Raw genomic sequence first — 56,568 nt, 5'->3', positions numbered from 1 at the left:
GCAGGATGCAGAGAGGGGCGCCTTCGACAACCGCATCGCCGATGTGGACCATTCCGGTCAGGCCGACATCCTGGTCGAGCAGATCGTTCGCCATTTTTCGGCCGGCGCCAAGGCTGACCATGGCGATGCCGATCGCATAGGCATCCACTTTCTGGACGAAGCCGGTCGATGGTGACCGGAGGGGCCCGATGACCGGCGCAGCCGGAAAATATGCATCGGGATCTGCGACGAGATCCGCCGGCCCACCGAGAGCCGTTATCATCCGCTGGAAACGGTCGAGCGCCGATCCATCGGCGAGGCGGGCTTCGGCGAGATCGGTTGCGTCCTCCTTCGAGGTTGCCAGCCCTGCCATAACAAGGATTTCGGCAGAGATATCCATCACCAGCGCCCGGATGCGGCTTTCCTGTTTGTCCCCGGACAGGAAATCAATCACCTCGCGTAGCTGCAGCCGACTGCCGATCGTGTCCCCCATGATCTCGTCCATCTCGACGATCGGGGCGACCATCGGCAGGCCGGCGATACGTGCGACCGAGATCAGGCTTTTCGCCAATTCTTCCGCCTCGGCATAGGTCGGCATGAAGGCGCCTGAGCCGTAATTGACGCTCATGACAAGGCCGGAAACGCCGGCCGCGAGCTTCTTCGACAGGATGGAGGCGGTGATCAGCGGGATCGATTCAACTGTCGCGGTGACATCACGGACGTAATAAATTGCCGCATCCGCCGGCGCGAGTTTTGGGGTCGGGCCAATGATCGCGGCACCCGCCGAAATCACGGCTTGGCGGAACATTTCGGTCGAGGGCGCGATCACCACGCCCGGCATCGCCTCCATGAGGTCGACTTCGCCACCGGTATGGCCAAGCCCGCGAGCGGAAATCATCGGCATCGCCACGCCGCAGGCAGCCACAAGCGGCGCCACGATCAGGCTGACATTCTCGTCGCCCGTGCCGCCGGTCGAATGTTTTTCGATGATCGTTTCCTGGGCGAAACTACTTCCCGACCAGTTCACCACATCGCCGGAATCGCGCATGGCGAGCGTCAGGGCCGCCGTCTCCTGCGGCGTCATGCCGTTCAGGAAACAGGCCATGGTGAAAGCGCCGATCTGCGCCTCGGAAACCTCGCCCGCCCCGATACCCTCGACGAAGCGGCGGATATCGGCATCCGAAAGGATCTCGCGATTGCGCTTGGCTCGGATCACCTGCGCCGGAAGAAACATGCTCATGCCGGCGTCCTCAATGATTGGCACCGCGCCAGAGCGGCAGGTCGCCCTGATAGCGGTTCATGCCGATGTCCTGGATGGTAGCGCGGCGATACATTTCCCGCATATAGGGCTCGAAGCGGGCGTTGAGTTTTTCGAGTTCGGCATGTTCGGACATGTAAGCGGGCAGGAGCTCGCGCAGTTCGGCAAAGATTTCTGCCTCGTTGACTGTCAGCAGCCTGCCGTCCTCGGCGGTGATCTCGCCGTTGACCACGACCATGCGGATGTTCGAGCCGTTCTCGCAATAAACCAGATGGTGGTCGAGCCGGTTCATCGGCATGTAGTCGTAAACCGGACATGTCGAGCATGATCAGGTCGGCGCGCTTGCCGACTTCCAGCGAGCCGGTGATGCTGTCAAGCATGGCCGTGCGTGCGCCCTCGATCGTTGCCGAGCGCAAAACTTCGGCGGCCGTCATCCAGCCATCGGTATCCGGTGCGGCGATATCGTGGAGCAATGCGGCAAAGCGCATCACGTCGAAAATCCGGGCCGTGTCGTTGCTGGAAAGACCGTCGGTGCCGAGGCCGACATGCACGCCGGCATTCAGCAGGCGGCGGATCGGTGCGATGCCGGAACCAAGCTTCAGGTTGGAGACGGCATTATGTGCGACCGAGCAACCGGCGGCCCCCATTAGCGCCATGTCGTCATCGCTGACCCAGATCGAATGGGCGATCGTGGTGTTTTCCGTCAGCAGGCCGAGCTCGTGCATGTAGCGGATGAGGCTTCTGCCGTAGAATTCGGGGCCGGTCACCGCCTGGGTTTTCGTTTCCAGAACATGGGTGTGGTAGGGCACGCCCCGGTCCTGCGCCAGCGCCACGCAGGCCTGCATCAAGTCTACCGAGCAGCGCTGCGGGGCGGAGGCCGAGACCATGAAACCGAGCCGCCCGGCGCGGCCATGCTGGGAAGAAAAGATATCGCGGCAATAGGCCATGTAATCGGCCGTGGTGATGGAAGGGCCTTCGACCTCGGCCTGCAGGGCGGCCGGCATGATCTCCCTCAGATAGGGCATGGTGTCGAAGACATGTTTGTCGATCACGCAATGGGAAACATTGGCTCGAATGCCGGCATGATCATAGGCGTCGTAGACTAGCTTCAGGCGACCGGCTTCGAAGCCGGGCGGATCGAAAAAGTCGTCGACGAGTGTCGTCACTCCTGCCTTTAGGGATTCCATCGCCGTCAGCAGGCTGCGCAGGTAAAGCAGCCTTTCCGAAATCGGGTCGTTCATCAGGATCGGATAGGAATAAAGCATCCAGACTTCGAGCGGCGTGCCCTGATAACGGCCCTTGAAGTAGGTTTCCGACGAATGCAGGTGGGCATTGACGAGGCCCGGCATCAGGAGCTTGCCGGAGGCATCGATGATGCGGGTCTCGGGCGGCGGCGGAAGATCCGTGCCGATCGCCGAAATCCGGTCGCCTTCGACGAGAAGGTCGCCCGTGAACGGCGTGGCCCCATGGGTCTTGTCCATGGAGAGAAGGGTGGCATTCCGGAACAGGAGGCGCATGAAATATCTCTATGACTGGTTTTTCGACCGGCCGACCAAAAGCGGCAGCAGGACGAGTTCGAGGCCGATGAGGACGAGGCAGGAAATGCCGAAGACGATGGTGCCGATCGCATTCAAGGATGGATCGATGGCGGCGACGAGAACCGAATAGATTGCCACCGGCAGGGTCGGCTGAAAGCCGGAGACGAACCAGGCGATGATGAATTCGTCGAAGGAGAAGGTGAAGGCGAGCAGCCAGGCGCCAAAAATGCCGGGCAGCGCAAAGGGCAGCACGACCTTGGTCACGGCCTGCCATTCGGTGGCGCCGAGATCCCATGCCGCCTCTTCGAGAGATGCCGGCATCTGCGCCAGCCGCAGCTGTATAATGGCAAGCGCCGGTGCGGTGATCAGCACGACATGGGTGAGGAAGACCGCAAACAACGTGCCGGAGAGGTGAATGCGGGCCAGAAGCCCAAGGAAACCGACGCCAAGGATGAGCGGCGGTATCAGGATCGGCAGGGTCACCAGCGCCAGAAAGACCGTCTTGCCACGGAAGGTGAAGCGGTTGAAGGCGTAGGCCGCGAAAAAGGCGATCACGGTCGCGATCGTGGCGGCGGCCGGCGAGACGATCATCGTGTTGCCGAGCGCATTCAGGAGCGTGCCGTCCGAAAACAGCTTGTCATACCATTGCAGCGTGAACCCCTGCAGCGGGAAGCCCGGAAAGCGGTTCTTCTGGAAGGAGAAGAGGACCAGAACCACGAGCGGCAGGAACATGAAGGCATAGGCGATGCCGAGCCAGAGGCGTCCGAGAAAGATCCAGGGATTGGCTTTGGAGATTGCAGTCATCAGCTTGTCCTCCGTCGCGCCCGGTCGGCGGCCACGAAGCCGGCGGCAAGCGCCAGAACCATGACCACGATCAGGATCGTCGCCAGCGCCGACGTGCGCGGCAGATTGGTGGAACTCGAATAGTCAGACATGATCATGGAGGCATAGGTCGGCAGCTTGCCGATGATCGAGGTGCCGGCACCACCGCCGAGCAGATTGCCGGAGAGCGCATCACCCAGCGAAATGATGACGGCGAAACTTGCGGCAGTCATCAGCCCAAAACGGGAGAGCGGCAGGATGACCCGCGTAAACGCCTGCCAGCGTGTGCAGCCCAGTTCCCGCGCCGCCTCGATCAGCACCTTGTCGATGGCCAGAATGCTGACATAGAGGATGACGATCAGGATCGGCGCCAGATAATGGATGAGGCCGATGCGGGTGGCGATCTGGGTGTAGATGACGTCGATCCGGTAGTCGGACAAGCCCAACTGTTTCAGAACCGAGTTGATGACGCCGTTGCGCGACAAGATCGTCTGCCAGGAATAGAGCCGCAGCACATAGCTCGACCAGAACGGAGCAATCGCAAACAGCAGCGCCAGCCGCTGCCAGCGGGCCGGCACGGCAAAGGCGATCGACAGCGCCACCATGTAGGACAAGATCGTTGCAAAGAAGGCTGTGGTGATCGCCACCCAGAGCGACTGGATCAGCGCCAGCCCATAACGCGACTTCGAGAAGAAGCTCGCAAAGATTTCGGCGTAATTACCGAGCGAAAAATCCGGAATGGTCTGAAAATTCTCGACGCGCCAGAAGCCGATCCAGAGCAGGAAGATCAGCGGCAGCAGGAAGAGAACCGTCAGCCAGATCGCAAGCGGTGCCAGGAACCAGATTTTTAACGGGCTGTCATTCGGCGTTTTCATGCGTTTAGCGGTGGGCGTCTCGCCAGCGGGCTCCATTGTCGTCATGCTGCCCCCCGGATCAGCGAGGCATTGGCCGGCGAGAACCAGGCGGTGATGTTCTGGTTGATGTCGACAGGAAGAACCTGCGGCACGGTCATCTTCACTTCGGTTCCGTCAACGAGATCGAGAAGGTAGATATTGTGCGAGCCGGCATATTCGCGGCCGCGCAACGTCGCATCCAGCCGGTTTTCGCCGGCCACGCCCGTTGGGGCCGGCGTCACCTTGTCGGCCTGCACGACGACGAAGATCGAGGCGCCGACCGGCGGCGGATCCTCGGTCGAGACCATGACCTGGCCATGGGCGCAATGGACGATGACATGGCCTTGCCCGACCTCCTGAATGCGGCCGGCAAAGAGATTGTTCGTGCCGACGAAACGGGCGACGAATTCCGTTTTCGGGCGGGCATACATTTCTTCCGGGGCGTCGATCTGCTCGATCCTGCCCTTGTTCATCACCACCACCCGGTCGGCCATGGAAAAGGCCTCGACCTGATTGTGGGTGACATAGATGAAGGCCATGCCGAGCTGCTGCTGGATGCGGCGAAGCTCGCCCTGCATGCGAATACGCAGATGCGCGTCGAGTGCGGAAAGAGGCTCGTCGAGAAGCAGGATTTCCGGTTCCGTCACCAGCGCGCGGGCGAGCGCGACACGCTGTTTCTGGCCGCCGGAAAGCTGGCTGATCTTGCGCCCCATCAGATCGGAAAGGCCGACAAGTTCGGCCATGGCTTTCACCTTGCCGGCGACGACTGCCTTGTCGTGGGGTTTCAGCGTCAGGCCGAAGGCGATGTTACCGGCGACGTCGAGATGCGGGAAGAGCGCATAGTTCTGCCAGACGAGCCGCGTGGAACGCAGGTTGACGGGCACATCGGAAACGTCCTTGCCGCGGATATAGAGCTGGCCGGACGACGCGGTCTCAAGGCCAGCGAGAATGCGCAGAAGTGTCGTCTTGCCACAGCCGGAAGGCCCCATGATTGCCACGAACTCGCCGCGGCCGACCTTCAGATTGATGCTGTCGACGGCCGTGAATGTGTCGAACTGCTTGGTGATCGACAAGAGTTCGAGATCGGGTGTGGTGGTGGTCATCGCGGCTGACATGCAGGTCTCCGATTGAATATTGGCCGCAGCCCCCGAAGGAGGGACGCGGATGTCGCGAACACTGGCCAGCCCCTCACCCGACCTCCGCTTCGCTCGGCCACCCTCTCCCCGCAAACGGGTCGAGGGGATCGGAGAGGTCCCGGCTCGTCTCTTTCTCCCCTCGAGCGGGGAGAAAGTGCCCGGCAGGGCGTATGAGGGGCTACTGCGAGGTCATCAAGCCGTCTTGAACTCGTTGAAGATGTCGATCCAGGCCTGTTCCGGCTGGTTGGCGGGCAGGCCGCGCGGCATGGAGCGGTCGATCAGCGTTTCGACGAGCATCTTGCCGGGGTTTGCCGGGTCCGGAACGTAAGAGAGAAGCTTCTTCTGGTCGTCATCCCAGTAGTCGACGATCTTCATGTTCGGGCCGCGGGCCTTGAATGCCTTGGTGTAAACGAGCTTCGACTGGACCTTCGGCGAGGTCATATACTTGACCCATTCCATCGCCAGATCCTTGTTCTTCGAGGCCGAGCAGACGCAGGCGACTTCCTGCCAGCGGATGCCACCCTGCTTGGGGATCGTCGAGGAGAAATTGTCGTAGCCGGCAAGCTTCAGATCGATGTCGAGGTCGCCGGTCGGCGAGGCGAAGATGTCACCAGCCAGCATCGCCTGGGCAATCGGTTGGTTGGACGAGCCGAACATGCCGATCTGTGGACGCAGCTTGGCCAGAAATTCCTTGACCTTCTTTAATTGGTCGTCGGTGATTGCGTAAGGCGTCTGATTGCCCGGATTGACGGCAAGGCTGGCATTGCCGAGGTTCGGCAGATACCAGTCGAACATGCCGATCTTGCCGGCATATTTAGGGTCGAGCAGGGAGTTCCAGTCGGCAGCCTGCTCGGCCGACATTTCGTCGGTATTGTAGGAAATGCCATAGAAGGAAAAGCGCGTCGGGATGCCGTAGACCGTGCCGGCGACTTCGCCCGTGGTTGGTGCGAAATCGCGGAACTTCGGGTGGTAGTTGGCGAGTTCCGGAATCCCGTCGGTTTTGTAGGCCTCGATCGCCTTGTTGGCCTTGAGCTTCTGCACATATTCGGCATCAGAGATGATGGCATCGAATGTGCCGGGCGCGGTCTGGGCGAAGAACTGCAGCATCTGCTCGCCGCCGATATAGATCTTAAACTCGACCTTGGTCTTGTGGAGATCTTCGAACTCGGCGATCACATCCTTCTCTTCATAGCCAGGCCAGCATAGAACGCGCAGCGGCTCGGCAGCCTGCGCCTGGCGCGAGAAGATGGTAAAGTTTCCGACTACAGTGGCGGCTCCCACCACCGCAGCGCTTTGTAGAAGCGTGCGGCGTGAGATAAGGCTCAGATCCGATGGCGAGTTTTCTGGCAAATGAGGCTTGTCGGTCATGTCGTTCCCCTAATGGCAATATTGACACCGAAAATAAGTCAGCAAAATTTATGCCATTGTATATGCCGTTGTTTTTGTTTTGAATTTTTGGTTTCTAGGGGTAAGTTAGTTTGCGTGGCGACCAAAAGCTGACCATTTGGTCAAAAAATGATCGTTTATCTTGGGTCGCTGCGTCTGATGGAGAGATTTCGTATCGCCCTTAGGCTTGCCGAATTTTAACGTCAGAGGTGAGGGCGGTAGCGCTGCGGCCGGTGCTCGCAAACTTCCGTCTCGATAAGGCAACGAACCGATGAAACGCGATACATCCATCTCGTGGAGTAAAGGGGAGGTGGGCAGCCTTGATCTCAACGGTCTGGGGCCGTGATCGGCGGCACGGGTGGGATCGTGGGGGCACTTGCCCATGATCTCGGATAGTAGGTCGCGGAGTACCTGTGTCCGCCTCGAGTTTCGTTGTAGCCATAACATTGAATTGAGCGGACAATCTGCTGGCTGACGTGCGCTGTTGCGTCGCCTAAGTTCAGCGATGGCGGCCACGCTCCTCGGCTTCATTCTCGAAGCCTGTTGGTTTTGCTTTGACCCAGCCGACATATTTCTGAATCGTGGGGTCCTCAAGAGTGGCGGCGATCGTGGAGAACTTCTTCGCCAGCTGTGCGTCAGTAAAGGCTGCATGCATGTGGCTATGACATATCCGGTGCAAAGGTGATCTTGCCGCCCTTACTCTTAGGACCGAGATGGTGTCCTCGATCTGGTCGTCCGGTATCTCTCGCTCGCACAGCGGGCAGATGACGGGCTCCGCGTCAGAATCCTGCGAAGCGAAATCGTCTCTGTTCTTGCGTGCCATCGGTTTCGTGTCTTTCTATCTATCAGACTTCGTCCGGATCGCTTCGATAGACCATCCCCGGCTTGCCGACAACACGCTGCTCGTTTCAACCAAATGCTGTCCTCCGCGGCGACGACGACGCGGATCTACTCTCCCTGCACATTCCGGGGCAAACAATATATCGAGATTAAATCCTCTCATTTCAAATGCGCTGCTTAGTTTTGTAACACGGATCGACAGTTCAGATCCCTTCAAGAGCGTAAATCCGAATGGATGACATCGTGTTGCTAGAGTGCGCCCACGGGTCTCTCTTCTATTCGCCGGCACCAAGATAGTCACGCGTGAACGAGATCAGGCTTTCGATATGCGTGGCGACGGCGCCACGGGTGGCGTCGAGATCGCCGCGTTCGATGGCCTCGATGATGACAAGGTGCTCGGTCGAATCCGGCTTCAGTCGGTCTTTCAGCCTGTCGATCTCGAAGAGGCGGGTGGTGGCACGCAGTTCACGCAGCACTTCGGCCATCACCGCATTGCCGCAGTAGTCGATGATCATGTTGTGCAGATTGTCGTCGGAGAACCAGTGCGCGTCCGTATGATAGGCCGTCGCATCGAGGAGATCGTGGATCTCGCGCCTGACCTCGATCAACCGGCGGCGTGGAATGTTGCGGATGGCAAGGGCGGCGGCTTCCGGCTCTATCAGCAGGCGCAGCCGCAGGCTCTGCAGGTATTCGCCAATGTCCACGCGGCGCACAACATAGTTGCGGCCGTCGCCCTTGCGGACGAGCCCTTCACCCTCAAGCCGTTGCAGGGCCTCGCGCAGCGGCGTTCTCGATATTCCAAGGGTCTCGGCAAGCTTTGCCTCGACAATCACATGGCCGCCCTTGAGCCTGCGGTGGCGAATCATGTCCGAGACCGCTTTATAGGTAAGCGATGCTAGGTTGTGCTGACCGCGCGTGGCGATCTTCACGTCTGAAGCAACCGATGTGTCTGTCACTTTGCCTTTTTCCTCTACCGGCAATGTAGCCCCTCGCTTATTCCTTTACGCGCAAAGCTGCAGCATATGATAGTCGATACCGACGAGAATCTGAAAGAGACCCGATGGACGATGGACTTAGCGAAACCAACGACGAGACCAGTCTTGCCGACGACACGTATCGCCTGCTTCTGGCTGATATCCTGTCGGCCCGGCTCGCCGGCGGCTCCATTGTCCAGCAGCGCCGTCTCGCCAGCCAGCACGCCGTGTCGCGCTCTCCCATGCGCCATGCCCTGAGCCGGCTGGAGGGCGAGGGGCTGCTCGTGCGCAATGAGAAGGGCGTTCTCTGCGTTCGCGTGATTTCGCTGAAGGACTATCTCGATGGCCTGACGATGCGCATGCTGATCGAGCCGACCGCGGCCGCCTTGGCGGCGCCTCACGTCGCCGATGCCGATCTTGAGCGTCTCACGGCGATGCTCGATGCGATCGATGCGGATCCCGGCCCCGACCCCGAAATCGTGTGGCAGTTCGACGATGCCCTGCATGGCTGCATTGCCGACAACAGCCGCAATGCCTTCATGAAGGCGACGATTGGCGACATGCGACGCTACACTACGATCTTCGAACGCCAGATGGCTGTCGTGCGCGCCAAGCCAGGCATTTCGGAGCATCGAGCGATTCTTGCCGCCCTGGCCGCCCGTGACGCAGAGGCCGCGCGCAAGGCGATGTGCGAGCATCTCGATGCGGTCCGTCAGGGCGTTCTCACAAATTACTGATGTCATCTTCATGCCTGTTGCGTGTCTCAGAGAACCATGTATAAAAGTGGGATCCCAGATGAATGCAAAACTGGGTAGCATAATTCAAAGACCAACTCCAGAGGCCATCCATGACCCGTTCTTTCATTTTTCGCGGTGCTCTCGCCGCCTTATCCTTGTCGCTGACGGCATCAGCCGTCTTCGCGCAGGCCTGCGAACCCAAGGTTCCAGCCGGCGAGCTAATCAAGCCCGGCACACTCGTCATGTCGACCAATCCGACATTGCCGCCGCTGCAGTTCGTCGATTCCAGCGGTGAACTGAAGGGCATGCGCGTCGAGCTCGGCGCCGAAATCGCCAAGCGCCTTTGCCTCCAGCCGGAATATGTCCGCATCGAATTTTCGGCGATGGTTCCTGGCCTGCAGGCCGGCCGCTGGGATATGATCAATACCGGCATCTTCTTCACAGAGGAGCGCGCCAAGATCATGCAGATGATCCCTTATGAGGATCAGGCGATCAGCGTTTCCATCGCGCCGGATTCAGACAAGAAGGTCGCCACCAAGGATGACCTCGCCGGCATGACTGTCGGCGTCGAGATCGGCGGCTTCGAGGAAACGAAGACCCGCCTGCTCGACAAGGAACTGCGCGACACCGGCAAGGAAGGCCTGACAATCCAGACCTTCGACAATTTCGCACTCGCCTACCAGTCGCTTCGCGCCGGTCAGGTCCAGGCCGTCGTGTCGATCGACGCGGTCGCCGAGGAATATGACAGCCGCGGCGACTTCAAACGCGCCCTGAGCGGTCTCTATCCGGCCCCGGTTTCAGTCGCTTTCAAGAGCACCGTGCTGGCGGATGCCGTCTCTGTGACGCTGAAGGAGATGAAGTCCGACGGCTCCCTGAAGGCGCTGTTCGACAAGTACGGCATGCCGATGGTCGCCGGTGACTATTCCGTAAAGGGTCCTGGCCGCTGATCGGGCAGCCGGACAATCGATTGACTGGCGAGGCGCGGGGCTCCCGCGCTCGCCTTGAGCAGGAAATGGATTGATGTCGCTCTGGAACTGGTCGGGTTTCTTCGGATACCTCTTCAACCCCTTCATCCTCGGTGGCGTGGTAACGACCATCTGGCTGACCGTCGTCTCGCTGATTGCAGGGCTGATATTGGGCTTCGCGCTGGCGATGATGCGCCGCTCGAGACTGCGTTCGGTTCAGACGCTTGCCAAGGTCTACATCTGGCTGTTCAGGGGCACCCCGCTTCTTGTGCAGTTGATTGCGCTCTACACGGCGCTGCCGCTGTTCGGCATCCGCCTCTCGGTGATCGAGGCGGCGCTTGTGGGACTGGCGCTCAACGAGGCGGCCTATCTCGCCGAAATCATTCGCGCCGGCATCGAGGCCGTTCCGATCGGGCAGACGCGAGCTGCCCGCGCGCTTGGCATGACTGAGCGCCAGATCATGCGCTACGTCGTCATGCCGCAGGCGTTCAAGGTCATCATCCCGCCGCTTGGAAATTCCGTGAACGGGCTTTTGAAGACGACATCGGTCACCTCGGTGATCTCGATGGAAGAACTGCTGCGGCGCACACAAGTGCTGATCCAGGAGCGCTTCATGGTGCTGGAGCTCTTCGCAGTGGCGGCGATCTATTACCTCCTTTTGACCACGCTCTGGGATGTATTCCAGAGGCATATCGAGAAGCGCTTCGGCCAGTCCGATTCCAGGCTGTCCGTCAGCGAAAAGCGCTAGAACCAGGATATTGACATGACCAAGAAGTTTCGCGGCGTTTACACCGTGATGATTACGCCATTGGATGCCAACGGCGCCGTTGATCTCAAGGCGATGGCCTCCTTCACCGAATGGCAGGTGCGCCAGGGTATCCATGGCCTCATTCCGCTGGGATCGACCGGCGAGTTCCTGTCGCTCAGCGAGGAAGAGCGCGACGGTGTCGCCCGCACGGTCATCGAAACCGTTGCCGGCCGCGTGCCTGTCTTGATCGGTACCGGTGCCGAGGATACACGCGAATGCGTGCGGCTCAGCGTCAGGGCCGAGCAGATGGGCGCCGACGGCGTGATGATCATCCCGCCCTTCTACTCGACGCCGACCGACGATGAACTCGTCCACCACTACAAGACCGTTGCCGCCGCGGTCTCGATCCCGATCATGGTCTACAATAACCCCGCGACCGCCAATGTCGATCTGAAGCCTGAGCTCGTGAAGCGCATCGCCGAGATCAAGGGCTGCGATTACATCAAGGAATCGACCCTTGAGGTGACGCGCGTGCGCGACATCATCCGGCTGGCGGGCGACGACATGACCGTGTTCGGCGGCATCCTCGGCTTCGAGTCCTTCGTGATGGGCGCGCAGGGCTGGGTCGCGGTAGCCTCGAACGTCGCGCCGGGTCCGATGGCGCGCATTTTCGAACTCGTCGCCGACGAGAAGAAATTCGATGAGGCCCGCGCCTTGTATCTGAAGTGGCTTCCAATCATCCAGGCCGTCGGTGGACAGGCCTATGTCGCCGGTTCGAAGTCCCTGCTGACGCATATGGGGTTTCCCGCCGGAACGCTGCGTCCCCCACGTCTGCCGCTTCCCGAGCAGCAGGACGCGGCCATGAAGAAACTGGTGTCGGACTTTGGTCTGACCTTCAGCCTCTAGGACATGTCGATGTCGGCCGTTTCCGCCCCGATCCAATCTCAGCCCGATCAGCGTGTCGACATTGTCGTAGACGGCGTCGCCGTCACGGCGGAGCGCGGCATGACGATCGCGGCTGCGATCGAGGCGGGCGGCCGGCATGATTTCTCGCGCGGCTTGAAGGATGAGCCGCGCGGTATCTTCTGCGGCATGGGCGTCTGCCAGGATTGCCTCGTAACCGTCGATGGCCGCCTCAGCCAGCGTGCCTGCATGACAACGATCCGGCCCGGGATGACGATCGAGCGACCGAGATCACGGCCTGTCATCGTCGATGACGCCGTTGCCGACCTCGCCGCCGTTCCGGAGAGGATCGAAACCATTCAGACCGATCTGCTGGTCATCGGCGCTGGTCCGGCTGGCCTGTCCGCCGCTGAGGCCGCGGCACTTGCCGGGGCGCACGTGACCGTCGTCGATGAACGCACCGCCGCTGGCGGTCAGTATTTCAAGCAACCGCTGACCGCGCTGGCGGCACAGCGCCTCGGTGCCGACGAACAGGCCCGCTCCGGGGCCGATCTTGTCGATCGGGTTCGCAGAGCCGGCGTGACGATCGTCGCTGGCACCACTGTTTGGGGCGCCGAAAGTCGCGCTGACGGCACGACTGTCGTCTCCTGCTACGGTCCTGCGGGCGCCTCCTACTACATGCCGAAAATGATTGTGATCGCGACCGGTGCGCATGAGCGTCCGCCGGCAGTTGCAGGCTGGACACGGCCAGGTGTCATGACCGCCGGCGCGGCGCAGACCCTGCTGCGCAGCTACGGCACGGTCGCCGGCAAGCGCATCGTGATTGCCGGCAACGGTCCCTTGAACATTCAGGTGGCGATCGAAACCATCAAGGCTGGCGGCCAAGTCGTCGCGCTGGTGGAGAAGGCGCAGGCGCCCTGGAAACAGCCGGCAGCCGGTCTGCAACTTCTCGCGGCCGACAAGATGCTTGCGGTCAACGGCATGCGTCAGGTCGCTGCCTTGCGTATGGCCGGTGTGCCGATCCACTGGGAAACCGCGATCACCTCGATCGACGGGGAGGCCGGCGTCGACACAGTGGCAATCTCCGGTCCGAAGGGCGCTCTCACTCTGCAGGCCGATACCGTCCTGATTGGTGGCGACTTTGCGCCCTCCAATGAACTCTCGCGATTGCTCGGCTGCGGTCACGAACTTGTCGACGGCAAGCTGTCGACAATCTGCAAGGCGGATGGCGAGACCACCTTGCCGCATGTTCATGTGGTCGGTGAGGCAGCCCGCTTTGGCGGTGCGCATATCGCCATGGCAGCCGGCCGGCTGGCCGGTTTGGCGGCGGCGCGCAAGCTTGGGCTCTCCGTGCCACGCGACGACAAGACGGAACGCCGGCTCGAGCGGCACCGGGCGTTCCAGAAAGCCCTCTGGGCGGTCTTCGCCGCCCGGCCCTCGGCGAACGCCATTGCGGGCCAGGACGACAACGCCATTATCTGCCGCTGCGAAGGCGTAACGGCCAAAACCTTGAAAGCGCTCGCGACCGACAGCGCCGACGATATCGCGACGCTGAAGCGTCTTTCCCGCGCAGGCATGGGTCGCTGCCAGGGGCGCTACTGTGGCGACGCTGTTGCGGCAATCGCCGGGGCGCGACGCACCAAGATTGAAACGCAGGGATTTCTTGCGCCGCAAATGCCGCTGCGACCGGTTCCCCTTGCAGCACTTGCGGTCGAAAAGCCGGAATGGGGCGGCCACATGCGGGCTCTTCTGCCGGAAAAGCCACCGCTGGAAAACAGCGAACCGCTTCCGCTGAAACGAGTTTCGACGCTCGTCATCGGCGCCGGTATCGCGGGGCTTTCGACGGCGCTGTTTCTTGCTCGGGCGGGAGAGGATGTGGCGGTGCTGGAACGCAGTTTCCCGAATTCGCTCGCATCCGGCGGCAATGCCGGAAGCCTGCACGCGCAGCTTCTCTCCTTTGACCACGGCGCGCGGGCCGAAGGCGGGGGTGGTGCTGCCGCGCAGACCTTGCCGCTCCAGCGGGATTCGATCACGCTTTGGGGCGAGCTGCAGCGTGAACTCGGCCGTGATTTCGAGATGAAGGTTACCGGTGGCTTGATGGTCGCGGAGACCGACGCCCATATGCGCTTCCTTCAGGAGAAGGTTGGCGTCGAGCAGAAGGCCGGCATCGACTGTCGTCTGATAGGGCGTGACGAGTTGCGGCAGATGGAGCCCGCGCTCTCGACGCAATTCGTGGGCGCTGCCTTCTGTTCGCAGGAAGGCAAGATCAATCCGCTGGTGGCGACGCAGAGCATCCTTGATGCCGCGAAAGCTGCCGGCGCCAGGATTTTCGATCAATGCGAGGTCATGGCCATCATGGCAGTCGCCGAGGGCTTCGAAGTCGTCACTTCGCGCGGCACCGTCCACGCCCGGCGCGTCGTCAACGCTGCTGGCGCCTTCTCGTCTCGAGTTGGTGGGCTGCTCGGGCTTGATGTGCCCGTCTTCGGTGCGCCGCTGCAGATGGTCGTGACGGAAGCGGCCGCGCCGACGATATTCTGTCTCGTCGCCCACGCCGATCGTCATCTGACGCTCAAGCAGGCGGCCAACGGCAATTTCATTATCGGCGGCGGCTGGACCGCCGGGCTCGACCCGGTCCACCAGCACCCGCGCCCGCTGCTTTCGAGTATCGAGGGCAATCTCTGGGTGGCGCAGCATGTCGTGCCGGCGCTGCGCAAACTGCACGTCATCAGAAGCTGGGCCGCGATGAACATCAATATCGACGGCGCCCCGATTCTTGGCGAGGATCCTCGGCAATCGGGCTTCTTCAATGCCGTGACATCCAACGGCTACACCCTTGGTCCGCTCGTCGGACAGCTTACGGCGCAGCTTGTCCTCGGCCGCGAAACGGGCAGGGCGCTCAATCCATTTTCCATATCCCGCTTTGAGAAAGGCCGCGCATGATCGAGATCACTGGCGTCAGCAAATTCTATGGCACGTTCGAGGTTCTGAAGAACTGCAACGTGAAAGTCGATCGCGGCGAGGTCGTGGTCGTCTGTGGCCCTTCCGGGTCCGGAAAATCCACGCTGATCAAGTGCGTGAACGGCCTGGAACCCTTTCAGCAAGGGTCTATCCGCGTGCACGGCATTGAGGTCGGGGACCCCAAGACCGATCTGCCAAACCTGCGCACGCGCGTCGGCATGGTGTTCCAGAACTTCGAACTGTTCCCGCATCTGACGATCATCGACAACATCATGCTTTCGCAGCGGATCGTGCTTGGGCGCTCCGATAGCGTCGCGCGCGGCAAGGCAATGCAGCTTCTGGATCGCGTCGGCCTCGCCGATCATTCGGCCAAATTTCCGAGCCAGCTTTCCGGCGGGCAGCAGCAGCGCGTGGCGATCGCCCGCGCGTTGGCGATGGATCCGCTGGCCATGCTCTTCGACGAGCCGACCTCGGCGCTGGACCCGGAGATGATCTCGGAAGTGCTGGATGTGATGACCGGTCTCGCCAAGGACGGCATCACGATGATGGTCGTCACCCATGAAATGGGCTTTGCCCGCCGCGTGGCCACCCGCGTGATCTTTATCGATCAGGGCGAAATCGTCGAGGACCGGTCGAGCGACGACTTCTTCGCCGGAAAACACAATCCGCGCACCGAGGCCTTCCTCGGCAAGATCCTGCAGCACTGAGGCCTCGTCATGAGCGAATACGATATCATCATCGAAAACGGCACTATCGCAACGGCGTCCGACGTCTTCAAGGCGTCGATCGCGATCAAGGACGGCAGGATCGTCCAGATCGGCGAACAGCTGACCGGGGCAACGCGCGTGATCGATGCCGCCGGCAAGTATGTCCTGCCTGGTGGCATCGACAGCCACGTCCATATCTCTCAGCCATCCGGCGACGGGATCGTCATGGCGGACGATTTCGCCAGCGGAACGCTGTCGGCCGTGTTCGGCGGCAACACGACGATCATGCCGTTCTGCCTGCAGGAAAAGGGCGTGCCGCTGCGTTCGTCTCTGAACGATTACCGCAAGCTCGCCGAGGGCGAGTGCTACACGGATGTCAGCTTCCACCTGATCATTTCCGATCCGACCGATGCTGTTCTCGGGCAGGAACTGCCGGCCCTGGTGGCCGATGGCTATGCCTCGCTGAAGGTCTTCATGACCTATGAGGATCTGCGCTTGAGTGATGGCGAGATCCTGAAGACGCTGGACGTGGCGCGCAGCACCGGCGCGACGGTCATGGTCCACTGCGAAAACGAGGACGCGATCCGCTTCCTTATCGACAAGCACGAGCGCAACGGCGACGTCGCGCCGCGTGCCCATGCCTCGACGCGGCCAGTTGCCGTCGAGCGCGAGGCCACGCACCGCGCGCTGTCGCTGGCCGAGATCGCCGATGTGCCAATCGTTATCGTCCATATCTCCAACGGCGAGGCGATGGAGGAACTCATGAGGGCGAGATCGCGGGGCATCAAGGTGGTCGGCGAGACCTGCCCGCAATATCTTGTGCTGACCGCCAAGGATCTGGATGGGATGGATTGGGAAGGCGCCAAGTTCGTCTGCTCGCCGCCGCCGCGCGACGAGGCGGCGCAGGCCGAATGCTGGCGCGGCATCGAGACCGGCGTGTTCGAACTCTTCTCCTCCGATCATTGCCCGTTCCGCTATGAAGACGAGCAGGGCAAGCTCAATCCGAAGGGCAAGACCAACTTCCGGCACATCCCCAACGGTATTCCAGGCGTTGAAACCCGGCTGCCGATCCTCTTTTCGCAGGGCGTCATGGCCGGGCGCATCGACCTGCCGCGCTTCGTCGCCATCACCGCGACCAATCACGCCAAGACCTATGGTCTCTATCCGCAGAAGGGCACGATCGCCATCGGCGCCGACGCCGATATCGCGATCTGGGACCCGGCGCTGAAACGCACCATCCGCCATACCGACCTGCACGACGGCGCTGACTATTCGCCCTACGAGGGAATGGAAATCACCGGCTGGCCGGTCACCACCATCGTGGCTGGAACTGTCATGGTCGAGGACGGCGCGCTGGTCGGCGAGAAGGGCCAGGGAACATATCGACCCGCCGCAGCCCGGCCGGTCGACCTCTAATACACGTCAAGGAGACAGATGATGAAGCTCAAAATAACCGCAGGCCCCTTCGAGTTCGATGCGGTTCTCGAAACCGAAAAGGCGCCGAAGACCAGCGAGGCGTTTTTGAAGCAAATGCCCTATCAGGGGCAGATCGTGCATGTGCGTTGGTCGGGCGAGGGCGTCTGGATCCCGCTCGGCGATCAGGATTTCGGCGTCGGCTACGAAAACCACACCAGCCATCCGGCACCGGGCCACGTCATTCTCTATCCGGGCGGGATCAGCGAAACCGAGATCCTGCTCGCTTATGGCGGCGTCGATTTTTCGTCGAAGATGGGCCAACTCGCGGGGAATCACTTCATTACGGTAACCTCCAACCTCGACAAACTGCCCGAACTCGGCCGCCTTACGCTTTGGCAGGGTGCTCAGGATATCCGCTTCGAGGTGGTCGGCTGACCGATCTATTATCCGTCATGCCGGGATGCGCGCATCTTGGCATGATGCTTGCCTCGTAGTTGGGAACGCCAATGCCCTATGTCGAGAGCAACCTCATGATCTTTGATTTCGAACTCGCGAAGCGTGCAGCCGAAGAGCATCCGTATCGGTCGCCTCAACAGCCGGTCTTAGTGAGATTTCTAACGCGACTGCAAGTCAAACGCGTGCTGCCTACATTGGGGGCGTTGTCGCCAAGTAAAATCCGGCCGCTATGGACGCTGGTGGATGTGGAGTGGTGGCGCGCAATCGACCACCAATGATAAAGGGAACGGGAGGTCTTTCGCCGGCGCGCGGCGATCGAGTGAGGAAGATCACCATAAAGATCTTCCCGGAATGGCTAGAATCAGGGGGGCGTGCTTGGCGGATCCGGCGCCGATGCGCTGAGGCCGTTCACCTCGACCACGCTCGCGGCCCAATCCTGGAAGCCGAGCGCTTCGCTGATCGCGCTTGCGGAAGAGGTGATCAACCCTGCCGGCGTCGAGACCTATCTATCGCGCCTCTATATGGAAAGCTGCATCCTGCAGATCATCGCGGATGCTTTCTCCCAGGTTACGTCGGCTGGATCGAGAAGGTCTCCGACGAGCAATACGAGGCCTGACAGTTGCGATGCCTGTCATCATTGAAAGGACTCCGAAATGCCGCACGTTGCTGTGAAGATGATGTCGGGTCGCACCGAAGCGCAAAAGAAGCAACTTTCCGAGAAGTTGGCAAAGGTCGTCATGGACACGCTCGAAAGTGATTACGGATCAATTTCGGTCGCCATCGAAGACGGACCCGCAGGCCGTTGGGATACCGACGTTTTCGAACCGGAGATCAAGGGCAAGAAGCATACCCTCTACAAGGAACCGGGCTACGCGTCCGTCGACTAGGCGCGCGCAGTACGGCCGCATCCTAGGTGGCCTTCGTCATTGACCCGGATGGAAGCCACGTTGAGCCTCTGAATCCAAGATGCAGACTTTACGCATGGCGCTGCTCTCCAGCGTGGACGTGAGCCAATCGAATTGTTGCAGGCACATAAGCGCTTACGTCGAAACAGAGGCACCAACACCGTGAGCTTCTTGGCAATGATCGCTGTTGGCGCGCAGCGGAAGACTGTATTCGGCCGGAAGCGCTTTGCGATGTCGTCAGGCTAAGGCTGGCCGCATCTAGTTTTTCGCGGTGCAATGGTTTGTCCCTTACGTCCGTCATCGCATATAACTTAAAGCACCGCCCTGCCTCTGCAGGTCTTCCTCCTTATCGACATCGATGACCGCCGCCTCCCCAATATCGACCCCCACGATGTCGAGATCACAACCTCCAATCAGCGCCTTGGCGCCGCGATCCCTTGCAATGTCGAAGCCTGCGGATAGAGCGCCTTTGGTAGGATTACCTGGATTGCTAGCGTGGCTCGCGCGGATGATCGAGTGCCCTTCTGAGCGTTCGAACGTCATGATTACCGATCCAGGTTCTCTACCGTGATGGCCGGCATGTCCGCCAGGAGGATCAGCGCTCCGTCGTGGTCCACATCGCTCCGGGGGTTCTCAGGCCGGTGACCAGGGAGCTTGCCATGCCGGATGCAAAAGCCGGATTGAAGGCGACCGTGACGTCGAGGCCGGCAAGGCAATTCTCGATGTCTTCGTGACGGAAGCCCGTGACCGCATAAACGTGTTCCGCCTTGCTTTCGATCGCCCGCAGGGCGACACGCCGCACGAGCGGGATGCTGTCAAACTTCGAGAGCAGCTTATGGCCGATACCAGGCGACGTCCGGCTCGATCTACCAGCGGCTAGGATGACGATAGCGACTGAAATGCCAGGCCTCCGTGGTCGCTCTGGAAAGCCCTGTTCGTTGGTCATGCAGCAAGCTCCAATCGTATCTCCCGCGACTGCCGATCATCAGGGCTTTGAGTGAGTGCGCAAACCGTCCATGATCAGGCGAACGATCCTGTGTGCCCGTTCGCGCCAGTCGGGCGTGTCCGGGATCGAGTAGATGCCGAACAGCGTGTAGAGAACGTCGCCCGCTACGATATCGCCCTTCACCGTACCCGCCTCTATCGCCGCACGAAGAAGCTTGTCGAAGGCGGCTGTCATGCGCGTCGTTCCCTCCGTAAAGAGAGCGGCGTTTGAGGTGAACAGCAGCTTCAGGCTGCTGGCCATACCGCGCTTTGCCGCCATGTAGCTGACGAAACGGTGCATCCACTCATCGAGCGCAATATCGGGTGCCTTTTCGGCCAAGAGTTCGACCGCAGCGCCAGTGAGCAATTCGAGTTCGCGCCGATAGACTATCTCGACGAGATGTTCGCGGGTCGGAAAGTGTCGATAAAGCGTACCGATGCCGACACCTGCCTGCCGGGCAATCTCTTCAAGCGAAACATCCGCGCCGCGTTCAGCGAAGGCTTGCGAGGCAACCTCGACCAGCTTGGCGCGATTGCGTTGCGCATCAGCACGTAACCGCGGCTGTTCCTGCGCTTGCGATGCGTCCTCTTTCGGTAACAATTTCCCACCCCACTGTCCGTCGTCGAATGATTTGAGACTTTTCGGTCTTTGGAAGAATGGAGTTTCCGGCTCGGTTCGCGGTTGATCTAAGCCGCTTTGGCCTGGTGGTTCAAGCGGCGCTGTTTGATGGTGTCTCGTTTGATCCTTTCGCGTTCGAGCAGGATGGTCTGGCCGCGTCCAAAGTAGACGTCGGCCGGGGTGAGATTGTCGAGGCTCTCGTGGTATCGGCGATGATTGTAGCGCTCGACGAAGGCCGCGATCTGGGCTTCGAGGTCCTCCTGGAAGAAGTAGTTTTCCAAGAGAATGCGGTTCTTCAGCGTCTGGTGCCAGCGTTCGATCTTGCCCTGCGTCTGGGGATGGCCAGGAGCGCCATGGACCTGATCGATCTTGTATTTCTCCAGCCATTCGCCGAGGTCGGAAGCGACGTAACACGGGCCATTGTCGGACAGCAGGCGCGGCCGGTGTTCGACCTTGACCTTGTCACAGCCCGAGGCGGCCAGTGCCAGGTCGAGCGTGTCGGTGACATCATCGACTTTCATGCTGGTGCAAAGCTTCCAGGCGATGATGTACCGCGAGAAGTCATCGAGGATGGTCGACAGGTAGAACCATCCCCAGCCGATGACCTTCAGATAGGTGAAGTCGGTCTGCCACATCTCGTTCGGCCGCGTGGTCTTGTCCTTGAACTCATCATTGGCCTTGATGACGATATAGGCTGGCGAGGTGATCAGGTCATGGGCCTTGAGCAGGCGGTAGACAGAAGCCTCTGACACAAAATAGCTTTCCGTGTCGGTGAACTTCACCGCCAGCTCGCGCGGTGACAGATCGGCGTGGTCCAGCGCCATTTCGATAATGCGATCCCGGACATCGTCGGGTATGCGGTTCCAAACCCGTGATGGCGCAGAAGTCCGGTCTTCCAGCCCCTCAACGCCGTGGGTCAGGAAACGATCATACCAGCGATAAAAGGTCGGCCTTGAAATGCCGAGCTTGTCGAGGGTTTGCCGGACCGACAGATGTGACTGCTCGACCAGCCGGATGATCTCAAGTTTCTCCGTGGCGGGATATCTCATTCCTCGTCGCCCCCATGCCCGATCATGCTTTTTTTGAGCAGGCGGTTTTCCAGGGTGAGGTCGGCCAGCGCCTCTTTCAGGTCGCGGCTTTCACGGCGCAGTGCCTTCACCTCGTCGCTGGTCGCCGACCGGGCGGTATCACCGGCAAGTCGCTTCTTGCCCGCTTCGAGGAATTCCTTTGACCAGCTATAATACAGGCTCTCGGCGATCCCTTCGCGACGGCATATCACGGCGATGCTGTCCTCGCCACGCAACCCTTCCAACACGATGCGGATCTTGTCCTCGGCCGAATGGTGCTTGCGCGTGGCCCGGCGGATACCCTTGATCGTCTTCTCGGCCGCCGATGTCTGCGGCCCGGACTTTTGTCTCATCTTCGCTTCCTTTGAGTGAGCTACGATGAGCCGAAAATCCTCTCTTCTCGATTAAGCCAGTTCTGTCTCATGGGCGCTGATCCGGGACAGCCAGCGCCAACGATCGCTCCGTTGACCCCGAGGTAATCCTGTATGTTGTCTGAAGCGTACGCTATGACGTTCGCTCGGGGAGCAACAACAAGCATAGCTCCGTGGGGCTGGATGCTTCCTGGAATATGGATGGGCTCGCGATCGCAGTTGCTTAGATCGACCTTGGATCTATCGTAGCTCAATATAGTCTTCCTGCTTTATCGGCCGCAAAATATCAGGGTTTCTTTGACGACATAGGGCGGTGCGTGACTTTCACAAAGTCGGATATGCAAAAGTCTACGCGACCATCAACGGAAACTAAGAAGCTCTAGCCGCAGTTGCTTGCAATTTTTAGGCAATCTGCTGGATATACGTCTCTCCAATCGTTCCACGGCGTCCTCCGATGACTTCTTCGAGTACTTGGGTTGGCGGTACTGTGGCTCTCACCTCCGGCCCGGTGATCGTCGACGACATCCGGACCGATCCGGTATGGGCCGACCTTCGCGAGTTGGCGCCGTCACATTGTCTTCGCGCCTGCTGGTCTACGCCGATCCTTGCCGCCGACGGCCGCGTTCCCGGGATCTTTGCGAAATGTATTGTGAACCAAGCGCGCCGACAGACATCGTCTATTAGAATCGCATCCGCATGCTGGAGGCGCAGTCCACTTTCCCTCCAGCGCTTCAGGTTTTGGGCCACTACGGCCGTATGATCATTGAAAACGGTCCCTTGGGTGCCGGGAGCCAGATACGCCGATCTTCCCCCCGGAATCCATGTCGATGCAGCACGTCACGGAAAACCCTATACGCAGGATCAGCTTGAGAGCGAGATCGGAAAATCGCCGGTGGCACGTATTTAGTCGTTGTCGTTTGTCATAGTTGGCAAGCAGTTGAATCCGTTGCTCGATTGGCGCTGTAGGGCGGATCGTTCCTGGCAGAGGGACGCTGCGAAAAGGCCCACCGACGCCCGTCGCCGTATGGCTGAGTGATTTCTCGACAACACACCTTGAAGTCGCAGTGAAAAGGGCGATGTCAGATGCAATCGTGCATACTGCAATCATAATGTTTGGCGGGAGGTGGACGGGATGCCGAAGTTCTATCTGCACATAATGGACGGCATAGAAACGGAAATGGACATGGATTTTTCCAGTGACCACGAAGCTGTCAACAGCGCGTTCAACGCCTTGTCTCTGTTTGCCACCAAAAGCTTCCCGCCTCCCGACAATGTCATTATCGAAGTGAAAGATGCTGAGCGTGCCCGGGTGGCGACGCTTAAGATGACGTTCAGCGTTGACTATCCTCAACGGCGGCAGCCGATACACTAGCTATTCGACATTGGCCCTAACGTCAGCGTGGGATCTGCTAGGGTCACTATGGGAGGAGTGAGATGCGATACAACTATCGCTCAAAGGCTACCTTCGCCGCTTTCGGCGTTCTCCTCTCGTCAGTCTGTTTTGCAGCAGAAAAAGTGCCTGTCACGGTGGACAACTTTCCTCGCGCTGAAACCGACATGACGATTGCTAGCTACGCAAAGGAAGGCGCATTCGGTAGGTTTATGCATTCGCGGACGCCGCCGTCCATCGACGATCAGAAGATTGTCAGAATGAACCGCGACACTCTGTATTCGTTCGGCGTTTTCGACCTTGACGCAGGTCCGATTACGGTGACGCTGCCCGACGCTGGTAAGCGGTACATGATGGCACAGGTCCTCGACGAGGATCAGTACACACACGAGATCGTCTACGCGCCTGGCACGAAGACTTACAGTAAAGACCAGATCCGCACACGCTATCTGATCATCACCATTCGCACCTTGGTGGACCCTCAAAGCGAGGCGGATATGAAAGAGGTCCACGCTCTGCAGGACAAGATCAAGACGGAACAGGCCTCAAACGGCGAACTGGTTCTACCGAACTGGGATAGCGTATCGCAGAGCAGGATCAGGGACGCTCTCAAGATTCTCGGCTCGACGCTTCTGGGTTCGGACGGTATGTTCGGCTCGAAAAGCGAGGTCGACCCCATACGATACCTCATCGGGTCTGCGGTCGGCTGGGGCGGAAACCCCCGCGCTGCAGCGATCTACGTCAGCGGCAAACCGAGGGACGAGAGCGGAACCAAGATCGAAAAGGTCACGGTGAAAAACGTCCCGGTCGACGGGTTCTGGTCGATCAGCGTCTACAATGCGAAGGGCTTCTTCCAGAAAAACGACCTCAACGCCTACTCCTTAAACAATCTGACCGCCAAGCCCGACAGTGACGGCGGGATTACAGTGCAGTTCGGAGGATGCAAGAAAGACACCGTCAACTGCCTCCCGATCACGAAGGACTGGAACTACACCGTACGCCTCTATCGCCCGCGTGCTGACCTTATCAACAACCAGTGGAAGTTTCCGGAAAACGAATTGGTGAAATGACCGCGATGTCTCCGTTTGGCAGTGGGTTCAATTGATGACTGCAAAGCGGCCGGCAACTGTGTCAGTGGTTCGTATCCATTCAAATCACAAATCGGGGGTGTTGAGCTCGGACGCGAAATGCTCCTCGCATCCGAGCTTGATGGTTTATTTTGGACTATGCCGCTACCCAGACTTGATTGAGGATCTTGGCGGCCAGTGCAGCCTTGTCCTGCGGCAGGAAGCGACCGTAGTGCTGTTGCACAACGTCGGGTGTGTCCTGGATAGCGTAACTCGCCTGCTCGTATGAGCCTGTCTGCTTTAATATGTGGGTTGCGAGAATGTCGCGGAGATTGTGTGGTCCATGCGGTAACAGGCCTTTGATCGCACCCCGTCCAGTGTAGGGATTATAGATCCCATAACGCTGGATCACGGTTCGCCATGCTTCGTAAAAGGTGGTGGAGTTGTAGGCTGCATCGAAACTTGTCGTCTTTACCGTTTTGACAAAGAGAGTACGTGGATCTTTCGCGCCACCCAGCAGGACACCTCGATGACGATCGATGTACGCATCGAGATATTGGTAGAGGTCGAGCAGGTCCGGAAGGATCAACCGAAATGGTTTCTGGCCGAAGAAGGACGAGCTGGAATTCTTGAATGCCGCCGCAGGGATAAGAACCTCCCAACCGTCGTCGCGATCACTCCAGCGCAGCTCGCCGCATTTCATATCTTCAAGTCGCCGTTCCGATGTCGGGTGATGCCCACGTGGGCAGAGACGCAACTGGCGAAGGTTCTTTTGTCTGAGCCCGAGATGCAGTCCGAGACGGAGCAACAGGAATGAGCGAACGGCTTCAGCTGCGGGCCGGGGATATCGGCTTTCATCTGGCATGCGTTTAAGGATCTCGTCGGTGATCTTGCGATATTCCGCTAACGGACTGTCCGCTTCAAGCACGCACATGATCGGTTCGAACGGATCGCGATGAACGCGCATTACTCGCTGGATCTCCTTGGAACGATTTGCTGCATGCCGATGAAACGCGTCACATGCCGCATGCCAGTCGCGGGCTGCGCTCTCGATCTCTTCCTGTTCAATCAAACCGCCGATAGGCGTGACGTTTTTTAAAAGCTCCGGATGCTGCCGGATCCAGCCTACATCGGCGCGTGTCAGAGCCTGTGCTATCATCAGCATGTCCTCCTCCCATTTGGTGTAGAAGCCACGACGCTGTTCGCGCCATTGTAGATACCAGTCCCAGACACCCGGGAAGATGAGGAGGCCGAAGCTTAACTGGCTGACTGGCACACCGTAGCCCTTCACAACACCATTCGGAGAAGCGGCCAGAGCACCGAACATCAGGCCGAGGTGCTCGATCTTTTGAGACGCGGTTTCCTCGCCCCAGACACCATTACGCTGAAATCCGATCGCCGTAAGCGTCGAAGTCTTGAAGCGAATGAGGTCGGCCATTTCCATCGCAAGCCGCGGCGGCGCATCGACGACGCCAGACAACAAATCGGGATCGGCCTGCTCCGGTGCGACTTTCTGATTGGCGTTGGCGGGCGAAGCCAGGGTTCGAGAGGGGAGCGAACCGCCTCCATAGGTAACGGCAGGAAAGCGGATGGCATACCGTTGCTTGCTCGCTGCTGCTTGGTAGCGGCGATATTCGGTCGAACCGGAAACGATCACTCGGCGAACCCAATCAAGGATCTCCTCTCGTTTGGTGAAAGGCAGGCTGTTGAAGTCCTCCGGCAGGTGCAGTGAAATCCTTCGCCTCTCAGCGGGGCTGATATCTCCCAGATCATGACCATAAAGCGAGCGCGCCTGATGCGGCAGCTTTTGTTTGAAATATCCGTTTGCAAGTCGATAGCGCTGTTCGATGCGGCGGAGAATATCGAAACTTGCAACAGATCGAGGGACCCGCTCTCCTTGGATCCAGGATAGAAGCGTCTTGTTGTCGAAGGTCTCATTCAGATGAACGACTGCTCGGTAGAGTTGCCAGTATGTGTCACCAAACCGCCGCATATGATAAGAGAGAGCATCCTGAAAGCTCACTGGATCTTCAGTTGCTTCGAATAGTGGTTCTGGGAAGGAGCTGATTGGCTTTGGTGACGGGCCACGTTGCGCAGATGCAGGCCGGGCAAAGGTGCCGTTGGTCGCCACGCGTTGCGGCTTTCTGGTTGAGAGTGCGGAGGCTGCCTTCTTGGCGCCCGCCGTCTTGCTCTGGCGGCCCGTGTTTGACGGTTGTGCGTCCTCGGCCGCCGGTGCTAGAGCGAGCCACCGGATGATTGCATCAAGGCCAGGCCGGAGGCACTTCTTCAATTCTGTTGTCAGCTCAGCTTCTATACCGCAGGCCTGGCCAATCGTCGTCCAGTCGATATGACCATTCAAGATCGGAGGCGACTTTCGATAGATGATCAAGCTCATCAGATATGGCCGGATATTATCCAGCACTCGCTTGGAGGTGGTCGGTGCGATCCGTAGTTCGCAGAATTCGAGATCTTTCGCTGAAAATGACGTGATGAAAGGTTGTTTTTGGTCATGTTCGTCCTGTTTCTCTCGGCACCAATGCCGAGGGCGAGCGGAGATACGGAGCACGATTTAAGAATGTGTGTAGCTGGGTGCCTGTTGGTCGCCGCTGCTTGAAGTGTGGCCGCGGATTGTGACGTTGAGCGATAGATAGGCTTGCAATAACTCATTTATGGCAATAATCATGAGCTATAGAAAGGCTGGCTATAACTCATGAAATGGAACTGGCAAAACACCGATTGGCCAAACTTCAGGTACGACGCTGCAAGCCTTGTGTTATCAGAGCAGAGATTTTTGCAATCCGCCGGCGAGGTCATTGGCGCCGTTCGGCATTTCGACGATGCGGACAGTAGCCAGCTTCGTATTGAATTGTTGAGCGACGAAGCGATCAAGACTTCTGAGATTGAGGGGGAGTTTCTTGACCGCGTAAGCGTCCAATCATCACTTCGCCGGCAGTTTGGGCTCCATAGCGACGATCGACAAATTAGGCCCCAAGAGCGGGGAATCGCCGAGATGACGGCGGATGTCTACCGAAGCTGGCAGGAGCCGCTGCATCATGAGAAATTGTCTCAGTGGCACTCAATGCTGATGGCCGGAAATCGATACATTGAAACGGTTGGTGCTTACCGCAAGCATGAAGACGCCATGCAGATCGTTTCAGGTCGGCTGGATAAGCCGACAATCCATTTTGAAGCTCCCCCATCGCGCCAGGTTGCAGCTGAGATGGAGACTTTTATTGCATGGTTCAATCAATCTGGACCGATCGGTCAAAATCCACTTCCAGCCCTAGTTCGTGCAGCAGTTGGTCATCTCTATTTTGAAAGCATACATCCATTTGAGGATGGCAATGGTCGAATTGGGCGCGCGCTTGCTGAGAAATCATTGGCGCAAAACTTAGGGCAACCAAGTCTCATATCACTCGCCTTCACAATCGAGAAAAACCGAAAGGCCTACTATTCCGAGCTTGAGTACCACCAGCGCACGCTCGATATCACAGGTTGGATTACCTTTTTTGCGGAAATTATTATGCTGGCTCAACAGGCGACGCTTGAGCGCATAGATTTCTTAATTAAAAAAACAAAGTTCTACGAACGCTTTCGGGGCCAGCTGAACGAGCGGCAGGAAAAGGTGGTCGCGCGCATTTTTAAGGAAGGCACGGCAGGCTTCAAGGGGGGGCTTAGCGCAGAGAACTACATCGCGATCACAAGCACTTCCCGCGCTACGGCGACACGCGATCTGCAGCAGCTCGTTGAGATCGGTGCTCTTACGCGTGTGGGTGAACGTCGATATACCCGCTACTCGCTGTCATTCCAGAGATAGATTGTTGCCACCAACCGAGGTCATTATCTAAAATGAACGGGTGTTCGATTCTCTTTCAACTCGCGATACTCTACTTGGCCTCACTGCCGCACGTTACCGAAGATAGACATTTTTGGATCATTCGCCGAAAAGGATCGTGCCATAATCGGTGGCACCATGCAGGATATGGATGATGATCACCTTAGCATCTACAACGCGGTAAAAGATCAGGTAGTTGCCGTGAACGCGTCGGCGAATACCATAGTGTTCAAAGCGGGGGACAACGGCAAAACCATTCGGATTCTCGACGAGACCTTCACAGCTACTCCGGAGTTCCCGGAGGAATGATACGGCGCGCCGTGGATTTTGGTCGGCGATATAATCAGCAATCTGCTCAAGATCGCGTTCGGCCTCCCTGGAAAATTCAAGGATCATACCGATTTTTCAGCCTTTTCAGCCATCGCCCGATACTTGGCGTCGAGGCGGTCGAAAACATCGCTCGCTTCCTTAGTGCGATCAGCGTCAGCATCGGCAATACCGCGCATGATGGAAGCATCCAGCGCGGCTAGCCTAGTCTCCCTATCCTGGACCAATCGCACGCCTTCACGCAGGACTTCGCTTTTCGAACCGTAGCGCCCCGTGTCAACGAGTTGCTGGATATAGCTTTCGAGCTGCTTTCCCAGATCGGCGCTAATCATGCGGTCCTCCATCTAATGTGATGGCTAATTCATAGACCACTTATCAACTATTATCAAGGTGGGCGTCTTTTTGGTGAGCTTCAGCGCCGGCAGTCGCTGCCTTCCCAGACCCGTCGACCATCTTATTGGCCCGAGGATTATCCAGTTCGGCCACGATGAGCCACCGGCTAGATACACCTGTTTTGGTTGCCTTTCCGATGCGAGATGAAGCTAGCATAACTGCTGGGTCGGCAGTTCATATCTCATCAACAGCTCAACCCGTTAATAAGATTTCGCTTGGTCGGCTATCGGCCCAAACCTGCCGTTAGCTCCTTTCGTTACCCACGGGGCATGGCCGCTTCAAAATGAAATCACTGTCGGTCACTGACGTTTCGATGAAGCCGTTTCTGCGGTACAGCGAGCCGACAGGGTTCCAGATCAAATGTTCAAGATGCACTGGAAGACGCTCTTGGTCAGCAATGGCAAAGCAGTGTTGCAACACGCGAGACCCGAGACCCCGACCTTGGTGTTCTGAGAGAATATAAAATTCGCCGAATTGCAGATGGCCGGGATGTTTTTGGAGCGAGACGGTGCCCACGGCCTTTTCGCCCCGATATAATAAGGGAGAAGGGCTTCGATCGTAACTTTTCTTGGTGAACCGCGCGTTGAAATTGCTCGTTCCATCCCCATCGATGCCTGATGTGTGGGCCCATGGCATCGGCTTCACCACGAAGGAAAACTCATGGTCGGATTCTGCTGGGGAACCATAGATCGGGCGGGAGGTCCGGGATTTTCATCGCGCAAAGAAAGCAGCTTTTGGCGACACAATCATGTCTCCTAGCGGCGCGATGCGGAAGACGGCCTGCGGCTCTTTGCGGTCGTCAGTGCTTACCCCGGATTAAACGACTGCTTCATGATTGAAGATGGCACGGGTTCCTTAGGTCTTCCCGTCACCCCTTCCGGGTGCGCCCGGCTTTCCACCGGCACCGCCTGACCCGCCCTTTCCAGGGTTTTGGCCCTTACCAGGCTTACCTGGTTTCCCTGGCGCACCAGGCAATCCAGTCTTTGGAACTTCCGTCATATTCATACTCCTCTGCAGCGGAAATTAGACCTCGGGGATGAGAATTGGGCGGCAAACGGCGTTTGGCGTTGTGGGACCAATCGCCTTTTGCCGTCGCACTGATCGATCGGCCCCAAGATCAGTGCCGCGACGTGATTGCGAATTCATGAATCGTGCCTTCAGGTCGACGTAGCGCGAATTCACTGAGCAACCTGAGGACTTTTTCAACAACGTCGTCGCCACGAAGTGGGTCTGCTGCCACCTCTTCACAGCATGCTGCTAGTCGAACACTGAGTGCCAGCAGCAACTGGCAAACTGGATCGCAATCACGCTCAGCGACACGTGCGGAAATCTGTAGCCTATGAGCAAGTGCCCTGAGGATGGCCGTCCTCTCTTGGAGAGACATACTTTCGAACGGTGGCGGGGTAGTCATAAATTTCTCCCACGCGTATTTTCGGGCACTGATCAAGTAGCGTGCTTTTCCGGCCTACGCCGCAAATCACTCATCGAGCAAACTTTGGTGTGGACGCGTTCACCCGCGGGCACACCGCTAATTGCAAACTTATGCAGCCTGCTTTGTGCTGGTGGAGGGTTGGGGATTTTCGCGTACGTCGTGACGGCTTGAAGACCAATAATCGTTGGCGCAACATAGTTGCTCGACCTGGCACTCATCATAGGTACTCCTACCTTTAGGCAAGAGCACATGGAATCTCCCAATCGGCTCTGCCCGGAAGAATAGGCCGACAGCGAACCTTACGCTCTCTTATGCTAATCGCCTAATCTTTAATGAACATTCGACATGATCATTTCCAGGTGTCTCGGTGGCGGCTCAAGCAGCAATTGAACCGCACCGTAAAAATCCTCCTGAACTTCAAGTAAAAACGTCAGTTCGTCGAGTTGTCCCAAGAAGTCGAAAGAACACTTCGGAGTATCTGGTCGCAATCACAGTGACGAAAAAGGGCGGTTGTTTTTGCAACAGACGGTGCGATTGGGCGATCCGGTAACGACCACTCATGGCACAAAGCGGTCAACAACTGGGTCAGCGGTTCAGATCCCATCATGGTGTAAGAACTCGGAAGCGCTAGCATTGAGTGCTCCAATTTCCTCAGGCTTGAAGCCAACTGGCTTAGGTCGAGCCGATTGCTTTGACTTCTACGGCCACGTCCATTGACAGGAAGGCATCCGTCGCGCCGTTGAAACTACCTGAAACCGGAACCGCCTGGGCGATGTCGCGGCTCACAGCTACCGGGATCAGGTTAGCGCCGCCCACACTGCGGTTTGTAGGATCGAATGTGATCCAGCCAGCGCCCGGAACGAAGACTTCTGCCCAGGCGTGCGTTGATCCTTGGTCCGTCGACCCGGTGAGCGAACTGTCCGGATTGAACAGATAGCCTGAGACGATCCGGGCGCCAAAGCCCAGGCTGCGCGCCGTTTCGGCGAATAACACAGCGAAGTCCCTACAGGAGCCCCAACCCCGATCAAGAGTGATTAGCGGCGCCTGCGTGCCTTGCTCTTCCCGACTTTGGTAAGAGATACAGGAAGTAATACCAAGGCTGATATCCTTGAGGAGAGACAGCGTATCCGTCGGTCTTCCGGCGACGAAGCCGCGCGCCCATGTCTCAAGCCGCTGCTGGACATCGTCATACTGCTGAACGGTTAGCGCGCCGAGGTCAGTCCAATCGTTGTCGGGGTAGAGGAAAGGATAGTTTATCGCCGACGCCGCAACGTCGAAGACGGGCCATGCAGACGCCGTCAGATCCACAGTCGCCGAGCTCTCAACAACAAGGCTGTCACTGCGGGTTTGGAATGTCGCTGAAGCGATCGTGTTGCCGAATACGTCGTTCGACCAGTTCAGCACAGCCTCGGGGAAAATGGAAATCTCATGGCTCAGCAGCCTGAGCTCGCGTCCTTCACGTGGCCTGAGCATAAGGCGGTGCGGCGACAGCGACACGGTCTCTCGAAAACTGTAGGTCGTACGATGATGAATGTTGAGCACCGGCATGGAAACGGACCCTAAAAGCTGATGGGGAGGCCGCTGCCCCTGAGGGCAGGGCAAAGGCCGAACTTCCGCGCGCCGCACCGGCTCCTCAACGCATCAGTCCGGCAGCCCGAAGAGCGTCGTTGATCGCCTTGCCGATGCCTTGTTCGTCTCGACCTCCCGCTTTTTGAACCAAGCCTGGTTTTGCATACGCCATTGCCTTGGCAATGACAGCTTCAATGCTTGAGGGCGCGGCGGTGTGCTGCGGGCTGGGCTCGTATGCGCCTTCGGCGATGGCGACATCAGCATCATCGGTAAGCCCCCAACCCCTGGCAATACGCGCGGTCGAGGAGATGCCTGCCTCCAGCATGAACGGCCCGGAATTTCCCAGTGGAGTTTCAGCCGAAAATGACAAAGGAACACCATGGGCCATGCCCTTGATAAGATAGACTTCGATGACCTGTTTGCCGCTTTCGTCGAGCCAGACCTTCCGAGTATGGCCATTGATGGACTCGATCACATCCGGCGTGTCGGAGATATGGGACACCCCAGCCCACTGATGGACGATCTGCGCGGCATTGACCGCCTTAACCGTGTGATCGTGTGTTCCATGCCACACTGAGATGCGTGGGCAGGACCCCGAGCCAGATGCTGCGGTCCTCAATGCCGACTGCATCTGGCTGACGCTCGGGGCCTTTTGACCCCGCATCCGTTCGAAAGCCTGGGCCACCCCTGAGGCCGTGCCATAAGGCAGCCCGCCGATGATTGCTCCACCCGCAAACAATTCGGGATATGTCGCCAGCATGACGTTCGCCATCGCACCTCCGGCCGACAGCCCAGTAACAAAGATTTTGCCAGTATCCATGCCGTGCGACTCGACCACATGTGCGATCATTTGCCGGATCGAGAGAGCTTCGCCCGCGTCACGCCGGATATCGTCCGGCTCGAACCAGTTGAAACATAGGTTGGCGTTGTTGGCGCGCTGTTGTTCCGGGAAGAGGACCGCAAATCCTTTCTCTTCCGCCAGCTTCGACCAACCGGACCCGTGGTCATATGTGGCTGCGTTCTGCGTGCATCCATGCAGGACGACCACGAGCGGCGTTTTGGGAGCGAGGATGGTCGGCAGATAAAGCCAGCACTTCAGCATGCCGGGGTTCGAACCGAAGTTTTTCAGCTCGATCAGCTCTCGCGAATTCCTGCGTTGCGTCACATCCGTCTCCTTTGCCCAATCGGGCTCAAGCACTACAAGTGGGTACGAATGCTGCGCTGCACAAATTTATTTGTGAAAACTTTGGTCGGGAAAGTTTTCCGAAGCATATGACTATGCAGTTGATGCGAGACCAGCGGCTTCACGAAACGAAATCAGCCTCCGGCTTCTTTCGTCCCACAGGACCAGCTTCACGCATTGGAGGCTCTGCCAAAGGGTAATCCTGCCTAACTCCCCGAGCTCGGGATGGTTTCGAAGCACATCTGGTAAGCGATAATAGGGTACCTTACTGGAGAGATGATGCACGTGGTGAATACCAATGTTGCCGGTCAGCCAACGAAGAGGCGGCGGCAAATCATAATGCGACGCACCGTGCAAAGCGGCTTTCGGAAACTGCCATTCAGGCTTTTTCGACCAGTGTGTCTCCTCGAATTGATGCTGCACATAGAAAAGCCAAACGCCGATGGATCCTGCCAGGAGAACAATCGGGAGATGGACAAGAAGGAAAGAGACCGGGCCGATCGCCCAGACCAGAAGCGCAGCGATCCCCATCACCGCAGCATTCGTAGCCATGGTCGACATCCAGGGAAGTAAGCCGTCGCGCATCATTCCCACCGGCAGGCGTTGCTGGAACAGGAATAGCCAGGCCGGACCGATGCCGAACATGACCAGGGGATGCCGGTAGAGGCGGTATCGAACCCGTCCCCACCACGACCGTTCAAAATATTCGGCTACGGTCAAAGTGGTGATATCACCAACACCGCGCTCATCGAGATTTCCCGCCGAGGCGTGGTGGGTGGCGTGCGCTCTGCGCCAGTAGTCGTAAGGGGTCAGGGTGAGAACACCGAGAACACGTCCTGTCCAATCGTCCAAGCGCCTGCGAGCAAAGAAGGAGCCATGGCCGCAGTCGTGCTGGATCATGAACAGCCGCAACAGAAACCCCGCCGCCGGAACGATCAGGATCAATCCTGCCCAGATGCCGTAATGAACCGCCAACCACGTCAGTGTCCAGAAGGCGGCAAAAGGTAGAGCTGTAACTGCCAGCTCGAACATGCTGCGGCCGGCATGCGGCGTGCGATATTGGGCAAGGATCTTCAACCAGGCCTTTTCGTCTGCAATTTCAGGATTGGGAATACTTGATATTGCGTTCATTGTTGCTGGCCAGCCTTCTGCAGAGCTGCTGCCCGATAGAAGTGCTCAGCGTGCTGATAGAGGTTTTCTGCCTCAACCCGATCACCGGTTTGGGCAGCTTCCCGGGCCAGAACGATATATTGCTCATACCGCCTCGTCAGGTTCTGCCAGTTCGGAGTTGCGGCAGCAGCCGTGCTTGCATTTGCTGGCCTTTTGGTAGAAGAGCGGGCGTCTTGGCGTGGTGGATTCAGAAGAACAATTCAAGCCGTCATCAGGCTTGCTCCATAAACGAGTTGATTTCAGGAATGTTTGATAGCGACTTCTGCTGGCCTACTGGCCAATAACATTGCCGCTTCGGTTCTGCGTCGCATTTCAAAGATCGTATGAGCCTGCATTGCGGTTGTTTGATGTCGCAACCGGTGAATGGAGGTAGCGATGCTTCGCAGATTGTCGTCGGCAGCCGCCAATTCATGCCTGGCGAATGCGCTTCCGCAGTCGCCCAATAGCAGCAACGGACACTCGTCCGTCCGCTGGCGACGTAGCGTCCGGATACTTTCCTGAAAGCATGCGTGCATCGAGGCAGGGGCGCCGTACGACACCGCGCCCTCCATATTATTTGCTCGGCGGCGATGCCTTGCCCAGTTTGACAGACGGCTCGCGCCCCCAGACGCGCAACTTGCCGAGGTCAACGACGAAGGCGGAAAGACCGTCTTCCCCCGGCAGCGCCAGAACACCCTCATCGAGCGCATCTGCAATGCCGGCCTTTTCGAGCAGCGGCAATGCTGACTGGTCATAACCGATGAACTTGCAATGCTGGAATGCGTCGGCCACAAAATCGCGGGCTGCAGCTTCGTTGACAAGATCGTCCATTGCAGCGGCCGATGTCAACAAGGCAACCGCGTCGAACAGGACCGAAGGGCCGCCATCGATCATGTGATGCGCTTCGATCAGCGTGCCGTCGGATGACTCCACGCCGCCGACCTTGGGGGCGATCAGCTCGACGACACCCTTCTCCTTGGCGATGGCGTACATCAGCCCCTTCAGCAATTTAGCATCGACGCCATCGGTGATCAGAATACCGAGCTTTCGCCCTTCGAAGCGTTTCGGTCCGCGTTCGACGATGCTGAGTGCTGGCGAGGGTTCCAGATCCTGACGGGTCGGCATGGCGGCATCCGCCGGTTTCGGCATCGTTTTCATACCCAGTTTCTGCGCAACGGTCGAAGCCAGCGTTTCGTCGATGTTGAGGAGATGGGACACCATGCGCTCCCTGATCGCCGGCATCTCGACCTTGCTCAGTTCGAAGGTCAGCGCGGATGCGATATGACGCTGCTCGGCACCAGTCTGGCTGATGTAGAACTGCCGAGCCTGGCTGTAGTGGTCGGCAAAGCTTTCAGGTCGTAACCGTGCCTTGGTCCCCTGCTCCTCGGCGGGGAAGTGACGATAGCCGCGCGAAGGCGACTCCCGCGGGCCTTCGCCATGCGAGTTCGGCTGGTAGTTTGTGCGTCCGACCGGGTTTCGCATCGCCATGTGGCCGTCCTGCTGGAAGTTGTGCATGGGACACTTCGGCGCATTGATTGGCAGATGCGTGAAGTTCGGTCCGCCCAGGCGCTTCAACTGCGTATCCAGATAGGAAAAGTTGCGGCCCTGCAGCAGTGGATCGTTGGAGAAGTCGATGCCCGGCGGCACGTTCTGGGTCATGAACGCGACCTGCTCGGTTTCGGCAAAGAAATTATCCGGCATGCGATCGAGCACCAGGCGGCCGATCGGATGGGGTTTAAGGATCTCTTCCGGGATGATCTTGGTCGGATCGAGCACGTCGAAGTCGAAGCTGTCTGCGAATGCCTGGTCGAAGAGCTGGACCTGCAATTCCCATTCCGGGAAATTACCCGACTGGATGGCATTCCAGAGATCGCGGCGATGAAAATCCGGATCGGCGCCATTGATCTTGACCGCCTCGTTCCAGGCAACCGACTGGAGACCAAGCTTCGGCTTCCAGTGAAACTTGACGAAGGTCGACTCGTCCTTGGCGTTGACGAAGCGGAAGGTATGGACGCCAAAGCCCTCCATGAACCGAAGTGAGCGCGGTATCGTGCGGTCCGACATGATCCACATGATCATGTTCATGCTTTCCGGCGTCAGACTAATGAAGTCCCAAAAGTTGTCATGGGCGGTCTGCGCCTGCGGAAACGCGCGGTCCGGCTCCTGCTTGGCTGCATGGATCAGATCGGGGAATTTGATGGCATCCTGGATGAAGAAGACCGGGATGTTGTTGCCAACGAGATCCCAGTTCCCTTCCTGGGTATAGATCTTGACCGCGAAGCCCCGAACATCGCGTGCGAGGTCGGCGGAACCCTTGTTGCCGGCAACCGTCGAAAATCGCACGAAGGCGGGCGTCTTCTCGCCGGCGCGCTGAAGAAAGTCTGCGCGCGTGTATTTCGCGAAGGATTCATAGGTCTCGAAGTAACCATGAGCGCCATAGCCCCGCGCGTGCACGACGCGCTCGGGAATGCGCTCGTGGTCGAAATGGAACATTTTTTCCCGGAAATGGAAGTCGTCGACGACAAGAGGACCACGTGGGCCGACACGAAGCGAGTTTTGGTCGTCGGAGACGGGGCCGCCCTGGGCCGTCGTCATGACCGGCGTATCGCCCTCGGCGATCTGGTGAAGCTCGCCACCCGCGCCGCGCGTTAGTTTCAGATCGTGGATAGTGGCGCTGACAAGCTTCGGCTCTGCCGACGCAGTCACTGGTTTTTTGGCCATGGGTCAAGCTCCTGGAGAGGGTGTGGAAATGGGCGACTCGAAAGCAAAAATGGCCGCCTCGAAAGGCGGCCTGATCATGTGCGGAGGGTGTTCAGCTGGCCTTCTTCAGCGCAGGTTTGGTGCTGGCCGAGCCTTCGCCTGTGCCCTTGGCATTAGCTGTCCCTTCGCCAAGCGCCGTCAGCTTCTGGTCAGTGGCGATTTCTTCCTGCAGCGTTGCGTCCAGCAAGGCGCCCGCCTCCTTCATGCCGAGCTGCTTGGCCCATGACTTCAGGGTGCCGTAGCGGGCAATCTCGTAGTGCTCTACGGCCTGGGCCGACGAGATAAGACCGGCATCGAGCGCTGCGGTTCCCTTATACTCTTCCATGATCTCCTCGCCTTCAGCAAGAATGCCCTGGATGGCTTCACACGTCTTACCGCGAGCCGGCTTGCCGAGAAGTTCGAAGATCTGTTCGAGACGTTCGATCTGGCCCTGAGTTTCGTCGCGGTGCTGCAGGAAGCCAGCCTTGCCTTCTTCCGATTGGGCGGCGCGCGCCATTTTGGGCAGAGCCTTCAGGATCTGCTTTTCGGCGAAGTAGATGTCCTTGAGCGTATCAAGGAAGAGATCGTTCAATGTCTTTTCGGTGGCCATATGCGTATCCTCGTGGTTGGGAACTGGTAATAGCGAGACAACGCGCGCTTGAAAGGGCGCGCCATGGATCAAAGGGCGTTACTGCGATAGCGATTGCGTTCCTGCTCGACTTCGCTCGCCTTGTAGGGATCGCGCGTATCGTCGAAGCGGGTCCAGCCCTGCTCGGCATAGGACGTGCGACGCTCGGCCGGGTCGACCCAGTTGGAGCGTTTCAGGATTGCTTCGGCTTCGAGAACAAGAGTGTCGTCTACCTTGGCGGTTACCAGCGAGCCGCCGCGGCGCACACCTTCCGCGTAGACATGCGCATCCTCTTCAGACACGCCCGAGCTTGTCATCGCACCGATGATGCCGCCGGTGGCTCCGCCTGCTACAGCACCCGCAACCGCGCCTGCGGCAGTCGCCGCCAGCCAGCCCGCTGCGACGACCGGACCGACCCCCGGAATGGCCATTAGACCAAGGCCCGTCAACAAACCGCCGGCGCCACCGACGGCTGCACCGATCCCGGCGCCAGTGCCGGCACCTTCGGCCGCGGTCGACTTATCAGCATGGCGATTGTCGGCATTGTTGGAGACGATGCTGATGTCCTTGGACGCGACACCGGCCGATTCAAGCGCGCTGACGGCGGCACTGGCGTCCGAATAGTCGTCGAAAAGTCCTGTAATGGTTTTCATGATGAAAATTTCCTGCTGAATGGGTTGAATTACTTGGAGACGACATTGCCTTGGTAGTCGAGCGCGATATTGACGGTCTTGCCGTCCTTCATGCCGGCCGCCATCCAGATGCCCTTGTCGTCCTTCATCAGGTTCTTGACGTCAGAAAATCCTGCCTCCTCGATCCTGGATTTTGCCTGATCCTGGGTAAAGCTGTTGGCACCTTCGACCGGGGCCGTCGCGTTCTTCGACTCGGGCGTTGCCACTGCAGGCGTGCTGCCGTCCGAGTTCGCGGCAGGTGTCGCCTGGGCAAATGCAGATAAGCGGACGCGCTGATGAGCGCCGCGGCTAGAATTAAATTTTTCAATGAGGTTTCCTCTCCTATCAGACCTGTGTTCACAGATCCGTGAGCATCAAACCCGCCTGAAGCATAATCGTTCCATCCGCAGACAAAAGTAAAAGCACACTCAACGGTCATTTACCGGACCGAGTTGCTAAGTTGCGGACGGATAATTTGTTTTCGGAACACAAATGGCAACAGGAGATTAAGGAAGCTGGATAGAGGAGCCTGAACGCAATGCCTGACCCAATTGCCCTGGTCGTCGATGACGAACCACTTATTCTTATGGATACTGCTGATATCGTTGCGTCAGCCGGTTATCATGTGATTGAGGCTCGTAGCGCTGATGAAGCTTACGCACTCCTCGAAAAACACGGATCCCTCAATTGCTGATGACGGACATCCAGATGCCAGGCGACATGGATGGCCTCGCGTTGGCGCGCTACGTGGGAGACCACTGGCCAGATGTCCTCGTCGTCGTTGCATCTGGTGCAGTCATCCCAAAAGATGGCGAACTTCCGCAGGGTGCGCGGTTTCTCGGGAAGCCGCTCAATCAAGCTCTCGTCATCGAGACTTTGCGCGAGCTCGAGATCGATAAGTAGAAGTCGACATACAGCTCTTGGGCACGGGCCGGCCGCCCCCTTGGCTTTTTGGGGACATGACACACCCACACCATGCCGACCGTCCCCCATCTGGTGCCAAGCCGCAAATATGCAATGGAAACTAAATTGACAAATGTCGCAATCATCGGCTCCGGACCCACCGGCATCTATACTTTGAAAGGCTTGATCGCCAGCGATACGCCGCTTTCGATCACAATCTATGAAGCCCATGCAGACCCAGGAAAAGGCACGCCCTACCATCCAGGTGCCAACGATCGGGCAATGCTGGCCAACATCGCCAGTATCGAACTTCCACCGGTGTGCGAAACACTCAGTGAATGGTTGCTGGCGAAGACCCCGGCCGAGCTCGCGCTAATGGGCGTTGCGGTCGAGACAATCGGCGAGCGAGAATTCTATCCCCGAATCGTGCTGGGAGACTATTTTGAGGCGCAACTGAAGGCTTTGACGACGCACGCTATCGGGCGAGGGCACGTCGTCCAAATCAGGGCGAGTTCAAGAGTCATGGATGTCAAACTTCGTCGAGACGATATCGGCGTTGTGGTGAGGCTGGACCACGAGACCATAGAGGAGCAGGCCTTCAACCATGTCGTTATTGCGACCGGCCACGATTGGCCTGAGACGACCGAGACGAAACCCGGATTTTTCGTATCACCTTGGCCGGCTGCAAACCTTACGACTATCGGCGACGGCGCGATCGGTGTGCTCGGCACATCGCTGAGCGGTATAGATGCTGTCGTTTCGGTTGCCACCGCGCGCGGCACGTTTCTTCATGACGACGCCGGAAATCTGCAATATCATTCCAGCGCAAACGACCTCTTCAAGATCACCATGATGTCCCGCAAGGGTCTCTTGCCTGAAGCCGATTTTTACTGCCCTGTTCCCTATGCGCCGACCACCATATTTACGAGAGCGGCTATCGACGCCCTGATCGAAACCGTCCCAAATGGACTTCTCGATGCGGTGTTCAACCTGTTTCGTCGCCAACTTTTCGCTGACGACCCTGACTATTCCGCGCGCATTGGCCTTGGCATGCTGACGGTTGAAACGGTGGCGGATGCCTATTTCGCCGACCGCGAATCTTACGATCCATTTACCTGGGCGGCCCTCAATCTCGGCGAAGCCAAGGCCAATAAAATCACCAGAACGACGGTCGCTTGGCGCTATTCTATTCTGCGGATGCACGAGGTGATTTTACGGGCTGTGCCACGCTTTAGGGAGAATGACCTCAAACGGTTTCATCGATACTTCAAGACATTGTTCGTGGATGACTACGCAACCGTGCCGCATCAGTCCATCGAGAGGTTGCTGGCATTGCATCGGGCGGGCCGCCTCGCTGTTTTGAAGCTCAGTCCCGACTATGAACTTGACAGCGCCAGCATCGAGCGCGGCGCGATTGTTACCGTCGGGAGCGACCGGTACGCCTTCGAGGCCTTCATCGATGCCACGGGGCAGCAGGCTGTTTCCGCCTGGGACGTGCCATTCCCTACACTGATTTCGCAGGGCGCCGTGCGCGAAGCTCTGACCGAAAAGACCGCGACAGCCCTTGCGGTCAGGGAAGATACGGCAAAGATTGCGACGGGCGGGATCGATCTCGACGAATATTTCCGGCCTCGCTTCGACAAGCAATTATGTCGCAATCTGTACTGTGTCTCGATCCCTTTCCTGTTGCATAAGCTACCCTTTGTTCAGGGCATCACCAGTGCGGCGGATCTGGGCAAGGTGGTAGCGGCGGCGATTATCAATCACGCCGAAGGTAGGATAATATGAGGCAGCCGATGAATTAGGTCATTCGACAATGCTGCTCTCGTCAAACCGGGTCTGCAGGACAAGGATCACTGTCACGTCAAAGGCAGGCAGGTCGCGCGAGATCCGCGACGTCCCCAGAGCATTCATCCAAAAGCGATGCGGTTTACCAGGGCTTCAGTAGGTTTCCAACACTCATCGAGAACGCTATGACAAAGACCGGTCCGGCACTCGGGAGAGGGCGTTGAATAATTTTCCTGTCATAGCGACGGTTCTTTCGATGGTCCTTGGGCTGTCTGTCACGCGCCTTCTGCTCGGCCTCGTGACGATTTTCCGGATCCGGCGAACATCGTCGATTGACTGGGTTCCGCTCGTGTGGGCGCTGGTGCTTTTCATCACTCAGCTCGAATACTGGTGGTCAATCAACCAACTGCCTTCGATCAAGCCGACCTATTCCTTCCCGGAGTTTGCATTTCTGGTCCTTCTTACGCTGATGCTGTTCTTGTCGACGGCATTGCTACTGCCCAGCCGGGGTGAGGACGAGCACGATGGACTTCGGACCTATTTCGAGAAAGATGGCAGGTTTGGCCTCTTGGCCTTCGCCGCGTTCCTGACGCTGGGCTTCGTGGTCAACGTCTTCTTCTTGAACAGCCCGATTACGTCGGAGTGGGCCTATAGCGACGTCGTCATGATCGTCGTACCGATTGCAACGTTCGTCATCAGATCCCGGCGTATGTATGCCGCGCTTACACTGCTCTATCTGCCCTTCGCAATGTTCGATACGGCGATATCTCTCACCTCCTGATCAGCACGAGGGATGGCTTGAAATCTCACTCCGTAGGACGTGGTAGAGCATGCCCGAACTAAAAGTTGACATTCCTGCGCATCGCACTATCTCTGGTTTATCGATCTTTTGCTTGTTGAGCTTTGCTTGTTGCGCGTCTGGCACCGCGTCCTGAACGATTTTCCCTCTCAAAACATCGCTACAGACTTCCCGCGAAGCCGTCGGTTCCGCGGTCGATCAACAATGCTTTGAAAGGGTTCATCATGACCACAGGCACAGTAAAATGGTTCAATTCCACAAAAGGCTTCGGCTTCATCCAGCCTGACAATGGCGGCGCCGATGCGTTCGTCCATATTTCAGCCGTCGAGCGCGCCGGTATGCGCGAAATCGTCGAAGGCCAGAAGCTTGGCTACGACATGGAGCGCGACATGAAGTCGGGCAAAATGTCGGCCTGCAATCTGCAGGCTGCTTAATCGAACAAGCTTCTGCCTGCCGGTGACCACGGATGTACTGGCACCAGGCAAGCGGGGGCGTGCAAGGCCGGACACCCGTCCGGCCTTTTGTCTTCCTCAAAGAGATCTGGAGGCCAAAAATGGCTCAGACATATTCAAAGCTTCGCCAGCAGGCGGAGATCGCGTTCCAGAAAACGAAAGCCGCCGGTCCTGTCGACGAAGTATTTTCCAAGAATGATCCCGAGACAGACAGATTACGGGCCAAGACGGCGAGGCTTCGGAATGCGCGGCTTGCGCAGAACGGCGCCGATTCTGGCCAGCCTTCGTTTCAGTAAGTTTGGCTTCCTTCGGGGCAGAATGGAGTCCCGATGCAAAATCTTAAACAGTTCGCCATGAGCTCCAATGGAGATCGCTGGTTTCTAGGCAAACGCTCTGCCGACGGCGAGGCGATCGTTCTTCACCGCGCCAATCCATCTTCAGGCGGCCATGAAACGGAAACGCTTGTCGCAGACTTCCTTAACATTCGGCCGTTCGGTCCGGAGCGTGAAGCGCTCATCGAACTGCTCGGTGTCGGTGACGATGCGGGTGATCCCAAGCAGGAGAGCTACACGTCCTCGTCACAGTAGGTATTCCGCTTTCTCAAGCGGGCAGGTTTAACAAGCCACCACAATGTACCCGTCGGTCATGTCTTCGGCCCGGATTTCGGCTTTGGTTGGTAGAGACGCCGTTTCACGCTCGCGCGCAGAGCGTTGCGAACATCCTTGTCCGTCATCGACTGGTCGAACCATTCCGGATCGAAGTAGCCACCGCACCACCGGAGTGTTTCGGCATATTCGGGATCTCCACGGTCCGCGATGATTTCCAGAAACCGATCATATCCCGACACGCCACCAACATCCTCGGGCGGTCGCGCCCTGGCGCCGGCGACGCAACTGCCGTGTTTTGGCGCAGACGCGAGCGTCAAGAAATCGTCGATCGCGACGGTATGCCGCCAGCCATCCCCGAAATCATAATGGTAGCTGAAGACCGCGCCTTGCTCGAAGTCCAGCAAGCGAACCTCTGTCTGATCGAAGACGCGAGGATCGTCATCGGTGGCATCCTCCGTGAGGATGTCGACGTCGCCATACCGCAGGCAGCCGATCCGGAATTCGTAAAGATGATAGTTCCACCAGTTGAAAGCGGCCTGGATTCCAAGATGCAGATGCTCCAGGTTCCAATGAACCGGCAGGACCAGACGGCGCCAGACGTCCGGCTCGATCTCGTCGATGGAAACCCTGATCTGCTCAGCGTTTGCGGGCTTGAACATCGCCCAAAAAACAAAATTTGCGGAAGGCCGTCAAGATAGTTAGCTGCGCTCGAAGGCGTAGTCGATCTTTCAATCGACGGTAGGCAGGCAAGGTTTCCGGCTCAGCTCGGCTGATGGTTCAAACTGAAGCGACGTGGAAAACGTCCGGCTTCCACCGCCGCAAATCGGCTAAGCCACCATATCCAACATTGCCGCCGAGACCGCGTCCGGCTGATGGGGTTTACCCATGAAACGGCTCCCTGGGGGAATCTCGTCTGATCTCACGCTGTGCAGGCCGGATGTCACGATGATCTTCACGGCCGGCCATCGAATATGTGTTTCTGCCGCAAGCATGAGGCCGTTCATTTTTCCCGGCATGTCGATATCGGTGAACAGCAACTGGATGTCTGAGTGGCTCTCCAAGAGCAGCATCGCCTCGTGCGCATTCGGCGCCTCAAGCACCTGGAACCCCTTCTCCGAAAGATCGTCGGCGATTTCCATACGGATCAACGGTTCGTCTTCAACAATTAAGATAATGATGGGAATGTTCATCAGCCGCCTTCAGCAGGTGTGAGGCCAGCTATAACGACTGACAATATGAGAAGAGCGTCTGAGAACAATCGTTCCCATCGCCATGAAATAAATGTCGAAACTCGACGGACAATGCATGCCACGACACGAGAACGTGCTAAAGGGTTAGTCATGTCAGTCGTCGAACGCAACAACATTCGTCTTCACGGAGCCGGCGACCGCACTATGGTTTTCGCTCACGGGTTTGGCTGCGACCAGAACATGTGGCGATACGTCGAGCCAGCCTTTCGGGATCGGTTCAGGACGGTTCTATTCGATCATGTGGGAGCTGGCCATTCTGATCTGGCCGCCTACGACGCGGCGAAGTACGCCTCCCTGTCAGGATACGCCGACGACGTTGTCCAGATCGGGCGTGAGCTCGATCTTCAGAATGCGGTGTTCGTCGGCCATTCTGTCAGTGCGATGATTGGAGCGTTGGCATTGATACAGGCGCCGGAGATGTTCACCGACCTGATTATGGTCTGCCCGTCCCCGCGATACATCGATGACGGCGACTATGTCGGCGGTTTTGCCGCCGCCGAGATCGAAGAACTTCTGACATCGCTGGCTGACAACTATATGGGTTGGTCCGCAGCAATGGCCCCCGTCATTATGGGCAATCCTGACCGACCGGAACTTGGCGAGGAGCTGACGAACAGCTTTTGCCGCACCGATCCCGCGATCGCCAGACAGTTTGCGAGGACGACCTTTATGTCTGACAATCGGGCCGACCTGCCGAACGTGAAAGCCAGGACGCTTATCCTGCAATCGAGCGACGACATCATCGCGTCCGAGCAAGTCGGCGAATACGTACACAAGTCGATATCGGCCAGCCGGATTGTCTATTTGAAGGCGAGCGGCCACTGCCCGAATTTGAGCGCACCTGATGAAGTCATATCCGCGGTGGCCAAGTTTGTCTGACGCCGAACCCTCCGAGGATCTGGAAGACCTCTTTGAGAACGCGCCTTGCGGCTATCTCTCCATGCGTCCGGACGGACGGGTCGCCAAGGTCAATCGCACCTTGTGCGGATGGCTCGACAAACAGCCGGAAGAGATCGTCGGGGAGCGTTTCCGCGATCTCCTCAACGTTCCCGGTCGCATCTTTTACGAAACCCATTTCGCCCCTCTGCTTCGCATGCAGGGATTTTTCAACGAAGTCGCCCTCGACCTGAAAACATCGGACGGGAGCACCATTGCGACAATTGCGAATGCGTCAGAGCGGCGAGGGGATAGGGATGAACCCCTCTTCACCCGTCTGACGATCTTCAAGGCGACGGAGAGGCGACGGTACGAACGTGACCTCGTCGACGCCCAGTCTACGGAACGCGAAGCGCGTCTCCGGCTTGAGGAAAACAACGCTGATCTGACGGCCGATGTTGCCGAGCAGGTTGCCAATCGTTTGCTCGAAAAGCAGAATGCCGATCTACGAGAGCAGTTCATCGCCGTGCTTGGACACGACTTGCGCAACCCACTGGCGGCCATCAATGCCGGTAGGCGGATGATCGAAAAGTTGCATCTGGACGCAAAGACCACGCGGATTACCCGCCTCATGGGGAGAGTGTCACGCGGATGAGCGGGCTCATCGACAATCTGATGGATTTTGCACGCGGTCGTCTGGGAGGCGGTATTGGGGTGGAGATCAGACACGGCGATCGGATAGAGCCTACCCTTGCCCAGGTCGTGAACGAGATCAGATCTAGCCATCCGGACAGAGAGATCGAGCTGCGGTTCGACGTACCTCAAACCGTGGACGTCGACCACGCGAGGGTTGCCCAGATGTTTTCCAATCTGCTCGGCAACGCGATCGCGCATGGATCGAAGGACCGTCCTATCGTTGTCGACGCCAACATCGTTGATGACGTGTTCCATCTCTCAGTGTCCAATGGCGGTGAGCCCATACCGCCTGCAGCGATGGAGCGCTTGTTTCAGCCCTTTTATCGCGGCGACATCAGCCCCAGTTCGCAAGGATTGGGGCTTGGGCTCTACATCGCGTCACAGATTGCAGAAGCTCACGGCGGTCAGCTTCATGTAAAATCTGACGATGTGGAAACGAAGTTCACGTTCAAGCTGCCGGTGGCCTGAGGTTACTGACATCTGCGCTGCCAATCAGTGGAGGAGATCCGGTCGGCCGCGCCAAACCAGCGATCCGGCCTGAGGTGAGAAGGTCCCCTCGGGTAACGTGCCGGGCTGATAGGCTGCGACGACAGCGTGACCAACGGCCGCGCTGGGGATGTCTATATTTCAGGAGGTTAGCTCCATTTGCAGGCCAACGCAGCGGTTCGATTCCGCTCAACGCTAGGTGCCCGCGCTTGGCTTTTGAGACGAACACAGCTATCTGCCGGCTTAGAAGTCCGTAGACGCCGAGACGGTGCGCCATTGAGCAAGGATAGCTGCATCGGAGGTATGTTTCGCCTCGATCGCGGCAACCGTGTCGCTCCCGAACGGCATGCGGACGGGGGGCTGATCGACGTCGGCGAAGGCGACGACCTGCCGAGCGAACTTCTCCGGATCTCCGGGCTGATTGTGATTGAGGGATGCCGCGTGCTCGCGCACCGCACCTGCCGTTCCATCATAGTCGCGTATCCGGTTGCTGCTTGCCGACAACGAGCTGGCATCGAGGAAATCCGTCCGAAAGTAGCCCGGCTCGACGACGGTCACATGGATTCCAAGGGGCGCGAGTTCGGCGTGAAGCGCTTCCGACAATCCCTCGACCGCGAACTTGGTGGAGCAATATATGCCGAAGCCTGCACCCGCGCGATAGCCTCCGATCGAAGAGATGTTGAGGATGCGGCCGGATCGCTGTGCCCGCATTTGCGGAAGGACCGCGCGCGTCACCGTCAGCAGGCCGAAGACGTTTGTCCGGTAGAGCCGTTCGATCTCTCCCGCGGTGGCTTCCTCCACCGCCCCGATGAGACCAAAGCCCGCGTTGTTCAACAGGATGTCAATCGTCCCAAAGCGTTCGACAGCCTGCTGGGCCGCATCGTGCGCCTGCTGCTCGTTTGTGACGTCCAAGGCGGCTGCGAAAAGGTTGGACCGCTCCCCGAGCTTGTCTATGACGGATGCCGCACTGCGGGCGGTAGCAACCACATTGTCTCCCCGCTCGAGGGCGAACTGTGCGATGCGGGCGCCGAACCCGCGCGATGCTCCAGTGATGAACCAGGTTTTCATGTCGATCTTCCTCCGTATGACGGGCCTATTCGGCCGCGACTGGCAGCTCCCAGAGCTTGTTGAACGCAATGCTGTCGAAGAACGCTGATGCCGTGACGATCTTGCCGCCATCGAGGCCGAGGAACCACGCATAGGTGTTCTTGTAGGGCTGGCCGTCCTTCGCTGTTCCTGCGGCATCGAAGAAGACGATGACCGTATCGCCGTCCGCATACATATTCCGGATCGTCGGCTTGAGGCCGACGCTCATCCGCGCGTTGAACGGCTTGATCACCTCGTTGATGAACGCATCCTTGCTGCCGTAGGTTTTGGACGCAGCAGAGTTGCCTGTAATCGTCCACGCCACGTTGTCCGCCAGAAGGTCATAGGGACTACCAGTGCCCGCGGCCCACGCATCGAACGCCTTCTGGACTGTCGCCTTGTTGGCGGCCTCGTCTGCAATGGCCGTGCCAGCAAAAAAGGTGGCGGCAGAAATGGCAACCGCGACAGCGGTCGCACGAAGCGTTGCCACTGATGTTTTGCATCTACTCATCTCTGAACTCCTTCGAACGAGTTATCATGCCGGCGGACGCTTCCGGCGGCGGAGAAGAGCGGCGGGGGCAACGCCGCAGGTATTTTAGATCTGGGCTTCCCAGGCCTTGAGCTGGTGATCCTTCAGCATGTCCTCGATCACCTTCGGGCAGACATTGCGGAATTTGCCCGTGTCGGACGGAACGATCTCGATCATGCGATCGATCATCTCGGTCGGATCCATCTTGCCTTCCGGCGTAGCGAAGAAGTCGTCGAAGCCTTTGCGGAGATCGGCGCGCTTCGTGAAGTTCTTGCCGTCGTCCATCCAGCGGAACGGATTATCGGCCATCGTTTCGTTATAGCCTGTGTAATAGGCGCCGGGATTGACGGTCTGGATCTTGATCCCGTAGGCCGCCAGTTCCTGCTGAAGCGCCTCCGCGATGGATTCCAGCGCGTGCTTCGTCGAGACGTAGGTACCCCAGTTCGCCGGCGTGAACAGGCCGCCCATCGAGGACGTGAAGACTACCTTCTTGCCGTGGTGTTTCCCTTCCCGGATCCAGCGCTGGATGACGCCCTGCGTGAGCGTCAGCGGAAGGAAGACATTTGTTTCGAAGTTGCGGCGGACGATATCCACGGGGATTTCCCAGACTGGACCGGGTTCGCCCTGGCCTGCATTGTTCCAGAGAACGTCGAAATCCCAACCCTGCGCCTGCTTGATGTCATAGGGATCGGTGAGGTCGAGGCGCTCGACGCGGATGCGCTTGCCGAGATCAAGTGCCGCCACTTCCTCGCGCATGGCGGTGACCATGGGCGAGACCTGGCAGGTCGCGATAATGTTGTGGCCGTTCTTGGCCATTCCAATTGCAGCAGCCTTGCCGAAGCCCGAGCCGCCGCCAGTGATGAGGATCGTCTTGCTCATGTCATTGCCTCTCTGTGATTGGGTTGAAGTCTAGCGGAGCATCGCCTCGAAGGCGGCAAGTCCCGCCCTGGCGATCTTGGTGTCCTGTTCAATGGTTCCGCCGGAAACACCGAGCGAACCCGCCATTCCTCCATTGGGACATTTGAGGGCGATCCCGCCTCCATAGGGTGCCAAACCATCGTTGGTCAGCTCAAGGTGCGGCGCCGGGGCTCCAGGCTTCAGGTAATCCCAGACGTCCTCGCTGTTGCATTGGAAGAGGACCGCGGTCTTGGCCTTCCGGATCGCGATATCGATAGACCCGAGAACCGCTCCGTCCATGCGGTGAAACGCCTTCAGGTGTCCGCCGTCGTCGAGGATCGCGATGATCGCCGCGAGGCCCATCTCCCGTGCCTTGGCTTCGGCGTGGTCGATGATCGCCTGCGCGTTGTGAGCCGAGATAGGCATTGGCAAAACTCCCTTTCGTCCGCGTCATTTTTTGATGGGTGGACTGTCGAATGGGCGTGCGTTTGCTTCAAGTTGATAGCTGTTAAGAGTTGTTAAAGCGGGCCGCAAATGTACCTTGAACACCCCCAGAAAGGTCGACTTCGGGGGGCCCCGGAAAGTAGGCCAGGCAGGGCCGCCACCTTGTCGCTCTTGCGGTCTTCCGGTATTTAGAGGCCTGTTGTCGCGCGGAGCCGGTCGTGTCAGTGCAACAGTTCACATTCGGTCCATTTGAGCTCGACCCCATGCGCCTCGAATTGCGGCGTGATGGCGTCCGGCTGAATGTCGGCGCGCGAGCCTGCCGGGTTCTCGTGGCGTTGGTGGAACGCTCCGGCCAAGTCGTCACCCAGCAGGAGCTGTTGGCGGCAGGCTGGTCCGGTCTGCATGTCGCGGACGTGAACCTTCGCGTGCACATCGTGGCACTGCGCAAGGCGCTCTCCGGAGGGGCAGACGGAACATTCGACATCACGACGGTGCCGCGCGAGGGATATGTGTTCGCTGGGCCCGTCTCACCGATTGGGGCCGCTGCGCCCACCTCACCGCGTTCATCGCTTGCGATTCCGAGACAGCTCACCACGCTCTTCGGCCGAGACGAAGCGGTGGCGCGTCTCGGCGATGCTGTTACCCGGCATCGGATCGTTACGATCGTTGGGCCGGGAGGCATCGGCAAGACGGCCATGGCGCTGGCAGCTATCGCAGACCACGCTGACGGCGCCGACGGGGAATGCGTGTTCGTAGATTTCTCGACATCAGTGACATCTCTTCATGTCGAGACCCGGCTGTTCGAGGCGCTTGAACTCGAAGGGAGCCCAAACGATGTGTCCGCCTACATCGAGCGCGCGTTGGACGGCAGGACGATCCTGCTCGTCCTCGACAACTGCGAACATGTGATTGGTCACGTGGCGGCGCTGGTGGCAAGTTTGACAAGCAGGACCGGTGGCGTTTCGGTCCTCGCCACCAGCCGCGAACCGCTGCGGGTCCCCGGCGAGCGCATCTTTCCGCTTGAGCCACTGGATTGTCCGCCTGAAGGTGCCGTGCTGACTGGGCGGTCGGCCATGATCTATCCCGCGATCCAGATGTTCGCAGAGGCTGCCGGCCGCCGTTCGCTTGCGTTCGCTGTCGATGACGCCAACGCCTCTCTCCTGGGTGAGGTCTGTCGGCGACTGGACGGAAGTCCGCCTGCCATAGAACTCGCGGCGGCGACGAGTGACACCATGACGATCGCCGAGCTTGCGCGTCGGCTCGACGATCGGTTCAATGTTCTGACACGGGGCGCCCGAACGGCATTGCCAAAACACCGTACGCTGCAGGCGGCGGTCGACTGGAGCTACGATGCCCTGAGCGCGGAGGAAGCGCTTGTGATGCGGCGGCTCGGGGTGTTTCCGGGGCGCTTCACAGCCGAGGATGCAAGAGCCGCCGTTGCAGACGAGACATTGCCTGGTGACGGCATTCATCATGCCCTGGCGAACCTGGCGACTAAGTCACTTGTGACCGTCGATTTCAGCGGGGAGATCGCTTCGTTCCGCTTCCTCGAGACGATGCGGGTCTATGCGAGGCTCAAACTGCTCGAAAGTGACGACGCCCCCGCAGCCTACGCCCGCTTCCTCGACCATACTTTGCGGCGACTGGATGCGATCGACCAACTGGAAGCCTCCGAAGATGATATCAGACGGAGGCACGCCACCCTCCTGGACGATTGGCGCGCTGCACATGATTGGTCGATCCGAAACCGCGACTGGCATACGGCTCAGAAATTGATGAAAGGAGCAATCGGCTTCAGTCAGTCTCTCAATATTAGAGTGGAATACGTGCACCGCGCGATCGAAACGCTTCGCGTGATACCTCCTGACCTGCAGAGTGACGATGCCCTGTGGTTGGAGATGCGCATCTGCGCCCACGCAGCGCAGATGCTTCTCGACACGCAGCCGCCTGATCCACCGAACTTCATCGACTGTATCGAAACCATTGCGTTACGCGCGCTTGAACTCTCTAAGCGACTGAACGCCCCTGATCATCAGATGAGCGCGCTCGTGACGCTGACGATCGGCGCGTTGACGGGAGCAAATGTCGAAGAACTCGAATCTTATGGTGCAGGCGTCTTCGAACTGGCTCAGCGACTGAAGGATTCCGATTCCTTCCGGACAGCTTACTATCTCAACGGTTACACCAAGTATTATCGCTCCAAGTTCGGCGCCGCCGTTGGCGATTGTGACCGCGCGCTTGACATCGCCGCCCAGTCACAATCTGGCGCGTCAATCGCATTCGACCACGTACCAAGCGTCCGTGTGCTGCGCTCGCGTGCGCTATGGATACAGGGTGAATTCCTCTCTGGATTGGATGAGATGGACGAGGCTCATCGGATAGCGCTCAATGGAGGGCACGTTCCGACGATCGCCTGGGTGGCATGGTGCGGGTTGTGCGTCTATTCCTGGGCTGGCCTCATGGAGAAGGCGGCAGGAAGCGCGAAGCTGCATGAGCAATTGGCGAGGGAGTATAGGAATCCCGGTTGGTCGAGATATATTCCAAGTGCGCACGAGGCGTTGGAACGTCTTCGCGACGGCCGCAGATCCTTCGACACATCGCCGATCGACTGGATCCCCCATGTCCCCTCTCATGCCGACATGATGACGAGCATCCACTGTGGGTTTCACAGGTCCGCGGATCTTCAGCGTATCGAATCCGTACCACAGCATTGGTGTGCCTCGGAGCACTTCCGCGGCGCCGGCGAGCACCATCTGATGGCAGGCCGTCTGGTTGAAGCCGAAAGGTTCTTTTCGCGGGCGCTCACGATATCGCGGTCGCGCGCCGCGGCGGCCTGGGAGATACGCGCCACACTTAGTCTGGCCCGGCTCAGGGTTCAGCAGGAACAGAGCTCGGCTGCCCGTGCCCTGTTGGAGCCGCTTGTCGAACGCTTTGCGCAGTTCGAGGGCAACGCGGATCTCGCCTATGCGGCACGTCTCGTGGCCACCTGCTGACTGGAGCCTAGCTGCCGGGCGTGACCCCAGCTTCAACTGCAGACGGCATCCTTCGCCGAGCCGATATAGCGGCGCAGACAAGATAGAGAAGCAGGGACATTGCCGACATCGCGACAGCCACCCAGCAGCCGCCGAGCACATCGATATCAGTCGTCGCGAAGGACGCAAGCAAAGGTCCCAATCCATTTCCGAAGAGGATCATCGGCAAGATCAAGACGGCAGCCTTTCTGGTTACATCGAGCCTGACGATTTCGGCCATCTGAAACGCCTGTGCCGCTGCCGCTGCACTAGCGAAAACGCAGACGGAAAAAACGAAGGCCTTGGGCATGGCGATCTGCACGGCGACGGCCGTGAAAACTGTCTGAGCAAGCACCACCGAAAACAGCGTTGGCCACTTCGCAACCTTCGGGACCAACCATGCGGAAAGCCACGCCGCTGCAACCTGGCCCGCAAGCGCAGAAGAAAAGGCCAGCCCGACAACCGATGGGCTAAGTCCGTGCTGATTGGCAACGCGCTCGATGTAGGTCCAGGCGGCGCCCAGCCCGCCGCTTTGGAGGATGGTGCCGACGCAAAACAGCACCACCGCGCCGCTGAAGGGAATACGAGTTCGTTCCGGGGCAACGTGGGGAGCGACCCGATCCACCAGAGTGATCGCGAACGCGGCTGCCACCAAGGCCCCAGCGGCGAGCGTATAGAAGCCAGCCTCGATCCCAAACTTGGGGATGAGAACGACCGGGATCAGGTAGGCGAGGCCAATCTGGGGAACCACAGAGGCGCCGACGAGGATCCCGGTCAAACGGTCGGGATTGTTGGAGCGCACGATGATCGCGTTCGCCGCGCCGAAGAGCAGGCCGCCAAGCAATCCTGCTATCGCTCGATCCAGCAGGATCATCGCTTCGCTTCCGGTGTGTGTAGTCGCCACGTTCACGACTGCCAAAGCGAGGCCGGCAGCCACGGCCTTCAACCGCATGGCGCCGCGCGCCATCCAGTAGCCGCCAACCGCGGAACCCAGTGCAAGCCCGAAGAGTTCGAACATCGCTGCTTGGCCGATGCCGGCTTTGCTCAGCCGGCCAACCTCGTCTAATCCACCGAGAAGGATTGGGAGGACGCCCAGCGACAGCAGTGATGCGGTGCCGACGACCATCGCGCCGAGTATCGTAACCGGATGCATGCGTGAGATCCCGAAAGCACATTGCTATTGCTGGTTCGATCGTTCTCTGAATGCTGTGTTGATGCGGAGCAAATTCCCTATTAGGCATGGGAAAGAGACGCACATGCCCTTTTGGCTTTGTACTTCGCATCTTGTAAAATTGGAACCATAGAACCGCCATGGCTTCAGCGCGAGCCACCAAGACCATGGTGTCGGTAGAGTTGCGGGTCAGGTGGCCGGCCACGATTTTGGATTGCAAACCCGTCAAACAACAGACGGTCACGACAAGACGGCAGGTGGTCCCCGCGCGTAGAGCACCACATTCTTGACAGTATATATTGACCGATCTCCCTGGTTTCGATTGCGGTCACCATGGTAGAGATCGGAAATGGGATTCGGGGTTTTCATTCACCGCACAGATTCAATCTATGACGACAGTCCGGCTGAGCAATATCAGTTTCCGAGCCAGTATCTCGGGCGCGTCCAAGCCTGCGTTGAAGACTGGATCATCTATTACGAGCCTCGAAAAGTGGCGGGCACGCGCGGATACTTCGCGGTCGCCAAAGTCGCACAGGTCATTCCAGATCCCAAAGCGTCTGGAATGTATCTGGCGCTAATTGAACCCGGCAGTTATCTCGATTTCGTCAATACAGTTCCCTTCAGCGGGCCTGATGGTGTGATTGAGCGTGGAGTGCTCAACGAAGTGGGGCGGATTTCGGGACGAGCGCAGGCCGCAGTCCGTCCAATCTCACCCGGGGATTTCAATCGGATACTGTCGAACGGATTGGCGGACGATAAACCCGAACTGCCGCGATCAGGAGAGGCCGTTGACGTGGGTTTTCTGAGCGGGTTTGCAGAGAGCAGCCAAGTTCCCACGATCTTCGAGCAAAATAGAGCAAGAGTCACCCAGCTTTCGTCGCGCATCATTCGCGATCGACTGTTTCGCCGCTTGATCTTGCAGGCCTACGACAAGCGATGTGCGATAACCGGCTTGAAGCTAATCAACGGCGGCGGCCGGGCCGAGGTCGATGCTGCCCATATTCGCCCCGTTGAGGCAAACGGCCCGGACATTTTGTCTAACGGTATTGCGCTTTCAGGAACTGCGCATTGGATGTTCGATCGAGGCCTGATCGGCTTGTCGGACAATCTCGAGGTCCTGACCTCGCGTCATGCAAATGATCGCGAGAGCATTCTCGGACTGATCAACAAGACCGGAAAAGCGATCGTGCCTGCAGGCATCCACGAACGCCCGCATCCTCAGTTTCTGAAATGGCATCGCGACAATACCTTTAAACACTGACACGCCGCCGGTTGATATTCTCCGAATCGAAACCGAAGCTTGGGGTAGCTCTGCCACTTGAGGAGCTGCACTTGTTGCACGAAGGGGATCAAATTGCCTGTTAGCCGCTTTCATGATCTGCGCTTCCTGCCGCATCCTAATTTTCATGGATCGGCAGAGGTTTTTACCCGTATGCAGAGAGCACCGAAGTTCGTCTTTTCGCGGGATGTGATTGAGTGGGTCGTCGAGCATTCCGGCGACTATGCTCATGCCGTCGCCGTAGCGATCGACGCTGGCCGCAGCGAGCTGCCATACGACACCATGCTTGTCGAATGGGAGGACAATTCGGATGAACGAATATTCTGGCTGATTGAGCGTACTGGGGACAACCGCTATAGTATTTGGCCCGCCTTCCACTATTCCCGCGCTAGCCGCGACATTGTCTTCGGAGATCATTTCCCGGCTTCGTTTACCTCGGAGGGAGAAGCATTCGTCCAGCGATACAGTGGCTTACTTCCTTCATCGATATTGCACTCTTTCATAAACTCCTACGCACCCACTGCGGGAATAGCGCTCTGTCTGGCAATGACGCTGCATGTACGGGGCATCATCACGCGAGAGTCCCCTCCGATCAGTCCTAAGCTCGACGCCGCAAGGGCGAAGAGGGGCAAACCACCGATCACCAAAGATTACGTCACGGTGCATATTGGATACGCTACGGACCGGCATGGAAAACAGCATGCCTACGAAGAAGGTCGAGGCGGCGTTAAGCCGCATGTGCGTTGCGGCCACTACAAGAACCAAGCCGTCGGCCCTGGTCGGTAGGATCGCAAGAGAATCTGGATCGATGCATATCTGGTTAATTACGGCACTGACACGATGATCGATCCTCCGCCGCAGTATCTAGTTATTCCCTGACGCGAGGAAAAATGAGGTATTTTACGCAAAAAGGGTTCACATGGACCCCGATAGCAGCTCGGTTGCAAGGATCTGCCACACAAGCCCGTGGGCTTAAATGTCCAAAAATCCACAGTCGTTTATGGTGCGCCCGGAATGGCTAAACCACAAAGCGCTCCGCAATTCCGTAAAGGAAGCAACTGCTACGATCGGAAAACTTGATAGAAGCCCCGTCAGTAAATGACGGGTCGCGAGTTCACATCCCATATGTGGACGGCCCCTGACCCGCAAGATATTTCGAGATAATTTGATCTGATCGCTTGCGTCCATATGTCCGGCCTGTTGTGGCGTTCGCACATGAACGCTGGCCAAGATGGTTTCCGCAACACAGGTCCCAAACATCAAGGCGGCCTTGACGGGCCGATGGGATTTTCGGGGTGTCCTGTGTCCCGGATCGATCGATCACACCATCTGCTATTATCTTGCAAGTTGTCGTATCGCAAACACGTGGCGAAGATCAGGACGGCTTGGCTGCTTGCTTCCCCATCTTCATGTAACGCATCCCGTCAAGGCCGGGCCTGATTTTGCGTTGTATGTCTCTCCCGAGACCATGAGCTTCCAGGCTATGCGCGCCATCTTGTTGGCGAGTGCGACAGCTGCCAATTTGGGCGGCTTTCGAGTGAGGAGTTCCGCCAGCCATCGAGAAGCCTTACCGGATCGCCGCGCGTGATGAATGACAGCTGTTGCTCCAGCCACCAAGACGGCCCGCAAAGCTTCGTCGCCGGCTCGCGTGATACCACCGAGCCGCAGCTTGCCGCCGGTCGAGTGATCTTTTGGCGTCAACCCTATCCAGGCTGCGAACTGGCGGCCAGATTGAAACAGCTCCGGAGCAGGTGTCTTCATGATCAAGAGAGCCGAACCGATTGGGCCAATCCCGGGAATGGTATTGAGGCGTATGCTGCGTTCGTCGTTACGCTGCCATGCCTTTACCTTGACTTCCACATTCGCAATCTTTTTCTCCAGTTCAGCGTATTCCTCGGCCTGGCTGATGAACAATTCCTGTGCGAGCTCTGGCACAGTTTTCTCAGCTTTTATCCTTTCGAGCAGCATCGGAATATGTGCTAGCCCCTTAGCTGCGGAAATGCCGAATTCATTGGCGTAGCCCCGGATCGCGTTGGCGAGTTGGGTGCGGTTGGCGATCAGATGGGTACGGACGCTGATCAGCATGAGTGCTGCTTGGTCCTCAACTGTCTTGACCGGAACAAACCGCATCGTTGGGCGGGCCATCGCCTCGCACAGCCCTTCGGCGTCCGCAGCGTCATTCTTGTTCCGCTTAACGTAAGGCTTGGCGAGTTGTGGGGGGGGGGGGGGGGGGGGGGGGGGGGGGGGG

The 56,568-nt window shown here is 58.4% G+C and carries 57 protein-coding genes and 3 pseudogenes (1 of these 60 only partly in view); 27 read left to right on the top strand and 33 right to left on the bottom strand.

The window, feature by feature from the left end; genetic code table 11:
- The 8 genes and pseudogenes from ACODTZ_RS28925 to ACODTZ_RS28890 form a co-directional block, all read right to left on the bottom strand.
- A protein-coding gene (locus ACODTZ_RS28925) for a thymidine phosphorylase (RefSeq protein WP_489029925.1) crosses the window boundary here: on the bottom strand, positions 1–1,219 show its 5' portion. The gene continues 122 nt to the left of window position 1, outside the view; 1,219 of the gene's 1,341 nt are visible here — the first part of the coding sequence; the start codon lies at positions 1,217–1,219; the stop codon falls past the left edge of the window.
- A gap of 10 nt (positions 1,220–1,229) precedes the next feature.
- Positions 1,230–2,754, bottom strand: a pseudogene (locus ACODTZ_RS28920) (amidohydrolase family protein).
- Positions 2,755–2,763: 9 nt separating this feature from the next.
- The gene (locus ACODTZ_RS28915) at positions 2,764–3,579 is read right to left on the bottom strand and encodes an ABC transporter permease (RefSeq protein WP_052214526.1); all 816 of its coding nucleotides are present in this window, start codon (positions 3,577–3,579) and stop codon (positions 2,764–2,766) included.
- Positions 3,579–4,517 (bottom strand): ABC transporter permease, encoded by a 939-nt coding sequence (locus ACODTZ_RS28910; RefSeq protein WP_489029922.1) that lies wholly within the window; start codon positions 4,515–4,517, stop codon positions 3,579–3,581. The genes ACODTZ_RS28915 and ACODTZ_RS28910 overlap by 1 nt, the downstream gene beginning before the upstream one ends.
- Entirely contained in the window at positions 4,514–5,605 is a 1,092-nt protein-coding gene (locus ACODTZ_RS28905) for an ABC transporter ATP-binding protein (RefSeq protein ID WP_489029919.1), read from the bottom strand. Before ACODTZ_RS28905 ends, ACODTZ_RS28910 begins: the two co-directional genes overlap by 4 nt.
- Before the next feature lie 213 nt (positions 5,606–5,818).
- Positions 5,819–6,994: an ABC transporter substrate-binding protein gene (locus ACODTZ_RS28900; RefSeq protein WP_489029917.1), complete on the bottom strand. Its 1,176-nt coding sequence runs from the start codon at positions 6,992–6,994 to the stop codon at positions 5,819–5,821.
- 517 nt (positions 6,995–7,511) lie between these two features.
- Positions 7,512–7,835, bottom strand: coding sequence for an HNH endonuclease (locus ACODTZ_RS28895; RefSeq protein ID WP_489029915.1), 324 nt, complete (start codon positions 7,833–7,835; stop codon positions 7,512–7,514).
- Between the two features lie 292 nt (positions 7,836–8,127).
- The gene (locus ACODTZ_RS28890) at positions 8,128–8,808 is read right to left on the bottom strand and encodes a GntR family transcriptional regulator (protein WP_489029913.1); all 681 of its coding nucleotides are present in this window, start codon (positions 8,806–8,808) and stop codon (positions 8,128–8,130) included.
- A gap of 104 nt (positions 8,809–8,912) precedes the next feature.
- Between ACODTZ_RS28890 and ACODTZ_RS28885 the strand changes: the two genes are divergently transcribed.
- From ACODTZ_RS28885 to ACODTZ_RS28835, 11 genes are all read left to right on the top strand, one after another.
- A complete protein-coding gene (locus tag ACODTZ_RS28885; RefSeq protein WP_489029911.1) occupies positions 8,913–9,563 on the top strand; it encodes a GntR family transcriptional regulator in 651 nt (216 codons plus the stop codon).
- 110 nt (positions 9,564–9,673) lie between these two features.
- A complete protein-coding gene (locus ACODTZ_RS28880; RefSeq protein ID WP_489029909.1) occupies positions 9,674–10,510 on the top strand; it encodes an ABC transporter substrate-binding protein in 837 nt (278 codons plus the stop codon).
- A 73-nt stretch (positions 10,511–10,583) separates the two neighbouring features.
- Complete coding sequence (locus tag ACODTZ_RS28875; protein WP_018897918.1) at positions 10,584–11,276, top strand: amino acid ABC transporter permease; 693 nt, start codon at positions 10,584–10,586, stop codon at positions 11,274–11,276.
- A gap of 15 nt (positions 11,277–11,291) precedes the next feature.
- A complete protein-coding gene (gene dapA / locus ACODTZ_RS28870) occupies positions 11,292–12,182 on the top strand; it encodes a 4-hydroxy-tetrahydrodipicolinate synthase (protein ID WP_489029907.1) in 891 nt (296 codons plus the stop codon).
- Between the two features lie 9 nt (positions 12,183–12,191).
- Positions 12,192–15,119: an FAD-dependent oxidoreductase gene (locus tag ACODTZ_RS28865; RefSeq protein ID WP_489029905.1), complete on the top strand. Its 2,928-nt coding sequence runs from the start codon at positions 12,192–12,194 to the stop codon at positions 15,117–15,119.
- Positions 15,116–15,844 carry an amino acid ABC transporter ATP-binding protein gene (locus ACODTZ_RS28860; protein WP_489029903.1) on the top strand — a complete coding sequence of 243 codons (729 nt, stop codon included), beginning with the start codon at positions 15,116–15,118 and terminating at the stop codon, positions 15,842–15,844. The genes ACODTZ_RS28865 and ACODTZ_RS28860 overlap by 4 nt, the downstream gene beginning before the upstream one ends.
- A gap of 9 nt (positions 15,845–15,853) precedes the next feature.
- Positions 15,854–17,260: a dihydropyrimidinase gene (gene hydA / locus ACODTZ_RS28855; protein ID WP_489029901.1), complete on the top strand. Its 1,407-nt coding sequence runs from the start codon at positions 15,854–15,856 to the stop codon at positions 17,258–17,260.
- A 21-nt stretch (positions 17,261–17,281) separates the two neighbouring features.
- On the top strand, positions 17,282–17,695 hold the full coding sequence (locus tag ACODTZ_RS28850; RefSeq protein ID WP_489029899.1) for a DUF3830 family protein: 414 nt from the start codon (positions 17,282–17,284) through the stop codon (positions 17,693–17,695).
- A gap of 71 nt (positions 17,696–17,766) precedes the next feature.
- Complete coding sequence (locus tag ACODTZ_RS28845) at positions 17,767–17,994, top strand: hypothetical protein (protein WP_489029897.1); 228 nt, start codon at positions 17,767–17,769, stop codon at positions 17,992–17,994.
- 93 nt (positions 17,995–18,087) lie between these two features.
- Entirely contained in the window at positions 18,088–18,357 is a 270-nt protein-coding gene (locus ACODTZ_RS28840; RefSeq protein ID WP_489029895.1) for a hypothetical protein, read from the top strand.
- Between the two features lie 12 nt (positions 18,358–18,369).
- A complete protein-coding gene (locus ACODTZ_RS28835) occupies positions 18,370–18,603 on the top strand; it encodes a tautomerase family protein (RefSeq protein ID WP_489029893.1) in 234 nt (77 codons plus the stop codon).
- A 315-nt stretch (positions 18,604–18,918) separates the two neighbouring features.
- Here the strand turns inward: ACODTZ_RS28835 and ACODTZ_RS28830 are convergent, their stop codons facing one another.
- From ACODTZ_RS28830 to ACODTZ_RS28810, 5 genes are all read right to left on the bottom strand, one after another.
- A complete protein-coding gene (locus tag ACODTZ_RS28830; protein ID WP_489029891.1) occupies positions 18,919–19,164 on the bottom strand; it encodes a hypothetical protein in 246 nt (81 codons plus the stop codon).
- A 52-nt stretch (positions 19,165–19,216) separates the two neighbouring features.
- The gene (locus tag ACODTZ_RS28825; RefSeq protein WP_489029889.1) at positions 19,217–19,567 is read right to left on the bottom strand and encodes a nucleotidyltransferase family protein; all 351 of its coding nucleotides are present in this window, start codon (positions 19,565–19,567) and stop codon (positions 19,217–19,219) included.
- Positions 19,568–19,606: 39 nt separating this feature from the next.
- Positions 19,607–20,206 carry a TetR/AcrR family transcriptional regulator gene (locus tag ACODTZ_RS28820; RefSeq protein ID WP_489029887.1) on the bottom strand — a complete coding sequence of 200 codons (600 nt, stop codon included), beginning with the start codon at positions 20,204–20,206 and terminating at the stop codon, positions 19,607–19,609.
- Positions 20,207–20,292: 86 nt separating this feature from the next.
- Positions 20,293–21,644 (bottom strand): IS3 family transposase gene (locus ACODTZ_RS28815; RefSeq protein WP_489029885.1). Its coding sequence is split into 2 segments (ribosomal slippage): positions 20,293–21,308 and positions 21,308–21,644, totalling 1,353 coding nucleotides; the frame shifts between segments, so codons are not numbered across the junction.
- Positions 21,645–21,664: 20 nt separating this feature from the next.
- Complete coding sequence (locus ACODTZ_RS28810) at positions 21,665–21,829, bottom strand: hypothetical protein (protein WP_489030020.1); 165 nt, start codon at positions 21,827–21,829, stop codon at positions 21,665–21,667.
- Positions 21,830–22,116: 287 nt separating this feature from the next.
- Here ACODTZ_RS28810 and ACODTZ_RS28805 point away from each other — a divergent pair, with 287 nt between their 5' ends.
- The 3 genes from ACODTZ_RS28805 to ACODTZ_RS28795 all read left to right on the top strand — a co-directional run bounded on the left by ACODTZ_RS28805 (position 22,117) and on the right by ACODTZ_RS28795 (position 24,122).
- Positions 22,117–22,422 (top strand): GAF domain-containing protein, encoded by a 306-nt coding sequence (locus ACODTZ_RS28805; RefSeq protein WP_489029883.1) that lies wholly within the window; start codon positions 22,117–22,119, stop codon positions 22,420–22,422.
- Between the two features lie 372 nt (positions 22,423–22,794).
- Positions 22,795–23,034, top strand: coding sequence for a hypothetical protein (locus ACODTZ_RS28800; RefSeq protein ID WP_047512489.1), 240 nt, complete (start codon positions 22,795–22,797; stop codon positions 23,032–23,034).
- 62 nt (positions 23,035–23,096) lie between these two features.
- Positions 23,097–24,122, top strand: coding sequence for a DUF1254 domain-containing protein (locus tag ACODTZ_RS28795; protein ID WP_489029881.1), 1,026 nt, complete (start codon positions 23,097–23,099; stop codon positions 24,120–24,122).
- A 154-nt stretch (positions 24,123–24,276) separates the two neighbouring features.
- On the opposite strand, the gene ACODTZ_RS28790 is transcribed toward ACODTZ_RS28795, so the two are convergent.
- Positions 24,277–26,514, bottom strand: a complete 2,238-nt coding sequence (locus ACODTZ_RS28790) for a hypothetical protein (RefSeq protein WP_489029879.1) — start codon at positions 26,512–26,514, stop codon at positions 24,277–24,279.
- A gap of 315 nt (positions 26,515–26,829) precedes the next feature.
- Here ACODTZ_RS28790 and ACODTZ_RS28785 point away from each other — a divergent pair, with 315 nt between their 5' ends.
- Positions 26,830–27,936 (top strand): Fic family protein, encoded by a 1,107-nt coding sequence (locus ACODTZ_RS28785; RefSeq protein WP_489029877.1) that lies wholly within the window; start codon positions 26,830–26,832, stop codon positions 27,934–27,936.
- 117 nt (positions 27,937–28,053) lie between these two features.
- Here the strand turns inward: ACODTZ_RS28785 and ACODTZ_RS28780 are convergent, their stop codons facing one another.
- From ACODTZ_RS28780 to ACODTZ_RS28730, 11 genes and pseudogenes are all read right to left on the bottom strand, one after another.
- The gene (locus ACODTZ_RS28780) at positions 28,054–28,350 is read right to left on the bottom strand and encodes a type II toxin-antitoxin system RelE/ParE family toxin (protein WP_047512481.1); all 297 of its coding nucleotides are present in this window, start codon (positions 28,348–28,350) and stop codon (positions 28,054–28,056) included.
- A complete protein-coding gene (locus ACODTZ_RS28775; RefSeq protein WP_047512969.1) occupies positions 28,347–28,613 on the bottom strand; it encodes a type II toxin-antitoxin system ParD family antitoxin in 267 nt (88 codons plus the stop codon). Before ACODTZ_RS28775 ends, ACODTZ_RS28780 begins: the two co-directional genes overlap by 4 nt.
- Positions 28,614–28,917: 304 nt before the next feature.
- Positions 28,918–29,322: a GNAT family N-acetyltransferase gene (locus ACODTZ_RS28770; protein WP_489029874.1), complete on the bottom strand. Its 405-nt coding sequence runs from the start codon at positions 29,320–29,322 to the stop codon at positions 28,918–28,920.
- Positions 29,323–30,778: 1,456 nt separating this feature from the next.
- Complete coding sequence (locus ACODTZ_RS28765; RefSeq protein ID WP_489029872.1) at positions 30,779–31,654, bottom strand: transglutaminase family protein; 876 nt, start codon at positions 31,652–31,654, stop codon at positions 30,779–30,781.
- A gap of 85 nt (positions 31,655–31,739) precedes the next feature.
- Entirely contained in the window at positions 31,740–32,840 is a 1,101-nt protein-coding gene (locus ACODTZ_RS28760) for an extracellular catalytic domain type 1 short-chain-length polyhydroxyalkanoate depolymerase (RefSeq protein WP_489029870.1), read from the bottom strand.
- Between the two features lie 111 nt (positions 32,841–32,951).
- Positions 32,952–33,989: a fatty acid desaturase gene (locus ACODTZ_RS28755; RefSeq protein ID WP_489029868.1), complete on the bottom strand. Its 1,038-nt coding sequence runs from the start codon at positions 33,987–33,989 to the stop codon at positions 32,952–32,954.
- Complete coding sequence (locus tag ACODTZ_RS28750) at positions 33,986–34,099, bottom strand: DUF4167 domain-containing protein (protein ID WP_489030018.1); 114 nt, start codon at positions 34,097–34,099, stop codon at positions 33,986–33,988. Before ACODTZ_RS28750 ends, ACODTZ_RS28755 begins: the two co-directional genes overlap by 4 nt.
- Before the next feature lie 481 nt (positions 34,100–34,580).
- A complete protein-coding gene (katE, locus tag ACODTZ_RS28745; protein ID WP_489029866.1) occupies positions 34,581–36,728 on the bottom strand; it encodes a catalase in 2,148 nt (715 codons plus the stop codon).
- Positions 36,729–36,819: 91 nt separating this feature from the next.
- Positions 36,820–37,356 carry a YciE/YciF ferroxidase family protein gene (locus ACODTZ_RS28740; protein ID WP_052214312.1) on the bottom strand — a complete coding sequence of 179 codons (537 nt, stop codon included), beginning with the start codon at positions 37,354–37,356 and terminating at the stop codon, positions 36,820–36,822.
- Between the two features lie 68 nt (positions 37,357–37,424).
- The gene (locus tag ACODTZ_RS28735; protein WP_489029864.1) at positions 37,425–38,027 is read right to left on the bottom strand and encodes a general stress protein; all 603 of its coding nucleotides are present in this window, start codon (positions 38,025–38,027) and stop codon (positions 37,425–37,427) included.
- Between the two features lie 29 nt (positions 38,028–38,056).
- Positions 38,057–38,373, bottom strand: a pseudogene (locus tag ACODTZ_RS28730) (PepSY domain-containing protein).
- 210 nt (positions 38,374–38,583) lie between these two features.
- On the opposite strand from ACODTZ_RS28730, the gene ACODTZ_RS28725 reads away from it, so the two are divergent.
- From ACODTZ_RS28725 to ACODTZ_RS28695, 7 genes are all read left to right on the top strand, one after another.
- Positions 38,584–38,739, top strand: coding sequence for a hypothetical protein (locus ACODTZ_RS28725; RefSeq protein WP_489029862.1), 156 nt, complete (start codon positions 38,584–38,586; stop codon positions 38,737–38,739).
- Positions 38,739–38,948 (top strand): hypothetical protein, encoded by a 210-nt coding sequence (locus ACODTZ_RS28720; protein WP_489029860.1) that lies wholly within the window; start codon positions 38,739–38,741, stop codon positions 38,946–38,948. The genes ACODTZ_RS28725 and ACODTZ_RS28720 overlap by 1 nt, the downstream gene beginning before the upstream one ends.
- A gap of 126 nt (positions 38,949–39,074) precedes the next feature.
- On the top strand, positions 39,075–40,736 hold the full coding sequence (locus ACODTZ_RS28715; protein WP_489029858.1) for an FAD/NAD(P)-binding protein: 1,662 nt from the start codon (positions 39,075–39,077) through the stop codon (positions 40,734–40,736).
- Positions 40,737–40,956: 220 nt separating this feature from the next.
- Positions 40,957–41,517: a hypothetical protein gene (locus ACODTZ_RS28710; protein WP_047512453.1), complete on the top strand. Its 561-nt coding sequence runs from the start codon at positions 40,957–40,959 to the stop codon at positions 41,515–41,517.
- A 242-nt stretch (positions 41,518–41,759) separates the two neighbouring features.
- A complete protein-coding gene (locus ACODTZ_RS28705; RefSeq protein WP_047512450.1) occupies positions 41,760–41,969 on the top strand; it encodes a cold-shock protein in 210 nt (69 codons plus the stop codon).
- Positions 41,970–42,088: 119 nt separating this feature from the next.
- On the top strand, positions 42,089–42,283 hold the full coding sequence (locus ACODTZ_RS28700; RefSeq protein ID WP_489029855.1) for a hypothetical protein: 195 nt from the start codon (positions 42,089–42,091) through the stop codon (positions 42,281–42,283).
- A 33-nt stretch (positions 42,284–42,316) separates the two neighbouring features.
- A complete protein-coding gene (locus ACODTZ_RS28695; RefSeq protein WP_489029853.1) occupies positions 42,317–42,574 on the top strand; it encodes a hypothetical protein in 258 nt (85 codons plus the stop codon).
- A 56-nt stretch (positions 42,575–42,630) separates the two neighbouring features.
- Here ACODTZ_RS28695 and ACODTZ_RS28690 read toward each other — a convergent pair whose 3' ends face one another.
- The gene (locus ACODTZ_RS28690) at positions 42,631–43,254 is read right to left on the bottom strand and encodes a plasmid pRiA4b ORF-3 family protein (protein WP_489029851.1); all 624 of its coding nucleotides are present in this window, start codon (positions 43,252–43,254) and stop codon (positions 42,631–42,633) included.
- A gap of 168 nt (positions 43,255–43,422) precedes the next feature.
- Positions 43,423–43,785: a response regulator gene (locus ACODTZ_RS28685; protein ID WP_489029849.1), complete on the bottom strand. Its 363-nt coding sequence runs from the start codon at positions 43,783–43,785 to the stop codon at positions 43,423–43,425.
- Positions 43,786–43,935: 150 nt separating this feature from the next.
- Between ACODTZ_RS28685 and ACODTZ_RS28680 the strand changes: the two genes are divergently transcribed.
- Positions 43,936–44,724, top strand: coding sequence for an alpha/beta fold hydrolase (locus ACODTZ_RS28680; RefSeq protein ID WP_489029847.1), 789 nt, complete (start codon positions 43,936–43,938; stop codon positions 44,722–44,724).
- Positions 44,690–45,885, top strand: a pseudogene (locus ACODTZ_RS28675) (PAS domain-containing sensor histidine kinase). The gene ACODTZ_RS28680 and the pseudogene ACODTZ_RS28675 overlap by 35 nt, the downstream one beginning before the upstream one ends.
- Positions 45,886–46,146: 261 nt before the next feature.
- Here ACODTZ_RS28675 and ACODTZ_RS28670 read toward each other — a convergent pair.
- The 4 genes from ACODTZ_RS28670 to ACODTZ_RS28655 form a co-directional block, all read right to left on the bottom strand.
- Positions 46,147–46,971 carry an oxidoreductase gene (locus ACODTZ_RS28670; protein WP_489029845.1) on the bottom strand — a complete coding sequence of 275 codons (825 nt, stop codon included), beginning with the start codon at positions 46,969–46,971 and terminating at the stop codon, positions 46,147–46,149.
- 25 nt (positions 46,972–46,996) lie between these two features.
- A complete protein-coding gene (locus ACODTZ_RS28665) occupies positions 46,997–47,500 on the bottom strand; it encodes a nuclear transport factor 2 family protein (RefSeq protein WP_489029843.1) in 504 nt (167 codons plus the stop codon).
- An 84-nt stretch (positions 47,501–47,584) separates the two neighbouring features.
- Positions 47,585–48,397 (bottom strand): SDR family oxidoreductase, encoded by an 813-nt coding sequence (locus ACODTZ_RS28660; RefSeq protein WP_489024550.1) that lies wholly within the window; start codon positions 48,395–48,397, stop codon positions 47,585–47,587.
- A gap of 30 nt (positions 48,398–48,427) precedes the next feature.
- Positions 48,428–48,841 (bottom strand): GlcG/HbpS family heme-binding protein, encoded by a 414-nt coding sequence (locus ACODTZ_RS28655; protein ID WP_027510372.1) that lies wholly within the window; start codon positions 48,839–48,841, stop codon positions 48,428–48,430.
- A 236-nt stretch (positions 48,842–49,077) separates the two neighbouring features.
- On the opposite strand from ACODTZ_RS28655, the gene ACODTZ_RS28650 reads away from it, so the two are divergent.
- Complete coding sequence (locus ACODTZ_RS28650; RefSeq protein ID WP_489029841.1) at positions 49,078–51,852, top strand: ATP-binding protein; 2,775 nt, start codon at positions 49,078–49,080, stop codon at positions 51,850–51,852.
- 7 nt (positions 51,853–51,859) lie between these two features.
- On the opposite strand, the gene ACODTZ_RS28645 is transcribed toward ACODTZ_RS28650, so the two are convergent.
- Positions 51,860–53,023: a hypothetical protein gene (locus ACODTZ_RS28645; protein ID WP_489029839.1), complete on the bottom strand. Its 1,164-nt coding sequence runs from the start codon at positions 53,021–53,023 to the stop codon at positions 51,860–51,862.
- A 367-nt stretch (positions 53,024–53,390) separates the two neighbouring features.
- Between ACODTZ_RS28645 and ACODTZ_RS28640 the strand changes: the two genes are divergently transcribed.
- Positions 53,391–54,302 carry an HNH endonuclease gene (locus ACODTZ_RS28640; protein ID WP_489029837.1) on the top strand — a complete coding sequence of 304 codons (912 nt, stop codon included), beginning with the start codon at positions 53,391–53,393 and terminating at the stop codon, positions 54,300–54,302.
- A 93-nt stretch (positions 54,303–54,395) separates the two neighbouring features.
- Positions 54,396–55,106, top strand: a complete 711-nt coding sequence (locus ACODTZ_RS28635) for an AcrVA2 family anti-CRISPR protein (RefSeq protein ID WP_489029835.1) — start codon at positions 54,396–54,398, stop codon at positions 55,104–55,106.
- A 621-nt stretch (positions 55,107–55,727) separates the two neighbouring features.
- Here the strand turns inward: ACODTZ_RS28635 and ACODTZ_RS28630 are convergent.
- Positions 55,728–56,568: IS110 family RNA-guided transposase (locus ACODTZ_RS28630; protein ID WP_489029833.1), on the bottom strand; the 841-nt coding region annotated here is incomplete at its 5' end.

This window comes from Rhizobium sp. FG113, from assembly GCF_057809895.1.
This window is presented reverse-complemented; position numbering and strand designations above follow the sequence as displayed.

Excerpts from the sequence above, each read along its gene's own strand:
- ACODTZ_RS28915 (WP_052214526.1), bottom strand. The coding sequence starts at position 3,579 with ATGACTGCAATCTCCAAAGCCAATCCCTGGATCTTTCTCGGACGCCTC.
- ACODTZ_RS28910 (WP_489029922.1), bottom strand. The coding sequence starts at position 4,517 with ATGACGACAATGGAGCCCGCTGGCGAGACGCCCACCGCTAAACGCATG.
- ACODTZ_RS28905 (WP_489029919.1), bottom strand. The coding sequence starts at position 5,605 with ATGTCAGCCGCGATGACCACCACCACACCCGATCTCGAACTCTTGTCG.
- ACODTZ_RS28900 (WP_489029917.1), bottom strand. The coding sequence starts at position 6,994 with ATGACCGACAAGCCTCATTTGCCAGAAAACTCGCCATCGGATCTGAGC.
- ACODTZ_RS28895 (WP_489029915.1), bottom strand. The coding sequence starts at position 7,835 with ATGGCACGCAAGAACAGAGACGATTTCGCTTCGCAGGATTCTGACGCG.
- ACODTZ_RS28885 (WP_489029911.1), top strand. The coding sequence starts at position 8,913 with ATGGACGATGGACTTAGCGAAACCAACGACGAGACCAGTCTTGCCGAC.
- ACODTZ_RS28880 (WP_489029909.1), top strand. The coding sequence starts at position 9,674 with ATGACCCGTTCTTTCATTTTTCGCGGTGCTCTCGCCGCCTTATCCTTG.
- ACODTZ_RS28875 (WP_018897918.1), top strand. The coding sequence starts at position 10,584 with ATGTCGCTCTGGAACTGGTCGGGTTTCTTCGGATACCTCTTCAACCCC.
- dapA (WP_489029907.1), top strand. The coding sequence starts at position 11,292 with ATGACCAAGAAGTTTCGCGGCGTTTACACCGTGATGATTACGCCATTG.
- ACODTZ_RS28865 (WP_489029905.1), top strand. The coding sequence starts at position 12,192 with ATGTCGGCCGTTTCCGCCCCGATCCAATCTCAGCCCGATCAGCGTGTC.
- ACODTZ_RS28860 (WP_489029903.1), top strand. The coding sequence starts at position 15,116 with ATGATCGAGATCACTGGCGTCAGCAAATTCTATGGCACGTTCGAGGTT.
- hydA (WP_489029901.1), top strand. The coding sequence starts at position 15,854 with ATGAGCGAATACGATATCATCATCGAAAACGGCACTATCGCAACGGCG.
- ACODTZ_RS28850 (WP_489029899.1), top strand. The coding sequence starts at position 17,282 with ATGAAGCTCAAAATAACCGCAGGCCCCTTCGAGTTCGATGCGGTTCTC.
- ACODTZ_RS28845 (WP_489029897.1), top strand. The coding sequence starts at position 17,767 with ATGCCCTATGTCGAGAGCAACCTCATGATCTTTGATTTCGAACTCGCG.
- ACODTZ_RS28835 (WP_489029893.1), top strand. The coding sequence starts at position 18,370 with ATGCCGCACGTTGCTGTGAAGATGATGTCGGGTCGCACCGAAGCGCAA.
- ACODTZ_RS28830 (WP_489029891.1), bottom strand. The coding sequence starts at position 19,164 with ATGACGTTCGAACGCTCAGAAGGGCACTCGATCATCCGCGCGAGCCAC.
- ACODTZ_RS28825 (WP_489029889.1), bottom strand. The coding sequence starts at position 19,567 with ATGACCAACGAACAGGGCTTTCCAGAGCGACCACGGAGGCCTGGCATT.
- ACODTZ_RS28810 (WP_489030020.1), bottom strand. The coding sequence starts at position 21,829 with ATGCTTGTTGTTGCTCCCCGAGCGAACGTCATAGCGTACGCTTCAGAC.
- ACODTZ_RS28805 (WP_489029883.1), top strand. The coding sequence starts at position 22,117 with ATGACTTCTTCGAGTACTTGGGTTGGCGGTACTGTGGCTCTCACCTCC.
- ACODTZ_RS28800 (WP_047512489.1), top strand. The coding sequence starts at position 22,795 with ATGCCGAAGTTCTATCTGCACATAATGGACGGCATAGAAACGGAAATG.
- ACODTZ_RS28795 (WP_489029881.1), top strand. The coding sequence starts at position 23,097 with ATGCGATACAACTATCGCTCAAAGGCTACCTTCGCCGCTTTCGGCGTT.
- ACODTZ_RS28790 (WP_489029879.1), bottom strand. The coding sequence starts at position 26,514 with ATGAGCTTGATCATCTATCGAAAGTCGCCTCCGATCTTGAATGGTCAT.
- ACODTZ_RS28785 (WP_489029877.1), top strand. The coding sequence starts at position 26,830 with ATGAAATGGAACTGGCAAAACACCGATTGGCCAAACTTCAGGTACGAC.
- ACODTZ_RS28780 (WP_047512481.1), bottom strand. The coding sequence starts at position 28,350 with ATGATCCTTGAATTTTCCAGGGAGGCCGAACGCGATCTTGAGCAGATT.
- ACODTZ_RS28775 (WP_047512969.1), bottom strand. The coding sequence starts at position 28,613 with ATGATTAGCGCCGATCTGGGAAAGCAGCTCGAAAGCTATATCCAGCAA.
- ACODTZ_RS28765 (WP_489029872.1), bottom strand. The coding sequence starts at position 31,654 with ATGCCGGTGCTCAACATTCATCATCGTACGACCTACAGTTTTCGAGAG.
- ACODTZ_RS28755 (WP_489029868.1), bottom strand. The coding sequence starts at position 33,989 with ATGAACGCAATATCAAGTATTCCCAATCCTGAAATTGCAGACGAAAAG.
- katE (WP_489029866.1), bottom strand. The coding sequence starts at position 36,728 with ATGGCCAAAAAACCAGTGACTGCGTCGGCAGAGCCGAAGCTTGTCAGC.
- ACODTZ_RS28740 (WP_052214312.1), bottom strand. The coding sequence starts at position 37,356 with ATGGCCACCGAAAAGACATTGAACGATCTCTTCCTTGATACGCTCAAG.
- ACODTZ_RS28735 (WP_489029864.1), bottom strand. The coding sequence starts at position 38,027 with ATGAAAACCATTACAGGACTTTTCGACGACTATTCGGACGCCAGTGCC.
- ACODTZ_RS28725 (WP_489029862.1), top strand. The coding sequence starts at position 38,584 with ATGCCTGACCCAATTGCCCTGGTCGTCGATGACGAACCACTTATTCTT.
- ACODTZ_RS28720 (WP_489029860.1), top strand. The coding sequence starts at position 38,739 with ATGACGGACATCCAGATGCCAGGCGACATGGATGGCCTCGCGTTGGCG.
- ACODTZ_RS28705 (WP_047512450.1), top strand. The coding sequence starts at position 41,760 with ATGACCACAGGCACAGTAAAATGGTTCAATTCCACAAAAGGCTTCGGC.
- ACODTZ_RS28700 (WP_489029855.1), top strand. The coding sequence starts at position 42,089 with ATGGCTCAGACATATTCAAAGCTTCGCCAGCAGGCGGAGATCGCGTTC.
- ACODTZ_RS28695 (WP_489029853.1), top strand. The coding sequence starts at position 42,317 with ATGCAAAATCTTAAACAGTTCGCCATGAGCTCCAATGGAGATCGCTGG.
- ACODTZ_RS28690 (WP_489029851.1), bottom strand. The coding sequence starts at position 43,254 with ATGTTCAAGCCCGCAAACGCTGAGCAGATCAGGGTTTCCATCGACGAG.
- ACODTZ_RS28685 (WP_489029849.1), bottom strand. The coding sequence starts at position 43,785 with ATGAACATTCCCATCATTATCTTAATTGTTGAAGACGAACCGTTGATC.
- ACODTZ_RS28680 (WP_489029847.1), top strand. The coding sequence starts at position 43,936 with ATGTCAGTCGTCGAACGCAACAACATTCGTCTTCACGGAGCCGGCGAC.
- ACODTZ_RS28670 (WP_489029845.1), bottom strand. The coding sequence starts at position 46,971 with ATGAAAACCTGGTTCATCACTGGAGCATCGCGCGGGTTCGGCGCCCGC.
- ACODTZ_RS28665 (WP_489029843.1), bottom strand. The coding sequence starts at position 47,500 with ATGAGTAGATGCAAAACATCAGTGGCAACGCTTCGTGCGACCGCTGTC.
- ACODTZ_RS28660 (WP_489024550.1), bottom strand. The coding sequence starts at position 48,397 with ATGAGCAAGACGATCCTCATCACTGGCGGCGGCTCGGGCTTCGGCAAG.
- ACODTZ_RS28655 (WP_027510372.1), bottom strand. The coding sequence starts at position 48,841 with ATGCCTATCTCGGCTCACAACGCGCAGGCGATCATCGACCACGCCGAA.
- ACODTZ_RS28645 (WP_489029839.1), bottom strand. The coding sequence starts at position 53,023 with ATGCATCCGGTTACGATACTCGGCGCGATGGTCGTCGGCACCGCATCA.
- ACODTZ_RS28640 (WP_489029837.1), top strand. The coding sequence starts at position 53,391 with ATGGGATTCGGGGTTTTCATTCACCGCACAGATTCAATCTATGACGAC.